Below are 52,044 nucleotides of genomic sequence, written 5' to 3' on the forward strand. Positions count from 1 at the left end.
TTTGATCGGAATGGCTTATCCATTCGAACGTATTGGAAGCTCGAGAGCCATCAGCATCCTGATGATATCGCCGGTACAGCTGCGCATGTTGGACAATTGTTGAATGATACGGCAGAGCGCCAATTAGTTTCAGACGTCCCCATCTGTACACTCCTCTCAGGAGGACTAGATTCTAGCGCCCTCACTGCGCTCGCTGCGACGCATTACAAGAATAGCGGGCAAGGACCGCTTCATACCTTCTCCGTGGACTACAAGGATAACGATAAGCATTTCAAAGCGAACCTGTTCCAACCGAACTCAGACGCCCCTTGGATCAAAAGGATGACTGAGCATTTGGGAACCGAGCATCATTACATTGAATTTGATACGCCAGAGCTTGTGGAATCTCTGAAGACAGCCGTGATCGCCCGCGATACACCGGGCATGGCCGATGTCGACGGGTCTCTCTATTTATTTTGCCGAGAAATCAAAAAGGAAGCTACGGTCGCAATCTCAGGAGAAGCGGCTGACGAAATATTCGGTGGATACCCTTGGTTCCACAATACAGATGCACTAGAAGCGAACACGTTCCCGTGGTCACTTAAGTTAGCCAATCGGGTCGACCTGCTCGCCCCAGACTTCGTCGATTGGATTAAACCTGTCGAATACGTCAGTAATCGATACCAACAAGCCTTAAGCGAGGTACCACGCTTAGCCGGGGAAACGAAGCAGCAGAATCGGATGCGAGAAATGTCCTATTTGAATATCACACGTTTCATGCCTACGTTACTTGATCGTAAAGACCGCATGAGTATGGCCGTTGGCCTTGAGGTACGCGTCCCCTTCTGTGATCACCGTCTGGTTGAATACGTGTGGAACATTCCTTGGGAAATTAAAACATCCGGAGACAGAGAAAAGGGCATACTACGTCAAGCATTACGAGGTGTATTACCTGAAGATGTGCTGACGAGGAAGAAAAGTCCATATCCGAAAACACACAACCCGAATTATTTAACTGCCGTAAGAAAATGGGTATTAGAAATTCTGGATGATCCTTCATCCCCAATCTTGCCTTTTATAGATGTCAAAAAGATTCGCGCACTCGCCAGCTCCGAGTCCAATGATTTCGACCTCCCTTGGTTCGGTCAGTTGATGACAGGTCCTCAGTTATTCGCTTATTTAGCTCAAGTGGATATGTGGCTAAGAACTTATAAGATCTCGATCCGATAAATGAGATTGCATAGAAAATAAGAAAGACCTGCGTCCACGCATTCACGTGGTTGCAGGTCTTTCTGTGTTTTAGTTCGTTTGATCAGGAAGTTGATCCAAAAACATACGCAAAGCTTTGGCACGATGACTCATTTCATTCTTCTCTTCCATCGTCAACTCAGCCATCGTTCGACCCAGTGATGGAATGTAGAATAGAGGATCGTAACCAAATCCGCTTTCACCACGCTGCTCATGAATAATAAAGCCTTGGCAGACATCCTCCGCTTCGATCACTTCATTCGCAACGGGATCAATTAAACTAAGTGCACAAACAAAGGAAGCCTCACTAAGTAATGGAGGGTGGCCATCCCCGGCACTCAGCTCGATCCGATCTTCCAACTCATGCAAAGCTTGAAGTAGTCTGGCATTATTGTCAGCATCCGTTGCGTTTTCTCCCGCGTAGCGAGCCGAATATACACCTGGATCACCGCCTAGTGCCGTAACACATAAACCAGAATCATCAGCAAGTACAGGTACATGAAGATGGGCAGAGATGATTTGCGCCTTGATCCGTGCATTCTCTGCGAAAGTCTTCCCACTCTCAACGATTTCCGGTAAATCCGAGTAATCCGCTAAACTTCGAACCTTATATCCTTTAGCTCCGAAAAGCTTAGCGAACTCTTTCACTTTACCTTCGTTACGCGTTGCGATGACAACAAAATTACTTTGTAGCCGCATGCCCAGCACCTCGAATACGATCTGCGATCGGCCCTAGCACACCGGCTTGTACGTCGATCATGGTGTTAATCCCCGCTTCTGCTAGCGCCAGCAATTCATCAAGCTCTTTACGGGAAAAAGGGGCATCCTCGCCCGTTCCTTGAACTTCAACGAACTGACCTTGTCCCGTCATCACGACGTTCATATCCACTTTTGCTTTAGAATCCTCTTCATAATTAAGATCCAACTTCGGGATATCCCCAATAACGCCAACACTGACAGCAGCGAGGAAGTCGTTGATTGGGAACTTGGCTAGGTTTTTATCATTAGCAAGCTTATTGATGGCAAAAGCCATCGCTACAAATGCACCCGTAATGGAAGCTGTACGCGTACCGCCATCTGCTTGAATCACATCGCAGTCCAGCGTAATGGATCTTTCACCTAGTGCTTCCAAGCTGACTACCGAACGTAGTGCTCGACCGATAAGACGTTGAATTTCCATCGTACGTCCACCGAGCTTACCTTTTGCCGCTTCACGCTGATTTCGAACTTGCGTCGCCCGCGGCAGCATCGAGTACTCCGCTGTAACCCAGCCTTTCCCTTGACCTTTCATAAAAGGAGGAACACGATCTTCGACCGTTGCTGTACAAATGACTTTCGTATCCCCGACCTCAATGAGGACCGAGCCTTCTGCGTGTTTTATATAATGAGGGGTTATTTGCATAGGTCGCAGTTCTTGATCCGTTCTTCCACCAATTCTCATAAATGTCTTTCTCCTCCTGTAGCTACATCAAAAGCTCTAATCCTTACGCCCCATTGTAACAAACTCATCAAGGAAAAGCATCCTAACACTAGTGAATATGGAAAAAACCGAAAAACCACCAGGGATTCCGTCGTTTAAGAACGTTGGAATCACCTGGTGGAACGTTAGTTATCAATATGATTAAAGCTTGATCGCAGGATTAATATGCGCAGGTCTCAGGACAGGCTTACTGTAGTTTTGATTATCTGTAGACGTAATTTTCACAGCGCCATCCACCTTAATTTGCACTTGTTTAAACGTGGTGTTCTCCGTTAAAGACAAGATGACCGATTGCAACGCATCCGCTGAAGCTTTCTGATCCGTACCCAGCAGCTTGTTGGAGAAGTCTACGGTGATTAAACCCTCGCCTGGCTTAATGCTCTTCAACTCTGTTGTAGCATTGAGGACAGCAGCAAGTCCCTTCTTCTGATCTGGACCTTTAATCAATTGCTCGACAACAGCCTTCGCAACATCGTCCGTTCTCTTTATAAGACGAGTCACAGGGACATAATATTTGTAATTTTGATCATTTTGATTAAGGAAATAGAGAGTAACCGGTGTAGCTTGACCAAATTCGGTATCTTCTGCTTTCTCCAGATTGATCCCCATCGTGCGCGCTAATGGTGCATCCAGTGGTGTTCGACCCTTCGGCATTTCTTTCAAGTCCTTGCCATCTACACGCAGCTGAACCTTATCGATCGTAGGGAAGTTCGTCAAGTTCCACGTGATAGCCTCAAGGAGCTTGCGTTCATCTTTCACATCATAGTTGAGGAATTCTTTCGAGAAATCAACCGTAGCACTTTTGTCTGATTTTACATTTAAACTAATGACCTTAGTCCCCTTCGGTAGAAGCGCTTGAAAACCTGAAGGCAGCTGACTCGTTTCTGGTCCGCCATCCACCATGTACTCTAATGTTGTCTTAGCAACTGAGACTGTCTTCGGCAACGCTAGACTTAATGGTGTCACGAAGCCTTTGGCATCTTTCACATACACCGTCATTTGTGACGTAATATCTTCAGACATGTCGACGGTAACCGCAGCTGAAGTCGTCTTCACATCTACGTCTGTACCCGCCCCAGGAGGTGCATCGATGTCACTCTTCTTTCCACTGCCCAAAATCGAACATCCTGTGGTCAGTAGAACAATCACCCCCGCTAAAGCGGCTGAACGAATCCAATGTTGATGTTTCATTTGCTTATTTCCTCCTTCGATTTTTGCTATTCGCATGGCCTGTACGATGCTTTTTTCGTATTACTATGTATACGGGGCTTTGTCCGATTTATAACTACTTTTTGTCCACCTTTTTATCAATCACAAAAAAACATAATAACGAAGGGAATTATCACCAATCTTCGTCAATTCGAACTCATATGCTATACTGAATACCAGCCTAATAAATGCAATAACTACTTTCTGATATTCGATCAAGGAGGTCTTATTATGAGAACATTTTTGAAGGAAAAGACCCTCATTTTCAATGAATTCCGAGAAGAGGTTTTCAGTCATTATCCACAAGCTGTCATTGAGGAAGCTGTAGCTAGATTGCTTGTTGAAATAAAAGGCATCAAGAAAATCCCCACCGACTTGATCACAACCACGCTGCTCGGGGTATTAAGTAAGACCGAAACATTCAACGTCATGTCTACCCTCATGGAGCTTCAAAAAAAGGTGAAACATGATGCTGAGCTGCTAGCTAGCATGAAAGATCCTGCCTATAACGTTCATCGAACAATTGCGATGTCCATTTGCGGATTATACGGGAGCGGTGCGATCTCACTATTCGGTTTCATCGACTGCAAATTCCGCTTCTTTTTTCCGACGAAGAGACCTAAATCCTTCATCTCCAAGGGGATTTGTGCGATTGTCGCTTCAACCGCAAGTGTCATTATTTCGGATAGCGTGAAGATGGATTACTCCAAACGTAATCTGCAAATGCTTGAGGCACGAGGTGTTCTTCTGGATGATATGGTCGAGATCCTTGACCAGTTGCAACGTCCTTACAATCCTGATATGCCACGCAGTCTCTGTGAAGAGCATATTCTGGCGGTACTTCGCAAACAGCAAACCTTTCATGCGCTCCAACTCGCGATCAAAATTGATACCGCTGTCGAAGCCAAAGAATTCAACCCGCAATACAATCATATTGTGGGGATGGACGAAGGACTTTTCGGCGTCGATGAAAGCATCGCAACTGCCGTCCCTCTCATGTACGGGACCATAGCGCTCACGAATTTCGGCTATCTCGACAAAGCCAAAATTGGTATTATCGAGGAACTCGACAGTGATCACGCAGATGGTAAATGCAATACGTTTATCGATGATATGGTCTGTGGGATTGTAGCGGCAGCTTGTGGTCGGTTAGCGCATAACCATACGCCGACGTATAGTAAGCCGTTGAAGTAAGAGATTGATACGATAGTGTGCGCTTAGAAACAAATGACTTGTTGAAAGTGCGAAAGGGAACGTAGGGGCGCTATTCGGTGAAAATCGGGGTAAGTGCAGGTGTTGAGGAACGTAGGGGCGCTATTTAGATGAAATATGGTGTTTTGGCATCAATTTGAGGGAAATAAGGGATATACGTTCCCCCTTCTGGGTAAAAGTGGCTGTTCTGGGGCAAATAGAGGCTCTGGGTTCCCCCTCGTTAGATCATAGAAAAAGCGCTAACCATGTTGCCACGGTTAGCGCTTTTTTCATTATTTGGATATCGCGACGTAGAACACGCGATCTGCTTGCGGATCCACCTGCTGGATGCGGCCTTCGGCCTCCAGCAGGATCAAGTGCGCGATCGTCTCCGACAGCGCGAATCGCATCTGGTGCACGCTCAGCCGGTCGCCGAACGTCGCCCGGCACACCTCATAAGCGCTCAGCGGCGCGCTTAGCTGCCCTTCCATGAGCGCGAGCCGCTCATGGTGATGGCGCACGAGCTCCTCTGCGCGCGCGCCAAAGCCCTGCCAAGGCTCCCGGTGCCCCGGGTAAGCCATCACAACCGGCAGCCTGCTGATCTCCTGCAGGCTGCTTAGATACGCGCCGAGCGGGTTTTCTTCCACCTGCGGGAGGAAGGAAACGTTCGGCGATATTTGCGGCAGGACGTGGTCGCCGCAAAACATCACCTGCGCCTCAGCGTCGTAGAAGACGAGATGCCCCGCGGCATGGCCGGGGGTCTCGATGGCTTCATAGACGCGGTCGCCGAGGCGCACAGGCCCTTCACGCAGCAGGGTAACCTGCGGCTGCGGGGAGACCAGATCGACGAAGCTCACCATGTGCTTCGTCATCTCGATCAGCCCGGCTTCAGGGAAGCCATGCCGGGCGAAAAGCTCGAGGAGCAGCGGAGACATCGGCTGCTCCGGTCCCCACAGGAGCTGCACCTGCGCGTATCCGGTCTCCGATAGGAGAACCGGCGCGCCCGTGCGCTCCTGGAACCAACCGGCCATCCCATAGTGGTCGGGATGGTGGTGGGTGAGCACGATTTGTTCCACGTGCTCATATCCGATCCCTTGCTCCTGGAGCACTTGCTCCCAGAGCGCCTCCGCTTCCGGCGTATGCAGTCCCGGATCGATCACTGTGTAACCTTTGCTGCCCCGAATCAGGTAAGCATTCACCCAACGCAAAGGGAATGGCAGCGGTACCTTCACTTGCGTAATTTCATCTGTATGTAGGGTCACGACGTTCATATCCCGGTAGTCATCCTTCCTTTTGTCCAACAAAAATCATCCGACTCGACGTTTCTGGTGAGTAAGCCTGACCTTCATAGTCACCATAGACATGATCAATATGCAGTCCAGCTTTGGCCAGCATCGCCTCAAACTCTGGACGCTCGTACAACTTCACCTGCTCCAAATAGTGCCGGTCTGGTTCACCTGCTTGCGAAATCACAATGCGCTTGCGCACACAACCGTCTTCGATCGTTCTCGTCTCACGAATAGTCAAATCCCCTTCCTCCCGTTCAGATTGCGCGACCAAATTCGCCTTCACATACACGGGATTCAGAAAATCAACAATGAATCGACCCTCCTCTTTTAACAATCGATGCATCTCATGAAGCACTTTCTCATTCTGCTCATCTTCATCAAAATAGCCAAAAGACGTAAACAAATTCACTACTGCATCAAACGGCTCACTTAACGGCACATCCCGCATATCACCGTGAATCCATTTCACTTGCGCTTCTCCGCCCAGCTTCACAGCTTCCTGAAGCAGCACTTCCGACAAATCAACGCCAGTTACGGTATAACCAAGCTCCGAAAGCGCCAACGAATGCCGCCCCATCCCACAGCAGAGATCCAAAAGACGAGCCCCTTGCTTAAGCTCCAACCAGTTCATCATTTTTTTCACTTCCGTGTAAGCGCCCTGCATGTCTCTATGTTTATAAACAAGTAAATAGTCATTGCCAAAACTTTCTTGGTACCACGCCATCTTTTCAACACCTTCAGCTTTGTGATTAATTTCTATGATAAAAATGTTATAAGAGCAGCCTTTGTTTCATGATCCGCAAACCCTCTTGCGCTTCTTCCTTGCTAAAATTCCCAGCCTTCAATTGCTCGTCCTCAACCAGAAGCAACTTTTCGTAAAAGAGAAGACCCTGCTTCGGCAGCTCCGATTTCTCCGGATGATCCTCCATATAATGAAACAAAACATCTTCAACCTTCGCATAATTGCTTTGTTTCTCATAATGTAAAAATAGCTGCCTCTGCATCCCTTCTGGAATCTCCCAGCCTTGAAGATGATTCAGACTTGCAACCATTCGAGGGGCAATTTCATCATTAACCTCATCCTCAGGCTCAACTTCATCCGACAAAGACAAATGCAAAAGTAAATCCAAGGACTTCAGGTGCGCCCAATAGGCCTCCCTATCTTCCTCATGCTGCTTCAACAGCTCACCATGCCCCACAAACATATCACTAATGACTAACGCCTTCGCCGTATCAATGCTCCCTTGGTAGGATAGCAATTCCAGAATATCCTTACTGGACAAAGACTGGAGGGAACGAATATTCAAACCCAATAAATGACGACTTGCTTCATCTAACTGTCTCTGCGCATCTTCAATCGGGATATGTTCCTTGTTAAAAAGAATCCGATGCAGCACCACCGTCAATTGTTCAATCTGTCGCATCAAATAATCACGCCTGAACATCCGAAGCAGCCCCTTTTGGTTACAAATACACCTTAATTCAGCTTACCACGCCTAGCGCTGAAACTCAAAAATACATTCCGCCTATTTTTCACATATACCGCACCATTGACAGCAGCCCTTCATAAACTAATTTTGACTGTATCCCTTAACCTTGTAATTCCCAATACCCGAGCAAGGAGGGGTGACACACATCCATGGGCAGCGACCACAAAAACAAATTTTTACTTACGAACCGCGAACGCGAAGTATTCGAACTCTTAGTGCAGGACAAAACGACAAAGGATATCGCACAGCAGCTTTTCATAAGTGAAAAGACTGTGAGGAATCATATATCGAACGTCATGCAAAAGCTGAACGTAAAGGGTCGTTCACAAGCGGTTGTAGAACTGATTAAGCTTGGGGAATTAAAGATCTGATTCCGTCAGCAAAGGGATCCATGCAAGCCACCCACCCTCCAATGGAGGGAAACGGGGGCTTTTATGTTTGTTATCCAACCTCCGACCCCTCACACGAATAACTGGATTTTGTACATCTAAATTCACCCATAACGTGCTGAAATTGAATTTAGATGGATTTTATGTAGTTATATTTGCTCAGTTTAGCATTATCGAGTTAAATGAGATAAATTAACTGCACATTTTCCATTTAATTGGAATTTTCATCGATTTTCTCTCGAGATAGCTGTATATAATCCATTTAATGTGTCTGAGGAAGTTTGTGGTGGCTGGTTGCGGTAGTTGAGATCGGCTAAGTGCAATTTGCTGGGAACTGGTACAGATTGGGGGCTTCGAGTTTCGTGATTTTCGGGGTTCGGGTTGAGGTTGAGGTTGAGGTTGGCTGAGTGCTTGTTACTGAGTACGGGTTGGTGGTTGGTGGTTAACGAAGTTGCGGGTTACGGGGTTGAAGTTGTCCCCTCCAACCCAAACCCCCCAGTCGAATTCCAACTGGGGGGGCCATCTATCTATTCAACTCGCTCAACCTTCACTGCGCAAATCTTAAACTCCGGCATCCGACTCGTTGGGTCCAAGGCGTCATTCGTCAACACGTTGATCGAATGCTCGTCGCCCCAATGGAAAGGCACGAAGACGGTACGAGGTTGAATCCCCTCCGTGACCTTGACTTGGAAAACAAGGGAGCCACGCCGGCTGGTGATCCGGATTTTTTGCTCCACGCTTAGGCCGATTCGCTGGGCCAAAGACGGATGAATTTCGGCAACCGGAACGGGTGCCTTCTTATTGAGAGCTTCGGTGCGGCGCGTCTGCGCACCGCTTAAATAGTGGTTGGCCAGACGGCCCGTTGTGAGAACGAACGGAAAGTCGTTATCAATGGGCTCTGCAGGCATTTTCGGCTGTATGCCGAATATTAGGGCTTTCCCATCCGCATGATGAAAACGATCTTGGAATAATTGCGGTGTTCCCGGATGGTCAATTGACCCACAAGGCCAGAAGATCCCCTTCTCTTTTTGCAACCGTTCATAGGTGATGCCGCTATAATCGGCTTTGCCACCTGCGGTAGCTGCGGCGAGTTCACGAAACACATCTTCAATACCCGCATATTGAAAGTAGGTGCCCCGTCCTAGCGCATCAGCCAGTTCACTGATAATATGATAGTCGAGCTTGCAACTCCCCGGCAGCTCCATGGCTTTCCTCCGATGGAACACACGCCCCTCTAGGTTGGTCATGGTCCCCTCCGCTTCAGCGAAGGATGAACCAGGCAACAAATAATGCGCATACCGTGCCGTTTCGGTCTCGAACATGTCTACGACCACGAGTAAGTCTAGCTTTTGTAAGGCACGCTCTACCATCTTGTTATTCGGGCTAGAAACTAGTGGATTGGAGCCCAGCACGATTAATGCTTTAATTTCACCTTCATCGATTTTCTGCAGCAATTCATAGGCGGAAACACCTTTGCCAGGCAGCTCACTTGGATCAATGCCCCAAATTTTCGCCACATGCTCACGCGCAGCAGGATCTTCGATCAAGCGATAGCCTGGGAGCTGGTCTGCTTTTTGCCCATGCTCGCGACCACCTTGGCCGTTCGCTTGACCAGTCACAGCGCCATAGCCGCAGCCTGAACGCCCTATTTTACCCGTGAGCAGTGCTAGGTTAATGTAATTGAGTGTATTCTCAACCCCATTGACTTGCTGCTCCAAACCTCTTGCTGTTAGTACGATCCCCCTCTCCGCTTTGGCGAAGCCACGTGCGATTGTACGAATCACCGCTTCAAGTACGCCTGTTAGATATTCAACGCGAGCTGGTGTAAATGATTTGACCGCTTCCTTCACTTGTTCGAAGCCACTCGTACGTGATTGAATGAACTTGTGATCAACGAGGTTTTCCTCAATCATCACATGTAGAAGTCCATTAATGAACACGGAGTCGAAACCAGGTTGAAGTCTCACATGAATATCTGCCGTCTTGGAGGTCATCGTATTGCGTGGATCGATGGTGACGATCACGGCGCCTTTTTTCTTTGCTTCTAATAGATAAGGCATCATCGTAGGCTGACACTCCGCAATATTCGTGCCCGCTAGAATGATATATTTGGCATTAGGAATTTCCGATAAAGGCATCGTCATCCCACGATCGATACCGAAAGCTTTATTACTCGCAGCCGCAGCTGATGACATACAATAACGACCGTTATAATCGATATATTTGGACCTAAGTGCCACACGCGTAAACTTACCCAGTAAGTAACTTACTTCGTTCGTCAACGATCCGCCGCCATATACACCGATGGCATCACGCCCATGTTCAGCCTGCAACGCGGTAATCCGCTTCGCAATATCTGAATAGGCATGCGCCCAGGACACAGTCTGCCATTGCCCTACTCTTGCAGCTTCCCTATGAAGCGGCTCCAGAATTCGTTCCGAATGAACGACATGCTCCAAAGCATTCAAGCCTTTTTGACATAAACGGCCTGTTGCAACTGGAAAATTCGCGCTCGGCTTAATCGTTAAACCTTCTGTCTTTTCACTCGGTAGTATCTCCAATCCACACTGCATACTGCAAAAGCAACAATGGGAGGAGGGCTGTTCATCCGATAATGTGACCAGATCTGTTTTCAATGCTCCCACCCCCGCAGATCAAGCTCTCTTGATAGGTATATATAGGTTATATAAGGACTAACAAGCCATTTCATTACTAATCGGAAATCCAATAAAAACCGTCCCATCATCCACTTTAGTCAAATACGTTTTCACGCAGCCAGTATCAGGCGCTTGCACGAGTCCGGAAGGCAAATGGATCTTGCGATCATGCATAGGGCAGAACACATGGTCATCACAGACGATGCCTTCGGCAAGAACGCCCTCTTTATGCGGACAACGATTCTGAATCGCTTGAAGCTTACCGTTTTTCATTTTGAATAAGGCAACCTCTTCTCCTTGATATCGAATCGTCTTCCCCGTATTAACAGCTAAATCCTCATAGGAAACGGCTTGCACCCAAATCATTTGCTCATTTTGTGTTATCATTTTCTCTGCTCCTCCCTATTTATCTCTCTATTTCTACTTCAGCTCAACAACTTCATAGAGGTCACGTTGGATTTTCTTACTATCGATGGCTTGCTTCCATGGATCTTGTGTCACGGATAGCGCCAAATCCATTCGTTCACACAATTGCTTTCGCTCCGCCTCATTCTCAACAACCTCACGGATACGATCAATGCCTAGACGATGTACCCACTCACTCGTACGCTCGCCATATTTCCCTGTTTCGCGGTAGTATTGCAGATACGCTTCTGTATATTCGATGATCTCTTCTTCGGTCTTCACCGTGCTCATCAAATCACCCACGCGGACTTTTACGCCACCGTTACCTCCTGCATACAATTCCCAGCCACCATCGACGGATACGACACCCAAATCCTTAATTCCTGATTCCGCACAATTTCGCGGACAACCCGATACGGCTAGCTTCACTTTGGCTGGTGTATTCAAGCGTTCAAAACGCTTCTCCAACTCGATACCAACACCCATCGCATCTCCCGTACCGAAACGGCAGAAGGTTTCGCCGACACATGTTTTAACGGTCCGTAAGGCCTTCCCATAGGCATACCCTGATGGCATATCCAACGCTTCCCACATGGCGGTCAAGTCTTCTTTTTTCACACCTAGCAAGTCGAGCCGTTGCCCTCCAGTAAATTTCACGGTGGGTACGTTGAATTGTTCAGCTACTTCTGCGATACGTTTGAGCTCTGTTGGATTGGTGACACCGCCATAAATCCGTGGGACAACGGAGTACGTACCGTCCTTTTGAATATTGGCATGCATACGTTCATTGACGAAGCGAGACGTGCTGTCATCTTTATACGTTTCAGGGCTAATCATGCCCAAATAATAATTAAGTGCTGGACGGCATTTGGAGCAGCCTTCTTCATTTTTCCATTCAAGTACATTCATCACTTCACGAACATGAGATAGTCCTTTTTCCCGAATCGCCGTAACGACTTCATCACGTGTATGTGTTGTACAGCCGCAAATCGTTTCTTTCGCTGCGTTTTTATCATAAGAAGCACCTAGGGTGAAAGCTAACAGATCACTGACCAATGGCTTACAACCACCACAGGAGCGAGATGCCGTTGTACAATTCTTCACTTCATCAACTGTCGTTAAGCCCTGATCCTTAATGGCCGAACAAATCGTCCCTTTCGTTACGCCGTTACAACCGCAGATAATCGCGTCATCCTTCATCTCTGCAACCCCGGACGCAGCTCCGCCACCACCAGAGGAATCCGTTAATATGGCTGTTTTTCCCATACCGCTAATATCTGTTTCTTCCCGAATCATTTGCATAAGTCGCGTACCATCCGCTGTATCACCAAAGAGCACGGCACCGATAATTTTATTTTCTTTAATAACGACTTTCTTATAAACCCCTGTGAATTCATCGTGAATTCGAATCGCTTTGGTTCCTTCAGCATCAACGAATTGACCGCCTGAGAAAACATCAACACCAGATACTTTGAGCTTCGTGTACAAAATAGAGCCTTCATACGGGCCGGTTTCTACGCCAGCTAAATGCTTCGCCAGTACGGCACCTTGCTCATAGAGCGGTGCTACTAGACCATACGCAATACCTCGGTGCATCGCACATTCACCAACGGCGTACACATTCGGAACACTTGTTTGCAAGTAATCATTCACAATGATACCTGGATTACACTCGACGCTAGCTTCTTTCGCAAGCGCTACATTAGGACGGATACCTACCGCCATGACGATTAGATCAGCTTCAGCAATCGTGCCATCCTTGAATTTGAGACCTGTTACGCGTTTGCCGCCAATAATTTCGACCGATTGCTTCTCAAGCAAGAAGTTAATCCCTTGCTCTTCGAGTGCAGCTTGCAGCATTTTGGAAGCGGTGCGATCCAGTTGTCGTTCCATAATGGTATCTCCGATATGAACGACATCGACTTTCATACCGAGATTGAGGAAGCCTCGTGCAGCTTCTAAGCCTAGCAAACCGCCGCCGATGACAATCGCTTTCTTGTACTTTTTAGCCGACTCAATCATAATTTCACAATCACGGATCGTTCTGTAGGCCATGACGCCTTCTTTGTCTGCACCTGGCATAGGAATCATGAATGGATTAGAACCTGTTGCCAAAATTAATTTATCATAGGAAACGGTCAGGCCTTTATCGCTCGTAACAGTTTGGGACAGTGTGTCGATGCCTGTGATGGTTTGATTCGTATATAAGGTAATATTATTGTTCGTATACCATTCATAAGGGTGGATCACGATATCTTCCACTTTGGAATCGCCGGAGAGCACATAGGACAACAAGATTCTATTGTAGTTGGGATGCGGTTCACTACCGAAAATCGTAACCTCATATTTATCTGGTGCCAGTTTCAGTAAATGTTCAACGGCATTAACACCCGCCATTCCGTTTCCGACCAGGACTAGCTTCTCTTTTTTGACTGTCATTGTGATCATCCTTCCATCCATTTACTATGGCATTCAATTAAATTCGAGTAGTTGTAAAAGTTGTAAAAAGGGTCATTTAGGAGCACAGCTCCCAAATGACCAATTTGGGATATGGAGCTTGAGCAGTTCGATTGCACTGCAAAGACGCTAGTCGTAACGTCTTTGCCCATACAGCCTGATGAGCAGGCTGCATGAGCAAAAACCTTACTGGGTGTGCCGCTGACCAAGTAGAATCAGCGGGCGTCCCCGGTCCATGTTAAGCTTGAACCGTATCCATGCTGGAAGGTGCTGCTTTTACTTTACCGCCTTCGCCAATCCACGTACGCTTCCATTGCCCTTGAACAACCGCAATAATGATGATACAGCAGATAGCAATTCCACTGAGAATCAGGAAGCCTGGTGTAAAAGAACCTGTGGATAGTTTCAGGTTTCCAAGAATTTTAGGCAAGAAGTAACCCCCTAATCCCCCTGCTGCTCCAACAATTCCGGTCATCACACCAATCTCCGCTTTGAAACGCTGTGGCACGAGTTGGAATACCGAACCATTCCCCATACCGAAAGCCATCATAGCAACGAAGAGCATGACAGTCGTCAATGAAAGTGCAGGAAGCGTCGAGATACCCGCCATCATTAATCCAACAACTCCGTAGAGAACCATTAACATGCGAATTCCGCCAATCTTATCTGCGAGCCATCCACCAACGGGACGGAAGAAGCTGCCCCCGATGACACAAAGAGTTGTAAAGTCTGCAGCACGTACAGGCGAAAGTCCATATTGTGTATTAAAGAAAATCGTAAGATAAGATGCCATTCCTACAAAACCACCGAAAGTTACACTGTAGAAAATACAGAACAACCACGAATCCTTTTGCTTCAATACTTTACCGTACTCTTTAATCGTTTTTGGTGCTGGTTTATTCGGACTATCCTTTGCCAAAATGCTAAATATGACCAGCGTTATCGCGATTGGAATCATGGCAATTCCGAAAACAACGTGCCAGTCTCCATAATGTTGTGCTAAACGATTTGCAAACAAGGTAGCGAAGATCGTTCCACTATTTCCTGCCCCTGCAATCCCCATTGCTAATCCTTGATACTGGGGCGGATACCAGCTGCTAGCGAGCGGCAATGCTGCAGCAAAACTTGCTCCTGCGATACCTAGCATCAAAGCTACGAAATACATATCTCCCATCGTGTTAGCGAACTGCCATCCCCAGAATAAGGGAATTAAGGTTAGCGAAAGTCCAATCTGTCCTGTTCGTTTAGGGCCAATTTTATCCGTTAGTACACCAAGTACTAATCGTAGGAACGCCCCCCCTAACGTTGGTAAAGCAACCAAATTTGCTTTCTGTGCGGCATCCAACCCAAAATCTTTGGCAAGGATGACTGCTAGCGGTCCAAGAAGCACCCACACCATGAAGCTCATATCAAAATACAAGAATGAACTGAATAAAGACCCCTTGTGCCCCACTTGCATAAAACTTTTCCGATCTACCATGTAATCCCTCTCCTTTTACGAGGCTTTTCGCCTTCTTTTTGTCCTATCTTACCTTGTTTGATTATACATTGACAGAAAAGGCCGACAAACATCCCCTATCATTCATAGGATGTTTATCGGCCTCATTGCCACTGCTGCCACTTCCTCGTGAACAGCATGATAGATGTATTTTTTTCATTAAATTAAACATAAAAAGCCTATCCAGTTACGTAATTGTAAGGGGATAGGCGCCATTGCCTTCGTTAGGTGGCACATCATTGTGCCGATTTCTTACCTTGATTATACGACGCGTTTAAATACATGTCAATAAACTTAACACAAAAAAATTTATTAGAGAGCCGGAGTAGCATATCGACAAATTTCAGGTGCGTATGCTATAGTATTGCCGTATAATAATACCAATTAAGCTCTAAACCTAACATGTACTTGTCATGAGTTGAAGTTATTCAAGATGGAGGTATTCCCATGTTACAATCATTCATTCTGGTCGACGAGTTCATGCCAACTCGCTCAGCTACCTCCTCTGAGCCCTCACATGCTGTTCGAACGGAAGACATGCAAGGAAAAGAAATTTCACCTGATGAAATCATGAAGGATTTGGGTTTCCGCATTTATACTTCATCTAATATGAAAGAAATTTCCTTTATCATCCCTAAGGTCGATGCTGTATTATTATCAGTAGGTCCTGAACAAGTCACAGATTGGCGTATACGGTTGCTCGCACAGCGAAGTCTCCCCATATTTTGGTGGTGTAATAAGCTAACTTTTCCTTCTAATGAATGTAAAATGGATGCGGGAATAGATGGGTTGATCGGTCCCACGATGAGCCCACTGGAAATTCATTGTGCGTTGATACTGGGTGTGAACCATTATTTTCAACGAACCGAGTGGCATCAGGAGCGCGAACAACTGCTGTCCAAGCTTGAAGAACGTAAGTGGGTTGATCAGGCGAAGCGAATTTTATGCGAAATCAAAGGTATCTCGGAAGCTGAGGCTTATGATTTCCTCCGTAAACAAGCTATGAATGAACGTAAGCGTATGGTCGACGTCGCAACCTCCATCGTCAAGGTATATCAGATACTTCAGGATCAGAACAAAGGGGGCCGCAAACGATGATATCCTTATTAAAAGAAGTAGGCCGCGGTAAACGCGGAGCCAGAGACCTTTCCTACGAAGAAGCGGCTCAAGCAGCCGAACTCATTCTTACCGGTGCAGCTACGCAAGCTCAGATTGGTGCTTTTCTTGTAGCTGAACGAATCAAGATGGAATCACCAGATGAAATCAAAGCCTTTATTCATGCCTTACGACAACGCATTAGCACTTATCCTATGCCTGGAAGTATCGACTGTGCCGGTCCCTATGATGGTCGCACACGCACATTTATCGCAACGTTACCAACTGCATTCGTACTTGCAGCCTGCGGAGTGCCGACAACCTTGCATGGCAGCCCAAGCATGCCGCCTAAATGGGGCATCACCTTGTCCGATGTGCTTACAGCTATGGGGGTAAATGCACTTGAAGCATCACGTGAAGCATTAGTTTCTGCTGCGGCGCGAACAGGCTTCTTATTTGCACCGACCGAAAGCTGGTGTGAACCGCTTGGCGAGCTGCGCGAAATTCGCAAAGAGCTCGGTTTGAGAACCGTGTTCAATACGGCGGAGAAGCTGCTGCGTTTTACAGAAGCTCCTTATATGGCGGTTGGCGTGTTTCATGGCACTGTTTTTGAGAAAATCACGAATTTGCTCATTGAATTAGGCGTTTCTCGCGGTATTGTGGTGCAAGGTATGGAGGGTTCGGAGGATTTAGGTGTTGATAAACGAACAAGAACCTACCTCATCCAGGACGGGACAAGTGAGTTATTCATTGTAGATCCGGAAATTTATGAGTTAATGGTTGAAGTCCCCGTAGTGGAATGGACCGCTGAACTGCAAGCAGAGACCACATTGTCTGTCCTTCGCGGCGACGCTGCACTCCCTTATTTAAATATGGTACTGCTCAACAGTGCTGTCCGTTTATGGGTTTCCCAGAAAGCTGGCTCCATTGAAGAAGGCATCTATATGGCCCGTCATGCGATTGAGCAAGGTGCTGCACTTCAGAAGTACACAGAATGGACCGAAGCGATTAAACCTGTATCTGCCACATAAGCCTCGTTGAAGCATATAAACCAGTTAACATCCACTTTACGGGTGCTAACTGGTTTTTTTTACAGGCTCAAGTTCTGCCTAATTATTGCATTAACTGGAAAACGTACAGCTATTTACGCGAAGTTTTCTCGGAAATCGATTTAACTGTACAAAATCCATCTAATTGCCTGGAGCACGGAGCACAGGAGATTCACGATACTTCCATACGGCTAATTCACCAAACCAATCTGACTCAGCACAATCCATAAAATGAATAAAAGGACGTAATGAATGCTCACGCATCCGTTACGTCCTTTTCCAATGTCTATTTACCAATAAATTGTTGGGTAAACATTTTACCGCACGGCCCGCCATCTACAATGCCGATACCAATATGCGTGTAATCTTTGCTGAGTATATTCGCTTTATGTCCTGGAGAGTTCATTAGTGCTTCATGCGCCGCTTGAACACCTTGGTTACAAGCAATGTTCTCCCCTGCTGCATTGTACGTAATTCCGAATTTCTCCATCATATCGAATGGTGAACCATACGTTGGTGAATCATGGGAGAAATATTTGTTATCCACCATATCTTGGCTTTTTAGACGAGCTGTTTTGGTCAACTCCGGATCAGCAGTAAGCGCAGCGAGACCAATAGCCGCTCGCTCTTTATTCACAAGATCCAGCATTTGCTGCTCTTCTACCGTTAATCCTGACGTTGAGGGAACCTGCGGTGCAGGTGTTGGACTCGGTGTTTCCGGCGTCGGCGTCGGTGTTGGCACTGGCGTTGGTGTCGTCTTCTTGGGAATCTTCAAATTACCATAAGCCCAAAGAATGGATTGTAAGGTTTGATCGTCAACATTTCCCGTCACGGCCAAACCATATCTACTTTGAAACGCTTTAACCCCAGCTTGTGTTTGATTGCCATAATAGCCTGTAATCGGTCCCGAGTAGTAACCAAGAGATTTCAACATCCCTTGAACCGCGTATACATCAGGGCCTTTTGCACCTTTGCCATACGCAAATACAGTCGTTGTGGAAGCACTGAACAGGACCACACAGATGAGGACTATCCAGATCAACCTCTTTTTGCCATGTAACATGCGTTACGTTCACTTCCCGTCGTCTTCAGTATCTTCGTCACACGATGGACGATAAGGGTAGCATTTCCTTCGAGGTGATCTTTTATCCAAATCATGAAAACTCTATCTACCTTATCCCTCATTTACATATATCAATCAGAAGATGGAATTCTACACCTAAGGGTTTTCTCCGACTGTAAACAGAGTTGAAACCATCCCCAGTGATGAAAGGGAGCGAGTCGTGTGACATGGTTTACGAAATGGGCTTTTAGTAACAAAGCAGCCGTCATTTTTTTGGTGATATTAATTTTAGGCACGGGGATCGGTAGTTATTTTAAATTGCCGATGGAATTTCTCCCAAGCGCAGATTTCCCGCAGATTAGTGTTACGGTCGTCGGCCAAGGCTACGATGCCAAATCCATGCTAGATAGTGCAACTACACCTATAGAGAAAGCTATGTCCAGTGTGCCTGGTAAGAAAGAAGTATTCTCCACATCATCCGACGGTTTCATGAAAGTTGATATGACATTTGATTCGGATATTAAAATGAAGGATGCACAAGCAAGCGTGCAAGAAGCGCTCTCCTCGATTGTTCTCCCTGCAGGGATGTCGAAGCCTTTCGTTATTCGATTAAATACCTCGATGATTCCACTCTCCTGGGTATCCCTGAACTTCAAAGATGGCATTACCAAGCAGAATGTCGAGCTAGCGCAGGAGAAAATTTTGCCTGAGTTTCAGAAAATCAGAGGGCTTGCTAGCGTAGCACTTGGTGGCACATCCGTGTCTCAAGTGATTATTCACCCTGATAAAGAAAAGCTGGCCAATGCGAAATTGCCTGCTCAAGTGCTGATGGGTGTCCTTCAAGGTCAGAACGTGACTGTCAATGTCGGTGAAAGACCCATAGATGGCAAAACAAGTGCCATTAAGGTCGTTGGGAACCTGGACGATCTCGCTACGCTTACTAATTTAACCGTAGCAACAGGCGTCAAGTTAAAAGATGTTGCGACTGTTGAAGTTTCTGCAAACAAAGATACACTGACGCGTATTAACGGCAAGGATTCCCTTACCCTGGTAGTAACTAAGGATGCTAGCTCCAACGCGGTTGATATCTCTAAGGAAGTAGATAAAATCTCAGAAGATATCGCGACGAAATATCCAGGTGCTACGGCAGAAGTGATTTACTCCACAGCTGAATCTGTCGTCACTTCCGTTAACAGTATGATGCGAGAAGTGCTGCTTGGCGCCTTATTTGCGACTATCGTGATTCTGATCTTCCTTCGAAATATTCGTTCTACGTTCATTACGATTGTTTCTATCCCTCTTTCACTTGGATTAACGTTGTTCTTGCTTTCCCAATCCGGTGTGACACTGAATATCTTGACCCTTGGCGGGGTCGCCGTAGCTGTAGGGCGGCTCGTGGATGATAGTATCGTTGTTATCGAAAATATTTTCCGAAGAACCCAGAAGGCGGAGTTCTCCAAGGAATTAATCCTGGATGCAACGCGTGAGGTTGCTAGAGCGATTACCGCATCTACCTTAACAACCGTTGCCGTGTTCCTGCCGCTTGGACTTTTGAAAGGATCCTTGCAAGCGTTTCTGCTCCCTTTTGCCTTAACCGTAACGTATTCCTTGCTTTCCTCCTTGCTGGTTGCATTAACCGTCGTTCCTCTAATGAGCGCTTGGTTACTTCGCAGTACGAAATTAAAGGAACATAAAGAGTCGCAAGGTCTGCGAAGCATCTTATCCTGGAGCTTGAATCATAAGTTCATCTCCATTCTTGTTTCGCTTATTCTGTTTGGCGGTTCGATTGCCCTTTACTTCGCCATGCCAAAAGGTGCAGTCGCAGGTTCCACAGCAAGCCAATTGAGTGTCACGCTGTCCTACGCACCCGAAACTCCGATTTCTACTGTGCGAGAAAAAGCCATGGAGTTAGAAAAATTCATGCTCGAACAAAGTGAGCTTGATCATCTTATTCTGCAACAAGGAAATACTGAAGATAATGCCAAATGGGGCAGCGTCGCGCCTCCAACAATTGCAACCTTCCAAGTATTCATGAAGAAAGATGTGGATACACAGCATTTTATCGACCAGGTCATCTCTCAAAAATCCAAATATCCGGACGCTGATTTGCAAGCAGGCGGCGGTGGCTTCGATGGCAGCAGCGGTTCCGCCATTACCGTTGATTTAACGGGAGATTCCGCTAAGAGTCTAGATCAAGCAGCTGCGGATGTCATTGCGGCAATTAAAGGTATTGAAGGCGTTGAGAAAGTGACGAGTAATCAAAATGTAACCAAACCTGGCTATTCGATCACAGTTGATCCTGCTCTGGCTAAACCCGAGGAAATTGCAGGTACCATTCGCTCCCTTATGAACCCAACACCCATTGGTTCCATGAAGCTGGAGAATAAAGAAATTCCTGTAGTGTTAGATGCTTTGATTAACCCATCGACGGTTTCCGACCTATCGAATATTCAAATTATGACAGCAGCGGGTCCAGCGGCATTGACCTCAGTTGCGAAGATCGAAAAAACAAATGAGTCCAACACGATTCTTCATAAGAATAGCCAACAATTCTTGCGTGTGACGGCACTCGTAGATTCAACTAAACTATCCAAAATCAACACAGAGATCACGAAAAACACCAAAGATCTCAAGCTTCCAGCCCAAGTTGCTTTAACCGTTGGCGGAGCTTCCGCTGAGCAATCCAGTGATTTTGCCGATTTGTTTATGACCATGGGTATTTCCATTGGTATCGTGCTCCTGATCATGGTCATCACGTTTAAATCGTTCCGCGCACCGATCGCTAGCATGGTATCCCTGCCATTCGCGGCGGTGGGCGCCATTGTCGGGATGATGATCACGAAAACATCCTTCGACGTTACGTCGATCTTCGGATTTTTGATGCTGATCGGAATCGTCGTCACGAATGCCATCGTCTTGATTGACCGTGTGAAGCAAAATGAAGAGCACATGACGATTCGTGAGTCCTTGCTTGAAGCCGCGGCTACACGGATGCGTCCGATCTTGATGACAGCCGTAGCTACCATTTGTGCGATGGTGCCGCTTGTCCTAGCCAAAGCTGAAGAAGGTAGCATCGTTTCCCGAGGCTTAGCTGTAGTCGTTATCGGCGGTCTGACTTCAGCAACGCTCTTCACGTTGATTATGGTCCCAACGGTATATGAGCTTCTGCATGCTAGAAAAGCAAAACGTCAAAGAAGACCATTTGAAACGGGTCGATCGTCGCGCTAATGACAACAAAAAAGGCGAGTAAGCTGATAGTCAGCTTACTCGCCTTACCTAATTTCAATTAATAAACGTCACGTTGGTAACGTCCTTGCTCTTGCAAGCCATTCAAATAGGCTTCAGCTTCTTCGCGGCTCAACTTGCCTTCTTTTTCAATAATGTCAATCAGGGTGTTGTGAACATCCTTCGCCATGTTTTGTTTATCGCCACACACGTAGAAGTAAGCTCCGCGCTCTAACCATGTGAATAGCTCCTGGCTATTCTCCTGCATTTTATTCTGGACATACACTTTCTGCGCCGAATCACGTGAGAAAGCTACATCTATTTTGGTCAGTGCACCCGCCAGTTGATATTGCTCCAGCTCTTCCTGATACAGATAATCTGTCGCTGAATGCTGGTCACCAAAGAACAACCAGGCTTTGCCTGCCGCTTTGCTCACCGCACGCTCTTGAATAAAGGAACGGAATGGCGCAATTCCCGTACCAGGACCTACCATGATGATATCCTGCTCCGAGGACTCCGGAAGGTTAAAGTGTTTATTTATTTGAACAAAGACCGGAACGGTATCTCCTTCGTTCAGGCGCTCTGCGCACATCACGGAACATACACCTTTGCGCTCGCGACCGTGCGTCACGTAGCGAACAGCACCGATCGTGAGGTGAACTTCCCCTGGATTAGCTGCAAAGCTGCTTGCAATGGAATATAAGCGTGGCGGCATTTTTCTTAATAAAGCGACAATTTCGTGCGCGGAAGCTTTCCAAGGTCCAAATTCACTTAGTAAGTCAAGCAAATCACGGCCGTCTGTATAAGCCTTCAGCTGCTCCGTATCTGCCACAAGTTGCTTCAAACCTTCATTATCGGAAAATTCAACAGCTTGCTGAACAATTTTCTTGGACAACAACGTAAGCTCGAAATGCTTCAAAAGAGCTTCCTTCAAAGGGAGCGTTTCGTTCTGTTTATTAATGACTACCGACGTGTCCGCATCCCAATTCATAACCTCAAGGATAGCAGCGACCAACTCAGGATCATTGTCAGGAACTACGCCTAAGCAATCGCCCGGCACATACGACAGGCCAGAGCCTTCGAGTGAAAGTTCAATATGGCGTGTTTCTTTGCTGGAACTTTCTCCGTTCAAATTAATATTTTTCAATACTTTCGCTTGAAATGGATTAGTTCTGGAAAACAAGGATGGTACTTTTTCGACATCAGTAACTTGCATTTCTCTTCACCCCAGAAGAATTTTTATTATTTAGAATAGCACATGCCGCTCAACTTAGAAACGATTATTAATTAATCCTATTATGAATTTTTAACTTTTTCAAAAAAATTAAACAATTTGTCATGATAAATCATTAGCATCCTGATTTTTCGTTTAAAATAATTGCCCTACTTTACCATTAAACCCATGATTCATCTTATTATTCTTCAAAATGTATAAAATATAAAAAAAGAAGAAAATTACAGTCCCTAACAAGTCCGCTCCTTCTTTCATGGAAAGCATCGCAACTCGCATTCTTGCAAGAACATTAACTGTTTCTTGCTAATCGCTGTGGTAAAATGACTATATCGATCTTTATGCTGAAAGAGGATATACATTAGAGAACCATTAGGCAAACATATATGTTTTGCGAGCGAATTTCAGAGAAAAGAGGACGACTTGTGGACCCTACAGATTTGCCAATCGATATGATGATGCACGTGCCCGATTATCGACTCGAGCCGTTTCACCGGCATAGTATGTTGGAAATCGGCTGCTGCTTGAAGGGAGAAGGCATTTTTCATTTTGGCCATAAGAGCTATCCCATCAAGCCAGGTGATTTTTTCGTCGTGAATCCGGTCGAACCGCACCGCGCCCAATCCGATCCAGACCAGCCGGCGCAATTTCTGTTCGCATTCTTCGAACCTTCTATCTGGCTACACACCGATAAAGAGCTGCTGTTGCCATTCCTATATCGCCCAGAAGGATTCGAGAATCGCATTCCAGCTTCGCTGGTGTGCGCAACCGGCATGAAAGAAGCGTTTCTGACGATGTGGGACGAATTCAGCCGTAGAGAACCCGGTTTCTACTATATGCTCAAGGGCCATCTAATGAACGTCTGCGCCTCCCTCCTTCGTTACTACAATCCTTCGCCAGACCGGCTAGAAGCGAGCAATGTTCTTAGCGCATACCGCACACTCAGGCCGGTTATTCAGTTCTTAGAGCAGAAATACCATGACGCACTCACAGTAAACGATGTGTCTTCTTTGCTGCATCTGAGTCCCTCTCGCACGCAAGCCCTCTTTCGGGAAGCGGTTGGCATGGGCTTCGCCCAATATCTACGTTCTGTCCGTGTACATGCCGCGAAGAATCTCCTCATTCACACGTCACTGCCCGTGACGGAAATTTGCCAGCAAAGCGGCTTCCAGAGTCAGGCCGCCTTCTATCGTGCATTTGAAGATCAAGTAGGGATGAAGCCTTCTGACTACCGCAACCTATTAAGTGGTATTTTCAGTTGAAATCGAGAAGGTTTCAGTGCATTCTGGGAAGCGGTCCTCTCTTGCTATTCGTTATAATGAGAGCAAAACAACAATGGAGGCCGATTCCAACCATGCTACTATCCCTTCCTTTCCTGAAAGACCAGATCTCTACCATTCTCCGCAATAAATTTGCCCAAGGCAATGACACATCCGGCTATTTGCATCGTCTTGAAAGTTTACCGACGAGCTATGACGCTTATTTCTCATTTGCACAATCTCTCGCACAAATGCCGCTGCGGCAAGACTGGCCCTACTATGAACCCGATACAATTGAAGAGATTTGGAATGAATGTGATCCGACGAGACCTCTGGGCATGCTGAGAGCGGTGAATTTTGAGGAGAACTCACGCCGCTTGGAGACGGCATTTCTCTCCTCCGTGTGCGGCTCCATGCTCGGAAAGCCGCTGGAGGTAAATCCGAATTTGTACGAGATGCGCGAAGCCTTCTCGAAAGTCGGAGAATGGCCACTTCGCGATTACATATCTGACGAAATGCTTCGTGCGCTCGGCAGACGCCACTGGTCCTGGTTCGAAACAGCACGTGATCGCATACACTATGTGGCTCCAGACGATGACATCAACTACACGCTGGTAGGTATGCTCGCAGTAGAACAGTTCGGGACAGCTTTCACGCAGCTAGACCTGCGCAATCTATGGCTTAATCACCTCCCTATCAGCACGACTTGGGGACCAGAGCGCGTCATGCTGCTCCGATCTGGGCTTAGTTACTTGGAGCATGACAAGTCGCCTATCCCGCTCGAAGAGATCGGGCGTTGGGCAGATGTGCTGACGCCAGACAGCGAGCTATGCGGCGCTGCTATCCGCGCCGATGCCTACGGCTACGCCTGTCCGGGCAATCCAGCGCTCGCGGCAGAACTTGCTTGGCGCGACGCGAGCTTCACACACCGCCGGACTGGCGTATATGCAACAATGTTCTTGGCCGCTGCGATTGCAGCGGCTCAGGTGTTGGATGACCGGGTTGCGGTTATTGACACCGCTCTGCAGTTCGTCCCGCAGCGAAGTCGCTTCTACGAATCGGCCTCGACTTGTCGAGACATTGTCATAAAAGCTGGCGATTGGCTTGAAGCGTATGACGCCATTCACACGCGATACGGTGAGTTTCAGCATTGCGGCATCCACCAGGAAATCGGCACACTCATCAACACATTCCTTTTCGCCGAGAATGTTGGCGATGGGATATGCAAGCAAGTCGCGCAAGGCAACGATACGGACAGCTTCGGTGCAAGCGTCGGCTCCCTGCTCGGTGCCTGGTTCGGCCCCGACGGCTTTGACCATGAACGCTGGACCGCGCCGTTCCAAGACACAATCCGAACGGGTCTCGCTTACTTCTACGAGCAGTCGCTGTCCCAGCTGGCGGCCCGCATCGGGCGTTTGCCGCGGATCGTTAGCGAAAGATCACATAAGATCGTGCCGAGCGAGCTTTACAATCAGGAGAACAACGCATAATCCTTCCATAAACACAATAAAGGCGCTGTGAACTACTATGCAAAATTGCACAATAGTTCACAGCGCCTTTGTCTTCGATTTTTAATGCGAAGAAACATGTTGTTTTGCTAAATTGAATACACAGTTTCGTTCCTAAATCTCATGAAATCCCATTACTTAAAGTCATATTCGAGTAATGCATTTAGCAAGTTTTCGCTAATATTAAGCACTTACGCAATATTAGCTTTACAAAATGCCGTACAAATTCCACTATTTATTCAATGAAGTGAATAAATATACAAAAATAAAAACAACATACTGAATAACTAATGTTGTTAAATTAATAAACTAGAATTTTTTTATACGTATGGTAAGACTTCATGATGCAGGAAAATAGAATTTGTTAGTGAACTCCAGTAACTACGTGGTTTTCTCAATGGTTATAAATTTAATTAAGTTCGTTAGCAATATTTATTTTGTAAATTCACTCAATGGTTTTTCTTCATATAATGAAACGCGGCTGTCGAATTGATCTGCCAATGTATTACTATAGTTCACTTTGTCATACTCAATTATTTCAAACAAATAACTCATTTCAATCGAGTTATCTTCACACAAACGAATCATATAACCAATTCGAGACTCATCAATAATTGGCTTTGGCCTTGACATCAACCTTTTAAATAACATGAAATTTTCCTGCCTCTTCTTGATATTACAAATAAAAGATACTTAAACATAGAAAATTATTTCTAAATAATTGGTGATATAAACTCTCAAATAAGATCTAAATTTTAAAAAAATTTGTTCTATCTCTAGTTTTAAATAATATATTTATAATTTTTAATTATTATATATATATGAATATGTTTCTATTTTGATTAATTGTCTACACTCTTTATTGGAGGGTTGACATTATGATTAATATCTTAACGCTAGTAGGTGCTAAAGTTAGAGATATCAGAAAGCAAAAAGGGCTTAGTCAAGAACAACTTGGCGAGAGGTCTGGTTTTCAGTTTTCATATATTGGTAGCCTCGAACGTGGAGAGGCAAACATCTCTCTAAAAAACCTCGATAAAATTGCTGATGGCCTAGAAGTAAATATTCATGAACTCTTTTCATTTTCAACTGAATTAACACATTCAAATATTAATAAAGAACCCTACCTAATCGAAATCATTGAGTTACTTTTAAAGTTAGAAGTTCCCGATTTAAAGAAGGTTAACGTAATCTTAAATGAAATATTTAACTGATTAGCATTTTTTAGTTATAAGAAAGGGACCCCAAATACAAGGGTCCCTTTCTTATCAATATTTTACATAGTTATAAAATCATTTTTACTGCGCATCTAACAGTTCTATCAATTTATCTTCATCTAGTAATAGACCATCTAAATCAAGACTTTCTGCGTCTCTGTACGGCTTTAATTTCTTCTGCGTTATCCAAAGTACTGCTTTTTCAAAAGAAAATCCTAGTTGACGATACTTTGAAATTGCTTTTTTGAAAGTAACTTTGTTAAAATCCCCTACATCCAATTCACCTTCCAAGATTTTATGCAACCTCTTTATTTCAATTAAAGTATATCTCTTTACATTCCCTTTAGTAAACTTTGGGTTTATGATTTTCGCCCTCTCTAGAGATTTGAATTGATAATGTCGAAAATTCAAAAGATGGATTGCATCTTCATATGAAATTGTATCTATATTCATGAAATCATCTGAATTTCGTTGAAGTTTAATTGTAGTATTAGCATAATGTGTTTGAATTTGAGATTCTGAAATTGATTCTAAATAATATTCAAATCGCTTTAACTTATTTATTACTAAGTAATTTAATTGAGTATTAACCCTATTAAATGCCATGTTGAAATTTCTAGGGAAGTTAAAATACAACCATATGCAATTTGCGTAGAGGTGAGATAATGTGGTTTTATCCCAAAAATAATTCTCCAATCTTCCTTCACCTGTAAAACTTGTTAATCCTGTAATAAGCTTCCTACTGTTTAAAATTAGTTTTAAGTGCTCAAGTGAACTTAATTCCTTAAAAAATGGCGCTTTCATCTCTATGATTATTTCATATAGTTTTTTCTGAGAAATTAATTCAAAAGACTTTGAGTCAATTGGAACGGCTACCGCATCTTTATACTTAAAATCACATTTTTTACAAGACTCATACCAATATGAATTTAGACTTATTTTTGCATGGCAATTACAACATCGATCTATTAAAAATACATTATGCTTCAAACAAACTGAAATAGGGATAAATGCCCAATTTCTTTGATGATGAAATTCAACACTTACACACAGGGGGCAGTATTGAACATTATTCTTTATTATTAGTTCTTCAAATAAAACTTCCCCAAAAGCATCAATAAAAAATGAATTTGTCATCATTCTTAAATTAGAAAGACTTTGATCAGTTAATTCACTTAAAACTGATAAAGAGTTACTAGTGAATTCATTTTTTTGTAGATCATATGTTGATAAATCTAAAAATGAGCAGATTGTTGAAGGAAATGAGCAATCATTTCCCTTGGAAATTCTAAATATAAAACTAGCTAGAGTTTCATTTTCAATTTTACTCAAATTTCGATTGAGCAATTTATTCATCTTTTTTTAACCTCCAATCTCCCTAATTTCTTCTCCTTCCACTTTTTCTTCAGTTCCTGAAATGTCAGATAATATTGAATCAATTCACTTTCCTTTAGTTTTATATCTACATCAACTTTTCTAGCTATAACATCCTCACTACCTATTTTTAATATTAGTTGTCCCGACTCATCAAACCCAACCAATGGAATTGCCAAGAAACAATTATTACTACCTGGATGTGCATACCATTTCTCTTTTATTGCTAATGAGCAAGTAAATAATTCACCTTGATAGTTAATTCCTTGTGGGGTAACAAATGCAAAATGATTATTATTCAATGACATTCCTCTCTTTACCTTTTTATAAAAGTATTGACAGATTGCCCCATAATGAAACATATATATTTAATTATTAATATTTATATATTTATTATTTAATTATTCACCCTTTTTAAGATTTTACATTTTAAAATGAAAGAGCTGCGTCTTTCTTTAGTGCTGTTTCTTTTTCTTCGACTGTGGGATTTTAATTTTCATGGTAGTTTAATCCCCCACGCAGGCCTAATTAATAACCCTGGCTTATTAATCACAAAAAGTAATAAGTGTGTTTTGTCAAGTGAAATTCCCTGGATTTATCAACAGCTTTTCCCTGGTATGATCATCGGTTTTCCTCAGCTTTTATCATCAGGAATTCTCTGGTTTTATAATGGAATTCCCTGTGGAATTTCCAGTTAATCGGTCACTTTTGACGCATTAATGCGTGCTTGGGGCGGTAACTTTCTCATTCAAAAACGATGAGTTGGCCGTGATGAGTGAGACAGTCAATAGGCTTCGTCGTTCATAGCTTGCAGTAATCACTTGAAAAAGCAGTTGGGCCTCCTCGCGATCCATCGGTAGATAACCCCACTCGTCTATTATGACGAGATCGGCTTTCTCTAACTCCTTCATAGTACGCTCGAGCGAACCAGCTCTCTTGCTCTCACTGAGTTTGGTACGAGTGAGGCTGCGGTGAAGAAAAAGAAACGCGTGTACATCCCAACTTCGCAAGCCTTCACACCTAAAGCGATGCCAAAGTGGGTTTTGCCCATACTTACAGGGCCGTAGAGTACAAGATTCTTTTTGTCCCGAACGAACTGACGCGAGGTCAGTTCATCCGTTTGTAGTGTGAAAGGAAGGAGTAGAGAATGAAACTCATAGCCCTCAAGTGTCTTCTTAACTGGGAAGGCCGCTTTCTGGAACAGGCGTACATTACGCAGGCGTTCTCTGTGTTCCAGTTCTTCTTTAAATACTTGATGCAAGAACTCTTCCTGCTTCGGCGTTGCTTCCAAGTCGCATAGCCGCAAGGCATTTTGGCTTAGGATGAGTTGCCGGGAAAAAAGCGCAATCTCTTGACAGACCTCACTTCGATCCATAACTAGCACCTCCTGTTGCGGGGAGTAGCTCATCATAACGACTCATATCCGACCCTGGTTCTCCTGGTGTATGGAGACCATAGTGGACGATTCGCGCAGCTACCACGGCGGCATTTTCCGGTAGGCCTTCCGTGCGTTTGCGAACGATCGCTTCCTGCATGCTCGTCATCGCCACGTCTAATCCATATTGGTTGGACAAATCCTTGATGAGTTTGAGCGCCTGCTTGAGGCTGTTCTTGCCCCACTCGTCTTCTTCCATGCAAGCCCGGTCAAGCATGGTCGTCCAGTCGACGGTATCCGTGCGTTCACTGCCGAATTCCCGGTTATGCCAGGATATGGCATCACCGGCCTCGTCTAGCGGTTCGATGAAATGTGCACTGATGTGTACAACAATTTCACGCTCAGCATACATGGGTGAGGAGGAATATGTGTGACACCCACCGGGAACAAATTTACCGTAACCGTTCGATTTTACGTGCTCTTAGCGGCAAGCCTCAAATTCGAGCTTAGGCAATGGTAGTATGGCTTTGCGATCCGCTTCAAACAGCATACAGATTGGTTCATCCTTTTTGTAATGCTCCCCAGAATTGTCGAGCTCACAGACTTGAAACAACTCTGCATTCCATTCAAGGAGCGAAGGCGCAGAACGAAGCGGCACAAAATAGTTTCGCCTTGCGTAGCTAACCTTGTTCTCCACATTGCCTTTCTCATGCCCGTTGGCTGGTTTGCAAAAGGTGACCTCAAAACCGAAATGGGCTTGAAAGCGTTGGAATAACTGCGTCAGTCTGACCACCTCACCACCCCGCCTCCCAGCACCTGTTGCGTTGTTTAGCACTAAGCGACGCGGGACACCATGAATGTGCTAAAAGATATCCATAAGACCTTGAGAAAGGCATTCTGCTGTTTCTCCCAAGAAGCACTGTACGAACGCTGCGTTGCTTTGTGGAAAAGAGAGTACGAGAAAGCGACATGTCCGCTTTTGCCCATTTAGAATGACATCACAATCACCGAAGTCCGCTTGAGCTTCGCCCGGATGCCATTGCAGCTCTTGAAAGCAGTTCTTGATCATTTTACGTTCTTGCTTTAGAGCCGTTACGTAACGATTGACAGTGGGGTAAGAGCAGTCGAACTCAGGATGCTTCTGGATTAAGCGGTCATACACACGTTTACCAGTATGTCGTTGTTTGTAGCGATTCTGTTCGTCCTCTTTTAAGCACGCATCAATAGTAGTTTTGTACGGATCCAGCTTCGAGGGCCTTGTCACAACTACTGACACCTGAGGAGAAAAATCTTCTTTGGCCATATACTTGCGGACGGTTTTCATATCAATCTTTAATTCCTTGGTGATCTGATTGGGTCCCTGTTGTTGAATTTGTAACTCTTTGACTCGGTGAATCTGCTCCATACTCTTCATCATCCTTTCTCCTCCTTGCATCTCTGCAAGAAGAATTGTATCAATTGGAAGACCGAAAGGGGCTGAAATCCATTAGAAGAATTTCCAGCTACACCAGGGATTATGATCATACCAGGGAATTCCTGATGATCATACCAGGGATTTTCTGATGATAAAACCATCCCTTTTTATTTAATCATAAACAAATAAGCGTTCACCCAGTTGCTTGGTCGGATGAACGCTTACTAGTTTACTTAAACACATTATTTGTTACTTAATTTTTTGTCTACATCAAAACCAACAACATAGCATCCCCAAATAAGAGATACGGCCGTCATAACTACAAGGAGAACTATGGGCATAATTATTTGCCTTTTCTTTTTCCCGGTCTCCGATACACTTCTCCCTTCCCTCTAGAAAGGGCACTGCCCCAAGGAAAATGCCCTTTGAAGTTTAGCTGCAGCAGGAAAACTTCGACACCACCGGTTTGGTAGTTGTTGAACAGCAAGAACTCACAGCTTCTGGTTTGACATGGGATTGGTTACTTTTCTCCGAATCGCAGCAAGAATTAGTCTGGATGCTACACACTCCTGTTTCAGGAAGTTCAATTTCCTCTCTCTCAGCTGCCGTGTAATCCCCGACCAGAGCTGCTACAGCGGTCCTAACTTGTTCATATTCTGTGGCATAAAGAAAGTAGGCGCTCTACCATAGCTTTTGGAAACCACTATATAAAAATGTTTCTCTGGTTGTCTTAACTCTTTCTCCCCATTTGGTCTTACTGTGCAGCAACTATGCACAGTAGGGTCGATGAGAGGCGCCAGTTCCACAGTACTCTCCAAGCTAGGATCCGTGATCACGCGGACTTCGTCGCCACCCTGTGCTTTTACCTTGTTACGACCTTTGCGACCCTCACGGAAGCTTCCAATCCAGGATTATGGATATACTGGTGATGGGCTGTAAACATATATCCCAAAGGAATGAGCTCTAATGACGCGAATAAGCCCTACACAATTTTTCTCGATTTTGCAACAATTGAAGTCACGATATCAGTATGGTTAACCATTTCCCCTACCATCGGCCTTTTGCAACAGGATACCTGGATCTCCATGTTTATCGGACTTTTAATCAGGAATGCAGTCACCTATATGGTAGCAAAGGTATGTGAGCGACATCCAAAAAAACAATGGTCGAAATTCATCAGTTACTATATGGTAATTGGATGGGTAAAGTGATTTCTATCTTTTATATAATAAGCTGGCTCTCCGTCACCATTGTCATTCTACGCGCGATGTCGGACTTCATCCAGTTGGTCCTCTTTTTTCATACTCCGACACTGGTGATTTCCATTATGATGATCCTCGTTCTTACGTACATTGTTTATCAAGGCGGAATTACGGCGATCGCCAGGTTTAGTCAAATCGTTGGACCTTTATTTTTACTTGTGATTATCATCTCGCTACTGCTAAACGTCCCTAACCTGCAAGTCGGGCACCTCCTGGCAATTTTCTTGGATCATGGTGCGCTCCATATTGCGAAGGTCTCGATTGTACACATCTCTTTTCTGGCGGAAAGCATCCTTATGATGATGCTAATCCCTCTGTTCAGCAAGCCTGAAAAAGTCGGCAAAGTCGCACTGCTTGCTGTAACTATCTCCTCTTTCGTCGTCATCGTTACGACCTGTATGGTGATTATGACCTTTGGCCCGCATTTAGCCGGGAAATTTATTAATCCATATTTTAATATGATCCGTTTTATCTCAATCTTGGAATACCGCAAATTTCGCAACCCTTGCCCTGGACAATGTTATTCAAAGTACGCGACACAGGTGTTTGTGGATGTTAATGACAGGTGAACCATAATGGTTCGTGCATGTTTTGATAGTACTGATCTGGCAGTAAAGTGAACCCGTGGTATTCTGCACGTTGTATCACTTCTCCGAAGGGCAATTTCTGATTTTCGCAATTCTGCTTGTTTGTGCAGCGGTTACTGCCTGATTCCTTCACGCTGTCATATGTCATTTTATCGTGAATTGTGGGGTGATTGGAGCAGAAATAACATTGGTGTCTTCGCGTTGACATATCGCTCTTCGAGCAAAGTTTACCCTTGTTTCGTAAAAGCGGCACGCGCGATCGGAAACATCATTTCCGCGCTCTTTTGCCTTTTTATATTATTGGCGCACGCCCGACAACCTTTGTTTTGAATGGTCATGTTATGGTACCAAATCGTACGCGTTTTTTGGTGATGGGGACGGCAACGATAAACTAGTGGACTCTCGGTGGTCGTATATTGTGCCTTAGTTGTGAGCAGATCATAACCGCGCACATCAAACGCCGCTTGGATCGTCGCGTAGGGTGTTCGCCGATGGTTAGTAAGCGCTTCATTTGCACATAATTCACACGGATAAGTCGCCATACCCACATTATGCGCACTTTTCTTTTGCAGGAGTTCGGGGTGAAGTGGGCATACAAAATCAAGCACTTGTGAGACATTGCGATAAGCTTCTTCAGGTGTACACAATATCACACCTTCTTCCGTGAAACTAGCTGCCACCTGTGTATAAGTAATGGCCAAAAACCTCATCCTCTATATCGTTCAATAAGGATATACCTAAAAATGTAAACACGCACATTATGTAGAAGTTTCCGTTTTCGGCTGCAAGGCAACAAATTGACTATAAAATAGACGCTCAAACTGAGCACCATCACTCCTCTGCCCGTAAGAAACGCTAACGTCTGTCCAGCCTTAGGACCGTTTGGTCCAAGCTCCGCTGATGCATTTCCGCATTAGGGGCTTGATGCAAATGCTCCATGGTTTATTCTCTTTTATCAATTATAACGACGTAAAACCTTTTCCAATCAGTCTGGAAAAGGTTCCTCATTTAGATATTCTATGTCAATGGATAGCACAATTATTAATCGGTAGGGAATGCGTAACACACCCATTGCGGATCAGATAAATGAGTGATTCCACCTATCTGATCAACTTTCTGTATTTACCCATTCACGGTATGATTTCTTTTATTTTTATAATAGGTCATGCGTGCACGGACATTCCCATTCGTCAAGCTTCTCATCTAATTCGTTAAGTCTCTGCACTTCCAAAATTGGCTTCTTTACATCATTTTCGGCTTCATACACCATGGCCAATATCTTTCGTTACTCCGGCATTGTAAATGGCGCCCATTTGATAATCCCACGATCACGTATGGTCATGCACGATGCCCTCCAATTTTACCTATGCTCCCTCCCTCATACTTGTAGCCTGTAGCACGGAAAATGGCTTTAAAGTCGGATTTATTCTGGATTTCATCCATGACGTACCCTAACTGCCTCTCCTTCATGTTATCTTCAAATAGGTCAAGCTGAATTGTTTTGGCGTTCTATAGATTATGCCAATATGAACATTACGAACGATTTCATTTTTGTAATTAGCCTTAAACCGGTCTTTGCATACTTGATACAGTTTATTAGTAGCGTTTGTCGGTACATCCAAAGTCTTCGTACGACTAAATCCGCCGCCTCCCATATCATGGCTGTATCCTTAAGAGAGGGAAACCGTTCTGCCTGCCATTTCGACTGCTCTCGCCCGCCGAGGGATCCAGAAATATAAAATATCTTTTCTTCAATATCATACCCATACACAAAGAGGTCGTGAGTAAACGAATATTTTTGAAATGCACTAGTGTTAGGAATATAGCATTTATTTACCAATAAAAAACATAATATCCTTGAGCTATACAGTCAACAAGAAACTTAGAAATTTGTTTGTTGCAACTTGACTCAACCAAGCCTTTGGTACTCTGTAACTTTTTGTCCGAGGTGAGTCTATAACAATATTATCGTAAAAGTAAGTTTTCAATACTTTATCACATCTTATTTGTATAAAATTACTAAAAAACCATGGCCTAGTTTCGGGATAGCAAGAAAGAAATGATAATTTATTAGAATAATACCGAACGATGTTATAAGAGGAGTACCTATAGGTAGCAATACCTTACTAGCAATCAATAATTATCAATCTATTCATAAATATTTTTAAGCGATTTTGAGGATACAGTCAACCCAGAATACATATCCGGTTTATTTGTAATAAAATCCTTATTTTAACATATTGTCGCAAATATCATACACGGTCACATTATTAAACAAAAAAGCTTCTATACGCCTTCCCGTACACGGAGTATGGTGAATGCTGAATTATAGAAGCAATTTTTGTAAAAATATGATTTACCGGTTCGATGCCTGATCTACCAATCGATCTAGTTTCCCACTTCACTTGGTCATATAGCGCTGTTTTATTTGTTAAGGTGTTCCTATCTGTCTTATCCGTTTGGGATTGGATGATTATTTCGGCTATGGTGAACGTATTTCCACCTAGTTACGGGAACGATTAAATGAATGCTCCGGTAGTTTTAATTTTTTGATTAATGATTCCTATATAACGTCCACCAATCGATGCTCCCCCATTTATATATCAGTTGCATATCTAGCGATAAAGGGGGAGATTATCAGCATTCTCTGTACCAGTAGCTATAACCAACTCAATCAAGCGTTTGCTGCCTGATACGAATCAATTCCGGTTCGGATATTTCTCCATTTGATAGCCTACCATTATTTGGTCTGTTAATATGATGTTCCACATAATAATCTTGATCCGTGCACCGATCCCTATACCCTATACACCGGAGGATTCTTCGTTGTTGTTCCAAGTTCTACACAGCTTCCTTGGCTTTCATCTAAGTTAGCGAGACTCAGCTTCCTCTTTTTCCTCTTGCGAGGCCTTTTTGACAATGCGGCAGGATTCACTTGATGTTACGACCTGGTATGTTGCTCGCTCTATCTCCGACAGGTACTTTTGTCGGTGCGCTTTTACGCACAGATTTCGCCATACGTAAGCATCCTAGCTACAAGGGTGGCTTGGCCCCTCCCTTGGTTGGACTTGCACCAACTAGATAATGCATGCCTCTGGGCACGCCAAACTAAAAAAGAACTGGAACGACCGTTCCAATTCTCGTATATTTTTTTAACAATCATTTTTTAATAATTGGAATCCAAACTTCACAGAGAATCCCAGTATCTACAGTATAGTATTCCTCTAATTCTGGAGCTTCGGCATGTTCATAACCCATTGATTGAAGCCATTCAGGAACCCGTTTCCATATTTCGCTGATTTCGATATGTTTTTCGTAAATTTCCGATATTACGCCCCATAACAACTTAGGAACATCATAAATCTCAAAATTATCAGGCACTGAGGCATCTGAACATTCTGCTGCTACCATATACCGAAATACACCCTCACTCGGTTGATAATCATATAGCACACCACTTAGTTGCTTTCCTGTCTTACCTACTTTTAATTCATATTGCGCAAGTTCAAACATTTTATCCGTAATTCCTTCTTCGCAACATTGTTTTAAAAATTTCGGAATTGCCCCGTTATTTTCACTGAAATTTACTGTTATTGACTTTCCAAATACTTTAAAGGCTTCTCTTTCAACAATTTTGTAATTCATTTCCTTTGCTCCCCTCAATGTTAAATAAAAATAAAGACGTGGATATGCTTTAAGAACAACTTCCGATTCTCGGGCAAAGGATGGTGTCACTCCATGCAACTTACAGAACGCGCGTGAGAAAGCATCCGGTGATTCATAGCCAAATTTAAAAGCAAGTTCAACTATTTTAATTGAGGAATTTTGTAATGCCTGCGCAGCCAAAGTCAAACGTCTCCTACGAATATATTCTGATAATGAAATATTTGTTAAAAAGGAGAACATTTTTTGAAAATGATACGAAGAGCACATGGATATTTTTCCTAATTCCTCATAGCTAATCTTGTCTTCTAGATTTTGCTCAATATATGCCATTGCTCTTTCCATTCGTTCCAGCCATTGCATAATTCATACTCTCCTTTGCGCACTAAGTATAACATGCAATATAAGATTTCTTCCCGATATTATGTATACAAAAAAAGTAGGTAGTACTTACTCAATTAGAAAGCAATTAAGACATTTTATAGCTTTTTAGAAATGCTCTTTGTCGAGGAGTTGGAGCCTTCATTAACTTCTCCTTCATTTCTTCCATTTTAAAATAAAGCACGATCGAATGTATTTCTGGACTAAACAATACATCGTTATATTCTTTACTCGCCTTTTTTAAACCTAAAGATAGCAGTAGATTGTAACTATCACTATTAATGAATGTATCTGCTAATACATATGTGCATTGTAGTTTTAGTAAACTGTCGAACACAGTTTGCAACAATTTCGTATAAATGAAGGACGACCGATATTCCTTTTTAACAATTAACCTACTTACCTCAGCAGTATTTTGTAAAGATAATTGCTTGTATAAAGAGGGCATAATCCTATCAAAAACCGGAAGTCCTATCTCGTTACAACGTATCACTCTCGCACAAGCAATGATTTCGTTAAACTTTTCGATAATTATATGTTCTGAATAAATGTCATAATGATCGAATTCCATTTGAAGTAGTTGAAATTCCGACTTGGATGGTAAGTAATGCAATTCTTCAACAAAAGCAAAATATCTAAATTCCAAAAGTCTGTATAAGTCTTCTCGCTGTCTGTCGTATCTAAAGATTTTGGTAGTAATCATGTTCTTGTGCCCCCACACACGCAAATATCGAATAATTGACTCCGGAACAAGCTTTACTTTCACAACATGATGCAACCGTATTTTTTAATATCCCAGGTTTCTGTTTTTTTGGGTGATCCATGAATCTCAATTAGAATATTGGACAACCATCTGAAAGGTTCCTACTCCAATTTCTGAAGTGAAGTAATATAAGTTTATTTACTTTTTACTTTTAAAACAATGGAAGTAATATATCGTTCGGTTGAGCTTGTTAAGGTTAAATATATTGCAGATCCTAGTCAAAATAATCGTCAACGAATGCAATAGCCATTTTAACTTCTTCCTCCTTCTAATTGTATATTTTCTCGAAAATTTAGTTGAGAGTAACCACATTTAAAATTTCTTTAGTGAGATTTTTTATAATACTCTGGGGATATCTCTCGTACAAGTTTCAAAAAGCACTAAGCCAGTATATTTAATTTCTGATAAATTAAGCACTTTGACAACGTCTAATATCTTCTTACATCATCCTGATAGATTGCGTTAAGATTTGATATGATAAGATTTTGAAGCTATTTCGATGTTCTCTGATTTGTTATTAACCTCACCAGACTTCATCTTCGTTTTGACCCACCTTAGCGCTGCCCCAGCGAACACAGACGTAAATATAGCCATTAGAACTACAGCAACAAAAATTCGCTCATCAATTATTTTTGCTTCCAATGCAATCGATGCGATAATAATTTCAACAGCCCCACGCGCATTCATACCTAAACCAACTGTCAACGCAGACTTTTTTGTCATCCCTCCTAGCCAGGCGCCGCCCCCAGAGCCTAATATTTTCCCAACACAAGCAATCACAAAAATTACGATACAAGTCCATACCTCGAAATTTCGTGAAAAATCTACCATAAAACCGACGGATACAAAATATAACGGAGCAAAAAAATCCATTGAAATACGACGAAATACTGCTTCTACTGCCTCGTCCATTACATTTCTCATAGTGGCTCCGAAAATAAAAACTGCAAAAAAGGGATGAATCCCCGTCAACTCCGCACACCCTGCTACAAGAAGTATTATCAGCGATACAACCCCGAAATAATTGAATGGCCGCTGCGCTTTCTCCTGGTAGTAACGAAGGATATCTTTAAGGTAATGGGATCCTATTAATAAGAGACAAGGAAACACAATAAACTTAATCGAAATGAGTATCATGTTTAATAGGTTGACCCCAGAATCAATGAAACTGATAAGACAAGCGAACAATATCCAGCATACCAGATCTGTAATTGTAGCAGCAGTAATTATTACTGTTGCTTCCTTACTATCTTTCAACTTCAAGTCCATTAAAATCCTTAAAATAACAGGCAACGCTGAGACGGCAAGTACAATACCCATAAAAAACATAAAGATCCATTTATCTGTAAAAGCGGTATTAATCTGAGGATACATCCAAACTAAACAAATTCCCAAAGAAAAGGGAAAAATTAATCCTAAAATCCCTGCAGAGATTGCTGGTTTTTTATATTTAGAAGCGATAGAGAGATTTATTTCGAGCCCTGCCAAAAACATAAAAAACAGCATGCCAATTTGTATAACCCCACTAAATGCAGAAGAAATATGAGTGACTTCGTTCGTTCCCGGAATATAAACAAGGAATGCTCCTACGACAACCCCTCCGATAAGTTCACCGATGACTTTGGGTTGCCCTAACAGCTTAGATATCCATCCAAAATACATTGATATTAATAGAAAAATAGCGACCTGAAAAAAAAGTATAACTAACTGATAATTTACCACTTTTAAACAACTCTCCCTTTCTTACTGTTTGAATAAAATTCACACAACATTTAACTTTAATTCCTATAAATGAAAAATAAGGAGTTAAATGATCAATTTTCAACGCAAGGGTGATCTCCAAGCTTAACCAAAAAAGGGTTCGAGTAGTCGAACTCAGTCGGATTGAACCGAATCCCAGATTATCTACTGTAGAAAAGTGTTAATATGTCGCAAGTACTCCATTAATATCATCTTGGTCGTTGCAGAATGAGTAAACCTGCATTCTATCCTTTTATCTCTAATCTGTAATTAAGATGTTCACCTCAAATTTAATCACTTTCCCTCAAAGTTAAACTAACGTTCAGCAGTTGCTACTTATTCCAGCTTAATTTTTCAGTAGAAAATCTCATAGGAAGTGCCAATATTATTGGTATATTGTAAATCCTTTATCTCTGTAAGACTTAAATTTAAACGTAGCGAATAGTACTGTGTTTGCACTAACTTTTACCAATTACTTTAAATTGTTGCCAATACTTCAATTCCGACATCTAAACTCATTTCATTCCCCATAAATTCAAGAGAAATTTGAGCCCTTCTCTTGCGTTTATCAATTTTCTTTATAATACTTTCTTTTCCTTTTAAGGGTCCGTTATATACAGTCACATTTGAGTTTTCAACATAGATGGTCGAGTAGTCAATCGTCTCTTCATCATCAATAAGTTGTAAAATTAAAGTCATTTCTTCGTCGTCTATTGTGGAGAATAAGTAATTTTCCAAAACCTCTTCTAAATTGTTTCCGTCAAAAACTTCGTTATTGTCCCTGTTACGAAATCTATTCAAGAGTCTATAGTACCCTGGAATATTTTTTAGACCATAATAGGTATTCACATCCATTTGCGTATTTACAAGGACATAACCAGGAAACAACTTTCTGAAGACCTCGTATGTCCGTCCCTGCTTTTTTTCTTTCAATTTTCGTCTTGGTACGATTGCGTGAACGAGCGATTTATCTAAAAATCTATGAATCATTGTACGAACCAAATCTTCTCTTCCCGTTTCTACATATAACGCATACCACTTCATGCCTCAGTTCTACCCCTTTTTTCCATGTGTAGTGCAACTTTACATAAATTTAATTCTATTATTAATTATTGAACAATCTATCATACTAAATGAAACTACTCAATATTATCTAAATAATCAGATATTTAATTTAAAATTAGATAATTTTTAATATGAAAACTGTGGTAGTATTATGTAAGAGGAATGGAAGGTGCAGAGATAAAAACAAGTATCCTAATTTTTTTCTAACTAGGAAGATGGCTTTTTCTTTAAAGTTGACATATACAGTACTCATGGTCCGTTCACAAAATAAGCAGGTCACCAACTCAAACGTTGGTAGCCTGCTTATTTGATAGTTTAAAATTTATTATGTGGGTATGCCAAGTTTATTCTGTAAACTATAATTAAGTCATAATTACCAAAGTAATTTAGTGAATATAAGATGATCACTCACCAACTATCTTATCGAAGTTACTCCTTTTTTCTTCATTTTTATTAGTTTATCCTTAATTCTTATGCTTTTATTCATATGTAAAAAGTTATGCCTTGTCGTTGGCATAAGAAATAAACCTGCAACTTTCTTTTTGCTCCAATAATCTGCCAACCATTTTGTATCCTCATTAAGAATCTTCTCATCGAATAATCTCAGTATCCGGCTAGCCTGTACCTTTTCTTTAACTTCTGAAGGCTTAAGCGAGTTGACAATCTCTCGAGTCTGTCTTCCGACAGCAATCCTGTATGCTAATAAAGATTCGATATTGATATATGAATTAAATTCTTCCATATCCGCTTCATTCATTTCATTACCAGGAGTAGCGAATCTAATATTCATTTTCTCAAGCCAATTATCAGAGTAAAGTACTTCTTTACCACCAACAGCCAATATATTCATAGTGATATCTTCTACTCTCGCCATATGCCATAGATGCCAAGCAATCGAATTGCTAGTATCAGAACAAGGAACAGGATACCAACGTAATAATTCTTCAGTCATATTTTCCATTAAGATCTCTTCACTATGTACACCTAAATCACCCGCCATTTCAGAAGAATATAATGATCCATGAAGATCTAATAATAATTCCACTACTTTGTCATGTTCTGCAGGTTTCAAAATACTAGCATTTAATGCTCTATGCTTCACATTCCATGCATTCCGTTGTTCCATATTCATATTCTACACCCCTATTTGTAAGTATGATTAGCTCAATAATAAAATTAACATTTTTATCTTTTTATTGGAAGAAATATTTCTATTTCTGAGTTCGAATCATGTGGAGAATCAGCTTTTTTATAATAAGCATAATTGTAATTATAGGCCATTGTTATACCTGATTTTGGAAACCATTCCTTAAATATGTACATATAAGCTCTAAGGATATAAATTGGTTTTCCAGTGTATGTAAAGATTGCGTGTTCACCTGCAGGTAGTGTTTTACCAATGCACCCGTGAGGAATTTCATTAAGATCATCCACCTCAACACCTACCATATACATAAACTTCTCTTTTGAAGGCTCCGATGTCATTCGGGCATCTTTCTCAGACCATATTTCTAACTCATATGTAAAAGGGTAAGCTGCTTTACGTTTAATACTTACATTGTTATTAATGTTATAGAATAATCCCCACACTATAGGTTCTGGTGATCCCATTTCTTCTAACGATGCTAATGTTGTTACTCCTATAATATTCTTTTTATCTAGCATTACAAACTTAGGTTCTTTATTTAGCATGTTTGCCTCCAATACATATAATATTATTAAATTATTAGTTAAGAAGAGATGCTGAAGATGTCTTTGCTATTTTTTCTTCTATACATGTTAATACGCTATGTAAGTTTTCAAATCTACTAATGTCCAACTCCTCATCGGCAAACTCAATACCAAATTCTTCTTCTGATAAAACAACCAGATTGATAAATGAGATGGAGTTAAAACCCAACAACTGTAAATTTGCATTCATGCCAAGATTTGAATCATCCTCCATACCGAGTACTTTCTTTAGTAACTTAATAAATCTATCTTCTAAGGTTACATTCATTGATAATTCCTCCTTTTTTAACAACCATTTTATGAAATGCTAAAGAGTCTATCTAAATCTTCCTGCGTCAAATCTACTGTATCGAAATCAGATGGAGTAAAATGTCTCTTTTGTGTAATACTGCAGTGTTCAACAATGCTATTTATATTCTGCTTATAGTTCATAAGGAATGTATCAATTTTAACCCCCTCGAAGTCAGCACTTCTGTTACTTATCATCAAATACAACTGATTTTTATGTACATAGCAGTTTATTACAGGAGTATCATAGATGCCGACATTTTGTTGTGAGATGTCATCTTCTGATATGCTAATCTCAGTCGCAAAAAACTCGTTCTCCAAATCTTTACTAAAATCACCCAAATAGTTAAATCGTATTTTAACTACATTACAATTTTTTAATCTCTCGTCCTCTAATAAATACTTCATCACACCATAGTCAAGCCCATTGGATGGCACTGTTCTAATTTGCTCTTTAAGGTTCATTATTAACTTATCTAATTTTTGATTCGGAACTGTTAGTCGAATAGGATAAAGAACGGTAAACCAACCTATTGTATTTGTCAGATTTATTTCATCTTGAAAATAATCTCTTCCATGGCTTTCGATCTCTAACCATACATTTGAAGTATCTGATACTTCTGTTAACGTATAAGCCAGTGCAATCATTAGAAGCTCTTCTGTGTGCGTATTATATGAAAAATTCGCTGTGCCCAATAACAAGCTCGTCTTTTCCTTATCAAGAGCCACAATTTGATGGCTTCTCTCATTATACTTTATACTCCTTGAACTTAATGATCTGGGCTCATCTGTGTACTGCGTATTCCTCCAAAACAGAACATTTCGAGTGGGTATATTTTGAGCATAAATATTTAATTTATTCGCCCACTTTCTATAAGAGTGGGTTTTCTCAGGTAATATTAGATCTAGTTTGTTTGATAATTGATGAAGGAGTAATTCTAGATCTTGGATAAATATTCTCCATGATACTGCATCTATAACCAAATGATGTGCAGTAATCAGGACCTTTCGATTATTATCACTGAGTATAAAATAACAAGCTTTAATTAAAAGCCCACTCTCAATATCAAAGCTACTCTTTAGTTCATAGCTTAATTGGGAATATCTTCCCTCTTGTTGTTCCGGGGGCACATTTGAAAGATCAAAAGATTCTATTCTAATTTTCCTAGTTAGATGCCCTGAATTGTAATATAAGGTGTTAGTCTTAGCGCAATAATTTAACCGGAGTGTGTCATGATGCTTAATCATCACTGAGAGAACTTGTTCCATTTGAATAACGGTGATATCTTGTTTCAAATTCAATACGATGGATTGGTTATAATGATTAACATTATAAAGGTTTTGAGCGAAAAACCATAAAGTAATCGGTGTATGCTTTATATCACCATCAAGTTGGTCCTGGTCTATGAATCCCCTAGATTTCTTGCTCATACATAACGCCATATCCGCGATTATGGAATGGTTCATGATATCCTGTACAGTTAAACTGTACCCAAGGTCCCTCAGTTTTGAAGATATCAGAATAGCATGAATTGAATCGGCCCCCATTTGAAAATAGTCATCCTCAATGCTGATGTTTTTGTTTAATATTTGCCGTAGAACTTGGATTAAAGTTTCTTCGTTTTTAGTCAGATTTCTTTGTATTCGTTTTGTTCTATGAATATCTACTTCTGGTATTGGTAGATGGGCATAGTCCACTTTCCCGTTCCTTGTCAGAGGGATACATGGCAAATTTACGATTTGTAAAGGTACTAATTTATCCGATAAACTGTGAGTTAACAATTTTCTGATATCATAAGAATCGGCAGTTTTGTTTCCATCTTTCCATACTATATAAGCGCATAAATAAATTTTGTCTGAATGTTCTTTTTTAACACTAACGACTAGAGCTTCTTTTATTAACTCATGTTTCTTAAGGCGAGTTTCAAGTTCATCTAATTCAATACGTTGTCCGTTAATTTTGACTTGATTGTCTACTCTACCTAAATAAACCAGCGTATTTTGATCGATGAATTTAGCTAAGTCTTTTGTTACATATAACTTTTGTCCTTCCAATAACGGATGATCGATAAACTTTTCATATGTCAAATGTGGCTGATTTAAGTATCCCCTTGCTACCCCCACACCTGAAATATAAATTTCCCCAATAACACCCATTGGAACCGGTCTTAGTTTTTTATCGAGTACATATACTTGGGTATTTGCTGCAGGCTGTCCGATGGGTACTGAAGTGCCCTTGTCATTTTCAGCAGAATATTTATGTATCATACACCCAACGGTTGCTTCTGTAGGACCATACTCATTATATATATCTACCTTCTGATTAAAGTTTTCATATGTTCTCCGTGCGAGTTCAGTTGTGAGATTTTCCCCTCCAACAATTAAAGTCCTAACTGAACAATGATCGAATTTCATATTACTGATCAAGGACAAGTGCGAAGGGGTTAATTTAATAATTGTAACTCTGGTATCTTTGATAATTCTCAAAAGGACATACTCATCGTCCTGATCTTCTTGCCCATACACCTCGATCTGAAGACCACATATTAAAGGGGTAAATATAGAAGTCACTGTTAGGTCAAACGAAAGTGAAGAATAAAAGGCGAAAATCTCATCCTCATCAGTAACATACGTATTTGATGCCCATTCAATATAGTTGACTAAGGATTTGTGCTCTATCAATACTCCTTTTGGTTTCCCAGTTGAACCTGAAGTGAAAATTACATAGGCTAGATTATTTGATTTGTAAATTGCTTGCCTTGTTTTAGGCATTACTTGTTGCCAATCGAATTGATTCATTTCAATGATCTCACAACGAAGTTTTGACTCTATCTTTACGTTTAGACTAGACAATAAAATATTACATTTTGCTTCTTTTATCATATAGCTCAATGTATCTTCTGGACAAGTTGGATCAATTGGCATGTAAGCCGCACCTGACTTTAGAACAGCGAGTAGGGCTACAATCATCTCAATCGAATGATGCATATATATACCAACAATGTCTTCTAGAAGTACACCTTTTTGTACTAAGTAATCTGCTAGTAAGTTTGATTTGTTATGCAGCTCTTGATAAGACATCGCGCGACTTCCATGACGAATGGCTATTCGATCTGGTGTCCTGGCGACTTGTTCCATAAATAAATCTATGACTGTTTTGCTTTTCGAATATTCCTTTCTAGTTTCATTATATTGAAATATAAATAAATCTTCCTCTTCGGTGGTCAGAAGGGAAAGATTTGATAGAAGTTCTGTGCTTTCATTTATCATTTTATCTATTAAGATTAATAGAGACTTATACATGAAATCAATATCATGTTCTGTATATTCATCTATCTTATAATCATAATCAAGAAGTAATTCCTCCTCTTCAGACCAATCCTTTACAACTAATTGCATAGAATATATCTGGTGACCATTATAGAATTCTGTATTTTCAAGTAATGCCCCACCTATCCGAGTACTTAACCTGGTATTGTAATAATTGACACAAAAATTATATAAGTTCTCTATACCATTTTTCTTAAGTTCAAGATCTTTCGCCAATAATTCATAAGGATACTTCTGATGAAAGTAAAACTTTCCTAAGTCCTCGTTTACTTTGGCCAAAGAATCAATAACTGTACTGTTTTCATTTAAAATAAAACGACATGGCATAGCGTTTGAAAACATGCCAATTGTATTTTTTTCTCTTTTTCCAGATCTGTTCAGTACAGGGGTTCCAATCACTATATCAGTAATGCCAGTCATTTTATATCTGAATAATAAATAACTAAAGACAAAGAATGTATTAAGTGATACTTTCTGTACGTTCGCAAATTCGCGTATCCGGTTAGACAATGTAGCATCTAATTGGTATGTCTTCCTTCGACCTTTGATTGAGTTTGAATTCTTTCCTAAACTCACATGAGAAAGGTCCTTGAATAGAACATTCCAAAACTTTTTATCTTTAATAAATCTCTCCGATTCTAAGTACAAGCTCTCTTTAAGAATGTAGTCTTTATATGAATAAACTTGATTAAAGGCAGGTTCTTTACCATCTAAGAGACTCTCGTAACAATGGCTAATGGTTTTCGTTAATAATTGCATTGTCCATCCATCTGCAATAATGTGATGGAACTTTGGTAAATACCCGTGTTTCTCGTCTGATAGTTTAAAAAAAGTAAATTCAAACAAATCATTATCGAACATATAAAATGGTTTTTGGGCTTCATTCTCTACCCACTGCTGATAAGCTTCATTGGGTTGTTCTAGAATACTAAAATCAATCCAATTTGGCTTAATTTCTTTGAATTCACTGATATACTGATAAGCTTCATTATCTTTTACGACGATACGCAAGCGAGAACCCTCGTTATGGTAAAGAAAAAAATGAATTGCGCGTTTAAGAATATTGAAATTAACCGTACCGTGAATAATAACTGGACCTCCTATATTAAACATAGGAGTTCCAGGATAAATGTTCTCAAGATACCAAATTCGCTTTTGAGGATGTGTTAAATGAAGCAATTCGGTATATCCTTTCAGCATGTAGGATAACGACCTCTCTTTTTTTATAATTTGGTACGAAGGTACATGAGTAAATTTTCATTATAATGTCTTTCTAAATCGTAAATGCGGTACAAGGATTTTTGTAAGGTATCAGCTGTAGATTTCCTATAAATGCGAGAAAACAAAGTTTTATCAACAATATTGGCTATTAATTTCCACAATTCGATTATTTCATTTAAATCTTCGAATACTCTTTTGTTAGAAATTAATTTTTGATTCCGATATAATTCTGCGTACTTCGCTCTGAGTATACTTCTGAATGTAAACGATAAACGCTGTACAATATTCATAAACTCAGATTCTTCATTAATTATTTGATTCAATTCTTCCGTAAATCCCTTTATTTGATCAATTCTTTCTATTAGCGTACTTGAGTTGTTCAGTGACTGATAGGCAAAATAACTCAGATGCTTCTCTGCATCTGAACTATCATTATTTGATTCCTTTTTACTAAATTCAATAAACGAGGGATTATTTTTACCCACGTTAAAATTAGCCAATAATCCATCGCAACATTCAACCATTTCTTGATAACTTATTGTCTGCGGTTGGTAATCCAAAGCGTGAATATCACTGTGTTCATAAATATGCAATGATTGGTTATAGTCATCATAGCCATATACTAACAATGTATGAGGCCAGTGTTTTTTCTGATAGGTATCCTTTCGAATTGTTTCAAAATAACAGTCAATTCTGACGATCACGGGGTTACCTTTTGCTAAGGCCCTCTTTATATCCTTAATTATATTTTCACTAGAAACGATCGTATTGGTATTAATTCCACATTTATCAGCTAACTTAAGTACGCCTTCTGCAGGGATAAATTCTACGTCGAGACCAAACGGGTCAACAGCATCCCTCTTACTATAAACAAATGTGTCGTTAGCTAAAAACATCTCAGTATTTTTTCCAAAAAAGTTGGAAATGGAGAAAAATGCATTATAAAAGCAGTCTTTATAAAAGATATCATTGAAAGGCACGAACCCCTTCAGTAATTGTTGCTTAGGTATGAAAGGTCGGGCTGCTTCTTGCCCATTGTCAAAATCATCAATCTTCAATATATAATCCTTACATTTTTCAATAATGGAGGCTACCTCTTGATTGTTGAATCTCATCCGGTTGTAATTAAAATTAATTCTAAGTTTGTTTTCAATAATGATACTGTTAATATCAAAAACATAAGGATTTTGCCAACTATCATCAACGGCTTTTCCGGAGGGGAGATGTGAAATGCTAAAAAGTTCAGTATTAATATCCTGGTCGAATTCTCCAAGATAATTGAAACATAATTCAGATATTGATTCTGATTTTTGCTGACGTACGATATCTTCATTCAAGTATTTTAGTAAACTGTAATTAAAACCTTTGTTTGGTACATGTTCAAGCATATCATTCACTTGACGAACCATTTCGAATAACCCTTGGGTATTGGTTTCAATAATTACAGGGTATAACGAAGTAAACCAACCGACTGTTCGATTAATAATTATGTCATCGATATAATCCTGACGACCGTGGCCTTCTAAATCAACACGCAAAACATTTCTACCAGACCAATCTTTTATCGCTAAACCAATTGCCGCCAAGAGTATACTATCAATGCTCATAAATAACAAGTTCGACGCTTTCTTAATACGTACTGTTTCTTCTTCTGAAAAAATTACTGCCAAATCTGTTCGCTCATTCGCTATATCTTTATATACCTTGTCTCCACTCGGCAACGGGTTAATGACTCTCGACTGTATTTCATTCCAATATGCCCACTCATTACGGACAACCTCCGAGTTTGAATAATCAATAAGGGCTAGTGCCCACTCTTGATAAGAGTTTGTTTTTTGTGGAAACTCTACCGTACTACCATTTTGTCTTAATAAATAGCCCTTAGCGAAATCCTCCAAGAGGATTCTCCAGGAGATACCATCAATTACAAGGTGATGGATGATCATTAACAAGTGGTCACCGTCAGTCGTATGAAACAGGACAGCCTTTACAAGAGAACCAGTTGTAATATCGATAGAGGAATGAGCCTTGGTGGCTTCTTTCGCCGCAAGCTCAGATATATCAGGATCTTTAAATCCTGAAAGATCAATGTAGTCTATGTTACAGTACTGATGCTCCTCCACCCCTTGATTATATTGCTTGATCACACTGTCCTCGAATGAATAAATTATTCTTAATGCATCATGATGTTTAATAATCTCTCTAAGAACATCATTAACTATGTTTACATCAAAACCTTCTTTACGATAAATAAACACAGATTGATTATAGTGAGAAGGATTTGAAAATTTTCTTTCAAAAAACCATCTTTGGATTGGTGTCAAAATAACTTCCCCGTAGACAGGCCCTTGATGAATTGCTTGATATCCGCCCAATTGTATCTTCTCAGATAACTCCGCTATCGTCGAAAACGCATATAGATCCTTAATTTTGAGTAGCATTCCATCTTTTGATAACATTGCGGCAAGACGAATGGCCTTAATCGAATCTCCACCAAGGTTGAAGAAGTTATGGTTAATTCCAATATCTTTAACCCCAAGAACATCTCTCCATGCATTTACTATTAATTCATCCTGTTTATTTCTAGGAGCAACGTACTCAACATGTTCTATTGAATTATTGGTTCTTTCTAAGTACTCTGATGCTACAGCTTCCATTTGAGTCATTTGTGTTAATTTATTGTTTATTTTTATAAGATCATCGTCAGAGAAAATTCGCATCTCGCTCAAACGAACATTCGGATTCTTCAATGTCTCTGTTAAGTATTCAGTTAACAAATGAACAATTTGTTTGACTGAAGCCTCTTCATATGGTCCTTCTTTGTATTTAACTACAAGAGAAAGAGAAGAACGGTTTTGTGAAAAGAAAAAAACCATATCGGCCATACACGAATCCATCCATAGTGTATTATGTATATTTTCAGACATAATTACAGTCTTAAATAGCGGCACACCCTCAAATAAGGGCAAACCTTTATCTTCAAATATACTTCTTATTGGATATCTTTGATTATCGTAAGTTAGAGTAAGGGATTCCTTGACAGAGGATACTAACGATTTAAAAGTATGTTCCGATGCCATGAGGAATGATACAGGGAGAAGCCAATTTACTGAACTTCCACTTGAGTCTACTTGAATGGATGGAACACCAACAAGTAATTTCTCTTCCTTCATAAATTTATGGAGTAAAAATAAAATACCTGATAAAAAGACCATGAAACTTGCAGATTCTGACTGGTTGCACAACATCAACAATTTACTAGAGAGTTTTTTAGGAAACTTATAATGATAACTGGAATCGACAGATAATATGGAGGAGTTATAATCTTCCTGTGGAAAAGCTGAAAGCCTCATCTTCTCATCTAGGGCGTTTAGCCAATACATTCGTTCGTGTTCATATTTCCCGCTGGATATTATAATATTTTCCGTAGACTTATTTATCATTTTTGTAAATGTCTCCTTACTTGTTACTCTCGGTTGTAACATAATCTTCCCCAGCCATCGTACGACTAAGGGAAGATGAGAGTTTCTATAGATTTATAACTATATCACATAACTTAATATTAGGGTTATCGATTCCTACTGTTAAAATATCCATATAAGCTGACATTAGTTTTTGGATTGTTTCATCCTTATACAACCCGCGAGAATACATGAAGCATAGATTAATTAGCTCATTTTCTGCCTCAAAAATATCAAATTGCAAATCAAATCGGGTATTCGTTGGGATATAATAAGGCTCCACCTTGACTTTACCCATCTTAAGCTCGGGATATCTCATGTTTTGCATAATAAACATCGTCTTAAATAGACTATCAATATGAGTTTTGTGTTTTGACCTTAATTTTTCTACGAGTAATTCGTACGGATAATCTTGGTTGGCATAAGCGTTAATTAAATTCTCTTTAGTTTCAGTTAGAAATTCAGCGAAGGTTTTATGACCTGCAGGATAATTGCGTATTGCCAATGTATTGACGAACATGCCCACAATATTTTCTACCTCTTGGAAGTTCCTACCTAGTGTACTTGTTCCTATACATATATCTTCGCTACCTGTCCACTTCCATATTAGTAGATTATAGACTGCGAAAAAGAGCATATTACGTGTTGTACCAGACGACCCGCTGAATTTGATAATCTTCTCTTTTAGATATTCATCAATTTCATGGATTTTTAGTTTCTCCTCAAAGTCTTCAAGAAGGTCTTTGCTGTAATCCGTTTTGAATTCGGTCGAAGGTGTCCCATCTGCAAAAGTATTTATCCAGTATTCTTCTTGCTTTTTCATTGTTTCCGTACCCATAAACTTCATTTGCCAAACAGCATAATCCTTGTAATGTATGGATAAGTTCGGTATTTGTTTACATTCATATAGTTGAGTAAATTCTTTCATTAATATAATCATTGAAGCTCGGTCAGATATGATGTGGTGCATGTCCAGCAACAATGCAAACTTAGTATCTGAAAAGTGAATAATTTTAGCCCTGAAAAGTGGAGCATTCATTAGATCAAATGGACGAACAAAATTATTTAAATGCTCTTCCGTAAATACAGAATCTTTTGTTTCGATATATTCCACTTGGAAATCAACCTTATTATATACTCGTTGCACATATTCTCCCCGCATTACATGGAAAGAGGTACGTAAGGTTTCATGGCGGTTGACTAGCGTTACTAGACATTCTTTCATATGTTCCAAATCAACCTGTCCCTCTATGATTAAAACCCTTGGCAAGTTGTACGCAGTTCCGCCCACCATTTGATTATGAATGAAGAGCCTCATCTGAGCTGAAGATAATGGATAATATTCTGCCTCAGCTGCAGGGGAGATCATCAATTCTTTGACTTCCTCCTCTGGTTTTGTATCCAGATAGTTCGCCAGCTCATCAATCGTTGGATATTGGAGTAGTTCCGT

Annotated in this window: 40 protein-coding genes and 2 pseudogenes (1 of these 42 cut by a window edge); 10 read left to right on the forward strand and 32 right to left on the reverse strand. The window is 41.5% G+C overall.

All coding sequences use genetic code 11. From position 1 onward, the window contains the following. Positions 1-1,209 carry the 3' portion of an asparagine synthase (glutamine-hydrolyzing) gene (asnB, locus tag GC096_RS11795; protein ID WP_171630423.1) on the forward strand. Its footprint begins 636 nt before the window's first position, so only the last 1,209 of its 1,845 coding nucleotides appear in the window; its start codon lies off the left edge, out of view; it ends in the stop codon at positions 1,207-1,209. Positions 1,210-1,278: 69 nt separating this feature from the next. Here the strand turns inward: asnB and GC096_RS11800 are convergent, their stop codons facing one another. The 3 genes from GC096_RS11800 to GC096_RS11810 form a co-directional block, all read right to left on the reverse strand. Continuing rightward, positions 1,279-1,926: an XTP/dITP diphosphatase gene (locus tag GC096_RS11800; protein WP_171630424.1), complete on the reverse strand. Its 648-nt coding sequence runs from the start codon at positions 1,924-1,926 to the stop codon at positions 1,279-1,281. Next, complete coding sequence (gene rph / locus GC096_RS11805; RefSeq protein WP_171630425.1) at positions 1,910-2,668, reverse strand: ribonuclease PH; 759 nt, start codon at positions 2,666-2,668, stop codon at positions 1,910-1,912. Before rph ends, GC096_RS11800 begins: the two co-directional genes overlap by 17 nt. A gap of 180 nt (positions 2,669-2,848) precedes the next feature. Then, on the reverse strand, positions 2,849-3,898 hold the full coding sequence (locus tag GC096_RS11810; protein WP_171630426.1) for a GerMN domain-containing protein: 1,050 nt from the start codon (positions 3,896-3,898) through the stop codon (positions 2,849-2,851). Positions 3,899-4,147: 249 nt separating this feature from the next. On the opposite strand from GC096_RS11810, the gene GC096_RS11815 reads away from it, so the two are divergent. Next, positions 4,148-5,110, forward strand: coding sequence for a phosphatidylglycerophosphatase A family protein (locus GC096_RS11815; RefSeq protein WP_056610274.1), 963 nt, complete (start codon positions 4,148-4,150; stop codon positions 5,108-5,110). Positions 5,111-5,400: 290 nt separating this feature from the next. Here GC096_RS11815 and GC096_RS11820 read toward each other — a convergent pair whose 3' ends face one another. The 3 genes from GC096_RS11820 to GC096_RS11830 are packed head-to-tail and all read right to left on the reverse strand — an operon-like array spanning position 5,401 to position 7,841. Further along, the gene (locus GC096_RS11820) at positions 5,401-6,378 is read right to left on the reverse strand and encodes an MBL fold metallo-hydrolase (RefSeq protein WP_171630427.1); all 978 of its coding nucleotides are present in this window, start codon (positions 6,376-6,378) and stop codon (positions 5,401-5,403) included. A gap of 10 nt (positions 6,379-6,388) precedes the next feature. Next, positions 6,389-7,120, reverse strand: coding sequence for a class I SAM-dependent methyltransferase (locus tag GC096_RS11825; RefSeq protein ID WP_171630428.1), 732 nt, complete (start codon positions 7,118-7,120; stop codon positions 6,389-6,391). 46 nt (positions 7,121-7,166) lie between these two features. Further along, positions 7,167-7,841 (reverse strand): DUF6483 family protein, encoded by a 675-nt coding sequence (locus GC096_RS11830; protein ID WP_171630429.1) that lies wholly within the window; start codon positions 7,839-7,841, stop codon positions 7,167-7,169. A 194-nt stretch (positions 7,842-8,035) separates the two neighbouring features. Between GC096_RS11830 and GC096_RS11835 the strand changes: the two genes are divergently transcribed. Next, positions 8,036-8,257 carry a helix-turn-helix domain-containing protein gene (locus GC096_RS11835; protein WP_028556998.1) on the forward strand — a complete coding sequence of 74 codons (222 nt, stop codon included), beginning with the start codon at positions 8,036-8,038 and terminating at the stop codon, positions 8,255-8,257. A 545-nt stretch (positions 8,258-8,802) separates the two neighbouring features. Here the strand turns inward: GC096_RS11835 and GC096_RS11840 are convergent. From GC096_RS11840 to GC096_RS11855, 4 genes are all read right to left on the reverse strand, one after another. Beyond that, the gene (locus GC096_RS11840) at positions 8,803-10,920 is read right to left on the reverse strand and encodes a molybdopterin oxidoreductase family protein (RefSeq protein ID WP_376769494.1); all 2,118 of its coding nucleotides are present in this window, start codon (positions 10,918-10,920) and stop codon (positions 8,803-8,805) included. A gap of 48 nt (positions 10,921-10,968) precedes the next feature. Beyond that, positions 10,969-11,319 (reverse strand): nitrite reductase small subunit NirD, encoded by a 351-nt coding sequence (gene nirD / locus GC096_RS11845; RefSeq protein WP_171630430.1) that lies wholly within the window; start codon positions 11,317-11,319, stop codon positions 10,969-10,971. A 33-nt stretch (positions 11,320-11,352) separates the two neighbouring features. Then, the gene (nirB, locus tag GC096_RS11850; protein WP_171630431.1) at positions 11,353-13,776 is read right to left on the reverse strand and encodes a nitrite reductase large subunit NirB; all 2,424 of its coding nucleotides are present in this window, start codon (positions 13,774-13,776) and stop codon (positions 11,353-11,355) included. Between the two features lie 256 nt (positions 13,777-14,032). Further along, positions 14,033-15,274: a nitrate/nitrite transporter gene (locus GC096_RS11855; protein ID WP_171630432.1), complete on the reverse strand. Its 1,242-nt coding sequence runs from the start codon at positions 15,272-15,274 to the stop codon at positions 14,033-14,035. A 465-nt stretch (positions 15,275-15,739) separates the two neighbouring features. On the opposite strand from GC096_RS11855, the gene GC096_RS11860 reads away from it, so the two are divergent. Further along, positions 15,740-16,390: an ANTAR domain-containing response regulator gene (locus GC096_RS11860; protein WP_246302711.1), complete on the forward strand. Its 651-nt coding sequence runs from the start codon at positions 15,740-15,742 to the stop codon at positions 16,388-16,390. Next, a complete protein-coding gene (locus GC096_RS11865) occupies positions 16,387-17,418 on the forward strand; it encodes an anthranilate phosphoribosyltransferase (RefSeq protein ID WP_171630433.1) in 1,032 nt (343 codons plus the stop codon). Before GC096_RS11860 ends, GC096_RS11865 begins: the two co-directional genes overlap by 4 nt. A gap of 304 nt (positions 17,419-17,722) precedes the next feature. Here GC096_RS11865 and GC096_RS11870 read toward each other — a convergent pair whose 3' ends face one another. Beyond that, the gene (locus GC096_RS11870; protein ID WP_171630434.1) at positions 17,723-18,499 is read right to left on the reverse strand and encodes a peptidoglycan-binding protein; all 777 of its coding nucleotides are present in this window, start codon (positions 18,497-18,499) and stop codon (positions 17,723-17,725) included. A gap of 222 nt (positions 18,500-18,721) precedes the next feature. Here GC096_RS11870 and GC096_RS11875 point away from each other — a divergent pair, with 222 nt between their 5' ends. After that, positions 18,722-21,727, forward strand: a complete 3,006-nt coding sequence (locus tag GC096_RS11875; RefSeq protein ID WP_171630435.1) for an efflux RND transporter permease subunit — start codon at positions 18,722-18,724, stop codon at positions 21,725-21,727. A 58-nt stretch (positions 21,728-21,785) separates the two neighbouring features. Here the strand turns inward: GC096_RS11875 and GC096_RS11880 are convergent, their stop codons facing one another. Continuing rightward, entirely contained in the window at positions 21,786-22,940 is a 1,155-nt protein-coding gene (locus GC096_RS11880; RefSeq protein ID WP_171630436.1) for a sulfite reductase subunit alpha, read from the reverse strand. 401 nt (positions 22,941-23,341) lie between these two features. Here GC096_RS11880 and GC096_RS11885 point away from each other — a divergent pair, with 401 nt between their 5' ends. Continuing rightward, the gene (locus GC096_RS11885; RefSeq protein ID WP_171630437.1) at positions 23,342-24,217 is read left to right on the forward strand and encodes an AraC family transcriptional regulator; all 876 of its coding nucleotides are present in this window, start codon (positions 23,342-23,344) and stop codon (positions 24,215-24,217) included. Between the two features lie 92 nt (positions 24,218-24,309). Next, entirely contained in the window at positions 24,310-25,704 is a 1,395-nt protein-coding gene (locus GC096_RS11890) for an ADP-ribosylglycohydrolase family protein (protein WP_171630438.1), read from the forward strand. 450 nt (positions 25,705-26,154) lie between these two features. Here GC096_RS11890 and GC096_RS11895 read toward each other — a convergent pair whose 3' ends face one another. Then, positions 26,155-26,373 (reverse strand): hypothetical protein, encoded by a 219-nt coding sequence (locus GC096_RS11895; protein WP_171630439.1) that lies wholly within the window; start codon positions 26,371-26,373, stop codon positions 26,155-26,157. A 227-nt stretch (positions 26,374-26,600) separates the two neighbouring features. Here GC096_RS11895 and GC096_RS11900 point away from each other — a divergent pair, with 227 nt between their 5' ends. Then, complete coding sequence (locus GC096_RS11900; protein WP_171630440.1) at positions 26,601-26,936, forward strand: helix-turn-helix domain-containing protein; 336 nt, start codon at positions 26,601-26,603, stop codon at positions 26,934-26,936. A gap of 84 nt (positions 26,937-27,020) precedes the next feature. On the opposite strand, the gene GC096_RS11905 is transcribed toward GC096_RS11900, so the two are convergent. The 7 genes and pseudogenes from GC096_RS11905 to GC096_RS38695 form a co-directional block, all read right to left on the reverse strand. Beyond that, the gene (locus GC096_RS11905) at positions 27,021-28,295 is read right to left on the reverse strand and encodes a TniQ family protein (RefSeq protein ID WP_171630441.1); all 1,275 of its coding nucleotides are present in this window, start codon (positions 28,293-28,295) and stop codon (positions 27,021-27,023) included. Then, complete coding sequence (locus GC096_RS11910) at positions 28,292-28,615, reverse strand: hypothetical protein (protein WP_171630442.1); 324 nt, start codon at positions 28,613-28,615, stop codon at positions 28,292-28,294. Before GC096_RS11910 ends, GC096_RS11905 begins: the two co-directional genes overlap by 4 nt. A gap of 414 nt (positions 28,616-29,029) precedes the next feature. Beyond that, a pseudogene (locus tag GC096_RS11915) lies at positions 29,030-29,724 on the reverse strand (ATP-binding protein). Further along, positions 29,675-29,965 carry a hypothetical protein gene (locus GC096_RS11920; protein WP_171630443.1) on the reverse strand — a complete coding sequence of 97 codons (291 nt, stop codon included), beginning with the start codon at positions 29,963-29,965 and terminating at the stop codon, positions 29,675-29,677. The pseudogene GC096_RS11915 and the gene GC096_RS11920 overlap by 50 nt, the downstream one beginning before the upstream one ends. 204 nt (positions 29,966-30,169) lie before the next feature. Beyond that, a complete protein-coding gene (locus GC096_RS11925) occupies positions 30,170-30,481 on the reverse strand; it encodes a transposase (RefSeq protein WP_171630444.1) in 312 nt (103 codons plus the stop codon). Between the two features lie 69 nt (positions 30,482-30,550). Next, a complete protein-coding gene (locus GC096_RS11930) occupies positions 30,551-31,105 on the reverse strand; it encodes a hypothetical protein (RefSeq protein ID WP_171630445.1) in 555 nt (184 codons plus the stop codon). A 429-nt stretch (positions 31,106-31,534) separates the two neighbouring features. After that, positions 31,535-31,947: pseudogene (locus tag GC096_RS38695) on the reverse strand (flavoprotein); the annotation flags it as partial. Between the two features lie 317 nt (positions 31,948-32,264). On the opposite strand from GC096_RS38695, the gene GC096_RS11935 reads away from it, so the two are divergent. Continuing rightward, positions 32,265-32,933, forward strand: coding sequence for a GerAB/ArcD/ProY family transporter (locus tag GC096_RS11935; protein WP_171630446.1), 669 nt, complete (start codon positions 32,265-32,267; stop codon positions 32,931-32,933). A 245-nt stretch (positions 32,934-33,178) separates the two neighbouring features. Here GC096_RS11935 and GC096_RS11940 read toward each other — a convergent pair whose 3' ends face one another. The 12 genes from GC096_RS11940 to GC096_RS11990 all read right to left on the reverse strand — a co-directional run. Next, positions 33,179-33,652: a hypothetical protein gene (locus tag GC096_RS11940; RefSeq protein WP_171630447.1), complete on the reverse strand. Its 474-nt coding sequence runs from the start codon at positions 33,650-33,652 to the stop codon at positions 33,179-33,181. Between the two features lie 765 nt (positions 33,653-34,417). After that, positions 34,418-34,606, reverse strand: coding sequence for a DinB/UmuC family translesion DNA polymerase (locus GC096_RS39545; RefSeq protein ID WP_376769495.1), 189 nt, complete (start codon positions 34,604-34,606; stop codon positions 34,418-34,420). Between the two features lie 1,504 nt (positions 34,607-36,110). After that, entirely contained in the window at positions 36,111-36,977 is an 867-nt protein-coding gene (locus GC096_RS11945; protein ID WP_171630448.1) for an AraC family transcriptional regulator, read from the reverse strand. A 106-nt stretch (positions 36,978-37,083) separates the two neighbouring features. Beyond that, complete coding sequence (locus tag GC096_RS11950; RefSeq protein WP_171630449.1) at positions 37,084-37,698, reverse strand: GNAT family N-acyltransferase; 615 nt, start codon at positions 37,696-37,698, stop codon at positions 37,084-37,086. 522 nt (positions 37,699-38,220) lie between these two features. After that, a complete protein-coding gene (locus tag GC096_RS11955; RefSeq protein ID WP_171630450.1) occupies positions 38,221-39,480 on the reverse strand; it encodes a cation:proton antiporter in 1,260 nt (419 codons plus the stop codon). A gap of 495 nt (positions 39,481-39,975) precedes the next feature. Continuing rightward, positions 39,976-40,542, reverse strand: a complete 567-nt coding sequence (gene loaP / locus GC096_RS11960; RefSeq protein ID WP_171630451.1) for an antiterminator LoaP — start codon at positions 40,540-40,542, stop codon at positions 39,976-39,978. Positions 40,543-40,978: 436 nt separating this feature from the next. After that, positions 40,979-41,695, reverse strand: coding sequence for a DinB family protein (locus GC096_RS11965; RefSeq protein WP_171630452.1), 717 nt, complete (start codon positions 41,693-41,695; stop codon positions 40,979-40,981). 53 nt (positions 41,696-41,748) lie between these two features. After that, positions 41,749-42,255 carry a GyrI-like domain-containing protein gene (locus GC096_RS11970; protein WP_171630453.1) on the reverse strand — a complete coding sequence of 169 codons (507 nt, stop codon included), beginning with the start codon at positions 42,253-42,255 and terminating at the stop codon, positions 41,749-41,751. Between the two features lie 34 nt (positions 42,256-42,289). Then, positions 42,290-42,562, reverse strand: coding sequence for an acyl carrier protein (locus tag GC096_RS11975; protein ID WP_171630454.1), 273 nt, complete (start codon positions 42,560-42,562; stop codon positions 42,290-42,292). Between the two features lie 29 nt (positions 42,563-42,591). Then, positions 42,592-47,112: a non-ribosomal peptide synthetase gene (locus GC096_RS11980; protein ID WP_171630455.1), complete on the reverse strand. Its 4,521-nt coding sequence runs from the start codon at positions 47,110-47,112 to the stop codon at positions 42,592-42,594. A gap of 23 nt (positions 47,113-47,135) precedes the next feature. After that, positions 47,136-50,576: a condensation domain-containing protein gene (locus GC096_RS11985; RefSeq protein ID WP_171630456.1), complete on the reverse strand. Its 3,441-nt coding sequence runs from the start codon at positions 50,574-50,576 to the stop codon at positions 47,136-47,138. Between the two features lie 85 nt (positions 50,577-50,661). Then, the coding region (locus tag GC096_RS11990) for a condensation domain-containing protein (protein WP_246302715.1) at positions 50,662-52,044 on the reverse strand (1,383 nt) is incomplete at its 5' end.

Origin of the sequence: Paenibacillus plantarum, assembly GCF_013141695.1 — a bacterium.
GTDB lineage: Bacteria > Bacillota > Bacilli > Paenibacillales > NBRC-103111 > Paenibacillus_E > Paenibacillus_E plantarum.

Coding starts and splice junctions, on each gene's coding strand:
- GC096_RS11800 (WP_171630424.1), bottom strand. CDS start 1,926: ATGCGGCTACAAAGTAATTTTGTTGTCATCGCAACGCGTAACGAAGGT.
- rph (WP_171630425.1), bottom strand. CDS start 2,668: ATGAGAATTGGTGGAAGAACGGATCAAGAACTGCGACCTATGCAAATA.
- GC096_RS11810 (WP_171630426.1), bottom strand. CDS start 3,898: ATGAAACATCAACATTGGATTCGTTCAGCCGCTTTAGCGGGGGTGATT.
- GC096_RS11815 (WP_056610274.1), top strand. CDS start 4,148: ATGAGAACATTTTTGAAGGAAAAGACCCTCATTTTCAATGAATTCCGA.
- GC096_RS11820 (WP_171630427.1), bottom strand. CDS start 6,378: ATGAACGTCGTGACCCTACATACAGATGAAATTACGCAAGTGAAGGTA.
- GC096_RS11825 (WP_171630428.1), bottom strand. CDS start 7,120: ATGGCGTGGTACCAAGAAAGTTTTGGCAATGACTATTTACTTGTTTAT.
- GC096_RS11830 (WP_171630429.1), bottom strand. CDS start 7,841: ATGTTCAGGCGTGATTATTTGATGCGACAGATTGAACAATTGACGGTG.
- GC096_RS11835 (WP_028556998.1), top strand. CDS start 8,036: ATGGGCAGCGACCACAAAAACAAATTTTTACTTACGAACCGCGAACGC.
- nirD (WP_171630430.1), bottom strand. CDS start 11,319: ATGATAACACAAAATGAGCAAATGATTTGGGTGCAAGCCGTTTCCTAT.
- nirB (WP_171630431.1), bottom strand. CDS start 13,776: ATGACAGTCAAAAAAGAGAAGCTAGTCCTGGTCGGAAACGGAATGGCG.
- GC096_RS11855 (WP_171630432.1), bottom strand. CDS start 15,274: ATGGTAGATCGGAAAAGTTTTATGCAAGTGGGGCACAAGGGGTCTTTA.
- GC096_RS11860 (WP_246302711.1), top strand. CDS start 15,740: ATGTTACAATCATTCATTCTGGTCGACGAGTTCATGCCAACTCGCTCA.
- GC096_RS11865 (WP_171630433.1), top strand. CDS start 16,387: ATGATATCCTTATTAAAAGAAGTAGGCCGCGGTAAACGCGGAGCCAGA.
- GC096_RS11870 (WP_171630434.1), bottom strand. CDS start 18,499: ATGTTACATGGCAAAAAGAGGTTGATCTGGATAGTCCTCATCTGTGTG.
- GC096_RS11880 (WP_171630436.1), bottom strand. CDS start 22,940: ATGCAAGTTACTGATGTCGAAAAAGTACCATCCTTGTTTTCCAGAACT.
- GC096_RS11885 (WP_171630437.1), top strand. CDS start 23,342: ATGTTTTGCGAGCGAATTTCAGAGAAAAGAGGACGACTTGTGGACCCT.
- GC096_RS11890 (WP_171630438.1), top strand. CDS start 24,310: ATGCTACTATCCCTTCCTTTCCTGAAAGACCAGATCTCTACCATTCTC.
- GC096_RS11895 (WP_171630439.1), bottom strand. CDS start 26,373: ATGTTATTTAAAAGGTTGATGTCAAGGCCAAAGCCAATTATTGATGAG.
- GC096_RS11900 (WP_171630440.1), top strand. CDS start 26,601: ATGATTAATATCTTAACGCTAGTAGGTGCTAAAGTTAGAGATATCAGA.
- GC096_RS11905 (WP_171630441.1), bottom strand. CDS start 28,295: ATGAATAAATTGCTCAATCGAAATTTGAGTAAAATTGAAAATGAAACT.
- GC096_RS11920 (WP_171630443.1), bottom strand. CDS start 29,965: ATGCTTGACCGGGCTTGCATGGAAGAAGACGAGTGGGGCAAGAACAGC.
- GC096_RS11930 (WP_171630445.1), bottom strand. CDS start 31,105: ATGATGAAGAGTATGGAGCAGATTCACCGAGTCAAAGAGTTACAAATT.
- GC096_RS11935 (WP_171630446.1), top strand. CDS start 32,265: ATGGTCGAAATTCATCAGTTACTATATGGTAATTGGATGGGTAAAGTG.
- GC096_RS39545 (WP_376769495.1), bottom strand. CDS start 34,606: ATGGGAGGCGGCGGATTTAGTCGTACGAAGACTTTGGATGTACCGACA.
- GC096_RS11945 (WP_171630448.1), bottom strand. CDS start 36,977: ATGCAATGGCTGGAACGAATGGAAAGAGCAATGGCATATATTGAGCAA.
- GC096_RS11950 (WP_171630449.1), bottom strand. CDS start 37,698: ATGATTACTACCAAAATCTTTAGATACGACAGACAGCGAGAAGACTTA.
- loaP (WP_171630451.1), bottom strand. CDS start 40,542: ATGAAGTGGTATGCGTTATATGTAGAAACGGGAAGAGAAGATTTGGTT.
- GC096_RS11965 (WP_171630452.1), bottom strand. CDS start 41,695: ATGAATATGGAACAACGGAATGCATGGAATGTGAAGCATAGAGCATTA.
- GC096_RS11970 (WP_171630453.1), bottom strand. CDS start 42,255: ATGCTAAATAAAGAACCTAAGTTTGTAATGCTAGATAAAAAGAATATT.
- GC096_RS11975 (WP_171630454.1), bottom strand. CDS start 42,562: ATGAATGTAACCTTAGAAGATAGATTTATTAAGTTACTAAAGAAAGTA.
- GC096_RS11980 (WP_171630455.1), bottom strand. CDS start 47,112: ATGCTGAAAGGATATACCGAATTGCTTCATTTAACACATCCTCAAAAG.
- GC096_RS11985 (WP_171630456.1), bottom strand. CDS start 50,576: ATGATAAATAAGTCTACGGAAAATATTATAATATCCAGCGGGAAATAT.